Genomic DNA, 57,671 nt, shown 5'->3' on the forward strand with positions numbered 1-57,671 from the left:
CTCGTAACTATATCTACCAGTTGACATGAAATAACCCTTTCACTAACTGTCCAGAAAAAGGGGTACATATCATTAGGTCAAATTTGGTACAAAGTGCGGAAAATCGTCGATTCGCGTGTGCAGAAATAACAAAAGCCGCGCAAGCCAAGAAAACCTTGACTACGCGCGGCTTATAAATCTTAGAAAAGCTTAGAAAATCCTAGAAAATCTTAAGCAAAAATTCTAAGCAAAACCTTACTCGGCTGCAGGAGCTTCGGCAGCAGGAGCAGCAGCATCGGCAGCAGGAGCAGCAGCTGGCTCTTCTGGAGCAGCATCTTCTGGAACGGTAACGCTAACAACAGACTCTTCGCCATCCATGTCGAGCACAACGCCCTTAGGAAGCTTAACGTCTTTAGCAAATACCTTGGTGCCGTCGGTTAAGCCGTCAACGTTAACCACCAAGCGCTCTGGCAAGTTGGAAACGTCTGCGCGAACCTTAAGCTCCTGAACGTCTACGAATGCAACAGCAGCACCCTTTGGAGTGCCTTCAACAAACACTGGCACCTCAACGTCAATCTTTTCGCCAGCCTTAACTTCGTAGAAGTCAATGTGCTCAACAATGCGCTTAACAGGGTTGCGCTGAACATCCTTAACAACTGCGATTCGCGATTCCTTGCCAAACTTAATGGTGAACAAAGCGTTTGCGTGACGAAGCGAAAGAGTGGTCTCCCTCATTGGAAGAGTTACGTGTACAGGTTCAGCACCGCCAGCGTAAATGCTTGCTGGAATCAAATTTGCAACGCGCAAACGGCGAGCAACGCCCTTACCGAACTCATTACGCACATTGCCTTCAAGTGTAATCTTTGTAGCCATATCGGTCTCCTTATTATCTGGATAGATTGATTAATCCAGCTTCAGGCGCACCGACGCGCCGAAAACCATATTGGCATCAGCCCAGTCGATAACGGAACTTACACGGCAATCGCAGGTGCAATCGCAGTGTTATTCCCTCGCCAAAGCAACTTGTCTAGTCTACAAAAACACTTAGACATGCGCAAACTCAGCAAAAATACTAATGCTAATTCGCAAAATCCTAATTACAAACACAACACAAAAAGTGACTTGAGCTATACAAGCTATTATCATATATAAAAGAAGTAAGCGCGCATTGAATTGTGCGATTAAAAACAAGCTGATTTTGTGACTAAAGTTGTGACTAAAGTTGCAACACAAATTACATGTTGCAACACAAATTTATGACTCAAGATTAGCGCAATTAAGGAGCAGACGTGTCCGTGCTAAACACACTCCAGCAGCAGGCTTTCAACCTTGCTCGCAAGGCCTTGCAAATCGGCAGCAACTTTGCGCACCCAGTTAGCGACGATCGCTCGGGAAGCCAAGACTACTCGCAAGTCGAAGAAAAACAAGAAGCAGCAAACACGCTACTTGCGCAAAAATCGCGTCTGCCTCGCATAGAAGAGTGGGGCGCAGAAATGCCAACCACAACGTTCTTAGACCCACAAACTGGCTTGTTGACTACAAAAACCGAGGGAAGCGCTCCGCTAGACGAAGGCACAAGCATCTACGACTTGTATGCAGATAGGGCCGCTCGAATGGGAGACGATCCGCTTTACACGTACAAAGAAAACGATGAATGGGTTACAAAAACAGCAAATCAGTTCCTTAAAGAAGTGCGAGATGCCGCAAAAGGCTTAATGCACTACGGTTTGCGCAAGGGCGATGCTGTTGCGTTAATGTGCAAAACCTCGTACGAGTGGGATATTGCCGACGCTGCGGTTATGGCTTGCGGAGGCGTGCTTGCTACGATTTACGACACGGATTCTGCCGAGCAAATTCGCAACATTGTAAACAACTCCGACTCGCGCTTTTTGATTGTTGGAACAACAGATATGAAGGAAAAGGCGGACGGCGCAATCGAAGAATGCCCAAGCCTTGAGCGCATTATTTGCATAGAAACTGGCGGATTGGCGGAACTTCAGGCTTTTGGATACGCTGTTAGCGATGAAGAGCTAGACGAGCGCATTGACTCAGTTAAAAAAACCGACTTGTGCTCAATCGTGTACACTTCTGGCTCTACGGCTGCGCCAAAAGGCGTGGAAATGACGCATGAGCATTATTGCACAACGGCGTTAAACTTGCCGATTTATTTGCCAGACTTGCTTAGCGAGCCTGATGGATCTGTGCTTCTGTTCTTGCCTCAGGCTCATTCGTTTGCGCGCGCAATCAACTATATTGTTGTTGCCAGCACGCTTAGAATCTACATTGCGCAAGGCATTACAACGCTTATATCCGACCTTCAAGTTGCAAAACCAACCGTTATGATTGTTGTTCCGCGTGTGCTCGAAAAAGTGTATAACGCGGCTTCGCAAAAGGCAGGTCACGGCGCTAAGGGACTTGCTTTCCAGGGTGCTGTTGTTACGGCTCAGCAATATATGAAGGAAGTACAGGATTCTGGAGACGCTAAGGCGCTCACAAAGGCTCGCCGCGCTGCTTACGATCCGCTGGTTTACCGCCCGATTCGCCAAGCGCTTGGTGGGCGTGCGCGCTGGATTGTTGCTGGAGGTGCACCACTGGACCCAGAGCTGCTTTCGTTCTTCCGCGGCGCAGGCGTGCCAGTTTACGAGGGCTACGGTCTTACGGAAACCACTGCCCCATGCGCGTTTACGCCTATTGGCGTTCCATTCCGCGAAGGTTCTGTTGGCATTGCTTTCCCAGCTTTCACTTTGCGAATTGCTAAAGATGGCGAAGTGCAAATTAAGGGTACTTGCGTGTTTAAGAAGTATCACAAGAACGAAGAGGCCACCGAGACTTCGTTTACAGAAGACGGATGGTATGCTACTGGCGATTTGGGCAGAATTGACGACGATGGCATGATTTACATTACTGGTCGCAAGAAGGACTTAATCATTACTGCTGGCGGCAAGAATGTAGCTCCTGGCCCTATTGAAGAAGTGATTAAGCGTTGCGATCTTGTGTCTCAAGCGCTTGTTCTTGGAGATAAGAGGCCATTTATATCTGCTCTTGTTACTTTAGACGAGGAGATTTTGCGCAATTGGCTTAAATCCAAGGGCTTGGACGAGACTATGAGCATGGAAGATGCCGCAAATAACGCGGTTGTTCGTGCGGAAGTTCAAAAGTTTGTGGATCTTGCAAATGAGGGCGTATCGCGCGCGGAATCTGTGCGAAAGTTCATTATTTTGCCAGAAGAGTTTACTCAAGAAAATGGCTTGATGACGGCTTCTATGAAGATTATTCGCCCTCGCGTTATTAAGAAGTATTCTGCATTGCTCAACACGCAAATGTACACGATTCGCAAGAAGTAGCGTCGATTCTGCGCGCTACAAGATTACGTAGATTGCACCAAGCACTGTAGAGATTCGAGATTTTTCGCCGTGAACGAGGTGAGCCTCAGCGCCGAAGGTGGTGACTCGCCGAGAGAGCAAGAAAAATCGAGAATCTCGGTGATGAAAGATACGCAAAAGTTCTAGATATCCAGAAGGTTTGATGTATTTCTCTACGAGCAATAAAAGAGGAGCGTAGCGACGGGACTTGCGAGGAGAGAAATACTCAAACCTCGCGCAACAACAAATAGGAAATGTCGCGCCCGCGTTTGTTCCCTTTTACCCGCGTTTGTTCCCTTTTTGGTCAATTTTGGAAACAAAAGCAAGAAAAAGTAAACAAACACGGGGAAATTATGCAGCTCGAAATCGTCGATTCGCAGTTTAATCCATAGGTATTTGGTAAAATCACGTTGAAAACTATATACCCCCCCCCGGTAGAAAATATGTTTTCCAAAACAAGACGAACGGCAAGCAATTGCTAAAAAATCTTGTTCAAAAACACGAAAACTAACGATTTCCTATTATCAAATATGAGGAGAGGTTTTATGAATGCTAAAATCGCAGCCGCTATATCTTTAGGCGCAAGTTCACTGGCATTATTCGGTGTGGCAAATGTGGCCAACGCTGTTGAACAGAATCCAAACATAACTCAAGAAACTAACAATGTAGTTAACAGAGAAAATCCACAATCCGAACCACAATCCAATCCAAAAACCAGCGAAGAAGCAAACAAAGAAGCAAACAAGCTTGCAGACGAAGCCGAAAGACTAGAAAAAGAAGCCAATACAGAATTTACAAAAGCTCAAGACGAATACAATCAGGCTAATCAAGCTGCGACCGACGCCAACAATGTTGCTAGCACTGCACAATCTAAGTTAGAGGATGCTCAAAAAGAGAAAACTCTCGCAGAAGAAAATCAAACTAAAGCAAATAAAGAATTGCAAGAAAAGCAATTGCAGGCATCTAAAGCAAAAGACGAAGTAACAGCAAAAACTAAAATCTTAGAAGCAGAAAAAAATAATGAAAAAGCTGCTTTAGACGCAAGGCAAGAAGCTGCAAATGCACAAATAAAAGCCGAAGAACTTAATGCTTCTGCTCAAAGTGACGCTGCAAAGCATAAAGAGCTAGCAGATAAAGCAGATGAAGATTTAAAAGATAAGCAAAAAGCTCAAAAGAAAGAAAATGCAAATCTGCAACAAGCCAAGGATGCCCTAAGCAATGCAAAAAAGGAGCATCAGGAATTATTGCAAAAGGCCAATCAGGCAGATGTACTTAAACAAAATGCAGATAAGCTTGTTGAAGACAACAATAACAATCAAAAGAAAATTACAGCCCAGATAGAAGCGCTTACAAATCCAAAATCTGCTAGCGAAAATGAAAACGTTAAAAATCTAGAAAAAGCAGCTCAAGAAGCGCAAGAAAAAGCAGATTCAGCAAAGACTAATGCTGCTAAGAAGAATTCGGAAGTCAACTCTGCAAGCGACAATCTTACAAAAGCAGAAAATGAGCTTAAGTCAAAGAACAAAGACTTTTATGATTTAAAAAACGATGTAGAGGAAGCTAAACGCACAGCAAAACAAAAAAGTGACGAATACGATCTTACCGCAGATACAGAAGATTCAAACAAAAAAGTAGAAGAAAAGTCTGACTTCTACAAGTTCTTGCAATATGTGATTGACACTGAAAAAGCTAAGAAAAACGCAGGCAACGCCAAGCTTATTGCAGACGCTGAGCGCGCTCAAAAAGTTCTTAAGGGCGAATCTTATACGGTTCCAAAAGAGTTAGTTAAAACTATAACTACTCCTGAGGGAACTGTGAAGCAATATCGTTCTGAATACACAGTTTATGCTCCAACTTGGTACAACGACTTAGTAAAGCCTGGACTTGGCAGGGTTGGCAGCGCAGACTCGCTGCAAAATATGATTGAAGCATCAACATACTACGATGCTCTTAACAAGCTGCGCAAGGCAGATGATTCTTTGCCAGAAGTCGGCGTGCGCTTAACGCATATTGCAGAGAGCATTCTACACTCCTTCTACTCCGCCGCGCATATTGGTCATGCTGTATCTCATGAACCTGAGAATGTAGCAGAAGATTTAAAAACACATGCATATAATCGATCTGCGGAAAATGTTGCGTGGAGCAACAAGTTAGACGGGCACGATAGCACAAGAAATCCACAGAAGTTTGATGACTGCGAAGTAACAGACGAAGGTCATTTTTCTTGCAAAATCAACTCTGGTGACTCACACAACGCTCTAGACGGTTGGTACACAATAGAAAAAACCTTGTACGACAACACAATTAGCAGCGGCAAATGGGCGAATCATAAACTCGCAAAGGGTGCTAAAGAAATACTGCAACAACATAGACATGATCTTGCAGATTTTACTCGCAATAAAAAAACTATCTTATTTGAAAACGACGATGACGGATCGCTGACTGGTAAGTTTATAAGCGCAGTTGGCCATTACACAAACTTTGCCGATAAATCAAATACTGCTGCGGGCTTCGCCGAAGGCGACAACTCGTATGACAATAAAAACAAATACCAAGATATTGCCATGTGGCATGGTAGCAACGAATCGACGATTACGGTTGGCCAATATAAGGATTTGCTTAATGCTTATGTTAAAAAAGTTAATCCTAATAACAATAACTTGGAACCAGATAACGCAGAAAAGTTGAAGCAGCTTAACGCGGACGCAAACCTTACAAATATGGCTATTTTTAACGCCAGATATAAGGTTTTGCAGGCAAAGCACGCCATGAGCGAGCAGGATCGTGCCGCTATTAAAGGCCTCGAAGAAAAATTCGACGATGCTGTTAGCAAATTTGAGCAAGCTCAAGAAGAGTTTAAAGACGCAAATAAAAGCAAAATCCTTCTGGAAGAATCTGCTGAGGCTGCGAAAAAACTTTATGAAGAAGAAAAGCAGAAGGCAGATGCTAATGCTCAGCTTGACGAAAATGCTAGAGAGAACAAAAAGAAGCAACTTGAGCAAGAACTTAAAGAGTTGCAAGCAGCTGCGACTGATTTGAACAAAAATGCTGAGAATGCTAAGAAAAATGCAGAAGAAACTCATAGATTGGCAGATGCAAAGCAAGCTACGATTAAGGGCGATTTGACTGATGCTGTTAATGTTGCTCAAGGCAAGGTAACTGCTGCCAATCAGGCTGTTCAAGATGCAGAAGCCGACAAGAATAATGCTGAAGAAGCACTTAAGGCTGCTAACAAAAAGGCTGATGAGCTAGCTGATAAGATTACAGAATTAGAGAAAACAGTCGAAGCGGAAACTAAGAAGATTACAGAAGCAAATAATAGAGTTTCTGATGCGCAAAAGGCTGTTGAAAATGCTAAAGATCAGCAAGAACGAGTAAGCAACGAGCTTTCTGCCTTAAGTAAAAGAGCAGATGAGGCAAATAAAAAGGTTGTAGAAACTAATGCTGATGTAAAGGCAAAGATTGAGGCTGTTAAGGCAGCTAAAAAGACTGTTGCAGATGCTAAGGATAAGGTTGCCTCTGCTCAAGCCACTCTTGCAGCCGCACAAGCTAAGGTTACGGCAGCACAAGAGACTGTTAAGGCTGTTGAAACTAAGTTTAACGAGATAATCAAGAAGCTGCCTCAAGAGACTCAGAAAACATACAGTGCCAAGTTCCTTTCTGCAACTAAGCGATTCCAGACTATGCAAACGGATTTGATGAGCTACACCACGCAGCTTGAAACGTTGACAACTACGTTGAACGATAACGCCGACGCGCTTAATAAGAACATAAAAGACACAGTGGTTCCACCAACGCCAGAGCCAGCCCCATCTCCTGCTCCAAGCATCGAAGACATAACGCCTGGCTCTGGCTCTAATACTGGCTCTGCGTCTGTTGAAGAGCCTGGCGAAGCATCTGGCAGCGACTACGTTGGCAGCTCGGACTACAGCAGCAGCAACTGGTACAGCAAGTATCTTGCAGGATACGCTAAGAATCTGTTTGCAGGCGAGCAGCTTGGATTTAACGTTGCTGTTCCAGCCGCACAATCGCAGAGTGCAAACGGTGCTAACGGCGCAAACGATCAGAATGCTAATGGTGTTGCGGCGAATAATGTTGCAGGCGCAGCGCACGCTAACACTCTTAGCGCATCCAGCGCCAATCGCATCGCAGCCGCACTAGTGGCGGGAGCTAAGGCTGCAGCCAAGAACGCTGCCAAGGCAGACGAGGCTAAGAAGGATGACGCTAAGAGCGAGTCCTCTAATAATGCTGCTAAGGATTCCGAAAAGAGCAAGTCTAAGAGCGATTCCAAGAATGATTCCAAGAGCGAATCTAAGGATGAGTCTAAGAGCGCTCAAGCATCTAGCGGCGAGGAAAGCGCAGCGCAAAGCGCGTCCAACAGCACTACGCTTAAGGTTGTTGCGGCTCTAGCTGCTGTTGTTGCAGGAATCGCAGCAATCGGAGGCGGCACTTACTTTGCTCGCCATCGTCGTGCGTAATCAAAACTAAATAAAACAAAAACCGCGGTTGACTGGTCTTAACTGACTCGTCTGCCGCGGTTTTTTGTTGCAGATTTTCCCGAAAATGTTGTTAATTTTGCTGTGTCGCGCAACATTCTCGGTAAATTTTTCCCGAAAATGTTGTTAATTTTGCCGATTTGAGCTACAAACGCGGGAAATTCTTACCGATTTTGTAGCTAATTTTGCCATTTTAAGCAACATTCTCGGGAAAATCGCTCGCGCTACGCTCTAAGCTCGAAGGCAGGTCGTGTCGTTCGCGCGGTCTAGGCGCGACGAATTAGAAACCCAAGCGCTCAAGCTTCTTAGGGTCGCTCTGCCACCCCTTTGCAACCTTTACGTGCAAATCGAGCACAGCTTTAGCACCCGTAATGCGATTCACCGCAGTGCGCAAACGCTTCTTAACGCGCACAAGATGCTCCGCGCCGCGACCAATAATAATCGGCTTTTGCGAATCGCGCTCAACATACACCGACACAATCACATGCACTTTATTATCGCCATATTGCGCATCGACGCCATCGCCCTCGCCTGGTCGCTCAATGCTATCTACAACAACCGCCAGCGAATGCGGCAACTCGTCGTCAAGCTCCTCAAGAAAAGCCCCACGAATCAGCTCCGCAATCATGCTCGAAGGACTCTCCTCGCTAAGCTGATCGTCTGGATACATCTTCGGACCTTCTGGAAGATTGTCAATCAAAACCTTCTTAACTTCGTCAACATTGTCGCGTTCCAGCGCGCTAACTGGCACAATATCCGTAAAATCGGCAAACTGTTGAATCTCAATCAAATGAGACACCAACTCATCTCGGCTTAGCGTATCAATTTTAGTGACGATTCCAATAAGCGGAACCTTCCACACCCAGTTTTCAGCCGCATCTTTTTTGGCAAAGTCGGAGCGAAGTCGGCTTAGAATTCTGCGATCTCCAGGCCCAATCTCCTGATCTGCTGGAAGCAAGAAAGCAATCGCATCCACATCTGCAAGCGACTCGTCCACAATGTCATTCAAGCGCTGACCCAGCAGAGTGCGCGGCCTGTGAATTCCTGGCGTATCAACTAACACCATTTGCGCATTTGGAGTTGTTAAGATTCCGCGAATCGCCTTGCGCGTTGTTTCTGGGCGAGAAGACGCGATTGCGATTTGCGTTCCAATTAGCGCATTCATAAGCGTTGATTTTCCAACGTTTGGTCTGCCTACTACCGCAACAAATCCCGATTTATAGCCGTTAAAATCAGGCTCTTCTACGCTCGCTTTTAGGGAAGGATCCAAATTAGCAAACATTTCGTCGTCCATATCGTCCATATCGTCCATATCGTCCATATCGTCCATATCGTTATTGTCTTTCATATTATTAATATCTTCCATACTGTTCTGCGCAAATGCCACTAAGATAAAAACCGCGGAAGGCTATTTATCGCCGTTTGCTTGCGATGATTCACTGGCTACAGCTTTGTCTTTTCCGCTATTCTCGCCGTCACTCTTTGAGTCACTCTTGGCATCATTCTTTACGCCGTCACTCTTTGAGTCACCCTTGGAATCGCCCTTTACGCCGCTCTTCCCAACGCTATCTTCTTCTTTAAGACCCTGAATATCTCGCACAACTTGAATCGTGGAAACTTTCTTGCGCCGCCCAGCAGAATCAACCGCAGTCAGCTTAAGCCCGCGAGTCACCGCGCTAGACCCAACAATCGGCACACTTCCAAGCAACTTTGTAAGCAACCCAAACACAGTGTCCACATCATCTTCGTCTATATGAACTTCAAAAATATCTTCCAAATCGGCAATCGGCGTGCGCGCAGGCATTTGCCACACACCCTCACTCACCTCTTGCGGATCCGCGTGCTGAGTGCGGTCGTGCTCGTCTTCCAGCTCTCCAACAATTTGCTCAATCGCGTCTTCAATCGTCACAAGCCCTGCAATCCCGCCATATTCATCTACAACAACGGCAACGTGCTGGCGGATTCGCTGCATTTCGTGGAACAAATCATCCACTGGCTTGGACTCTGGAACAAGCATTGGGCTTCTGCTAATCGTAGAAACCGCGCGCGAAGATGCCGCTGGATTAAACACGGTTGCACGCACAGCATCCTTTAAATACGCGATTCCTTCCAAATCGTCAACCGACTCACCGATTATAGGCACGCGAGAAAATCCAGATCTCGAACATAATTTTAGGAAATTTTCCAGCGTTTCATCGTTTTTAACGCAAATCATATCGGTTCGCGGCACCATGATTTCTCGCGTCAAAGTGTCGGAAAGCGTAAGCACATTGCGCATCATCTCCGAAACTTCTGGGTCAAAATCATTTGCCTCCACCAGCCTATCAATACTCGCCTTAGCCTGGTCTAACTGAATATTTTCTAGCTCTTCGTCGTCGGAAAGAGCAGCATTTTTCTTATGATTTTGGCTTTGACTTTGCAAATCCCCCTGGCTTGTGATTTTTGCAAAAGGATTCATAAAAACAGCAATCGAAACTATTCTAGACAAGCGCATTAGCTTAAAAACTGGCTGAGCCGCGCCCACCGACCTTGGCCGCACAAGAATAGAAACAATTGCAACAATCATTGCCACTATTAGCCCGATTAATAGCGTTAGCCAAAGAGACGCCCCAAGAGCCGCAGCGATTGCCGCAAAAGCCACGCCGTCCAGCACGTTACACACAATTCGCACAAACGCGCACGCCCCACTCGTTGCGTACCTATCTGCTATAAGCCTCTTTGCTCTGCGAATTCTAGCAAGCTTCCTCAAGCGAACAACTTGACTTTCGCTATCGTTCGTTTGCTCTTCAATCATAAGGTTATTAAGACTAGACCTTGTGACTCTTGGCACCGCCCCTTCCGCAGCTGCCATAGCAAGCGAAAGCCACACAAGCAAAACTGCGACTATTGCAATCGCAGCCAAACAAGCCCACATATGCGCAGGCAAATCAGGAATCGGCGGAATTGTAATGTTATTTAGCATGATTTTTCTCGTATTCTTCCAGCTCATTTACAGCGCCCGCTGGCAAAGTGGCGTCGTAAAGCTCGCCAGATCTAGCCGCAAAGAACGTTAGCAAAAGCTGCCTTTGCAAGCCAAACATTTGCTTTTCTTCTTGAGGCGTAGTGTGATCGTAGCCAAGCAAATGCAACATTCCGTGAATCGTAAGCAATAGCATCTCTTCCATTGTGCTATGCCCCGCCGCAGCCGCCTGCTGAGCCGCCACCCACGGGCAAATCACAAGGTCTCCAAGCATTCCTTCGCTAACTTTGTCATCGCTTCCAGGCGTCAGCTCGTCCATTGGAAAACTCATAACGTCTGTAGGGCCTTCTAAGTTCATCCATTTTTCGTGAAGACTAGCGATTGGCTCTGGGTCCACAAAAGTAATCGACAAATCGGATTGAACGCTTACTCGCATTTGTTGCAAAACCCACATTCCAAGGTCGGAGAATATTTTTGGGTCGATTTGCCAAACGGTTTCGTTCATCACTTCAACACTCATGATTACTTGATATTCCTCTCAAGATTTTGCGATTCTGCGGTTGCTGGCGATTCTGCGGTTTCTTGCGATTCTGCGGTTGCTGGCGACTTTCCACGCGCACCGCTAGCCTCACGCCTTGCATCAGCCTTCTCGCGCCTAAAATCAGCCTCGCGCTTTTCCCACGCTTCGTACGCTTCTACGATTCTCCCAACAAGCTCGGCCCTAACAACGTCTTTAGCATTTAAGTGAACAAACGCAATACTCTTAACGTCTTTTAGCACGTTCTCAATCGAAGCTAAGCCAGACTTTGGAACCGCTAAATCAACTTGCGTTCTATCTCCCGTAATTACCATTGTGGTGTTAAAACCAAGACGCGTCAAAAACATCTTAAGCTGCTGAACAGTGGCATTTTGCGCTTCGTCTAAAATAACAAAAGCGTCATTAAGCGTGCGACCTCTCATGTAAGCAAGCGGAGCCACTTCCACAACGTTTTCGTCCATATACCTCTTAAGTTGCGGCGCGCCCAACATGTCGGAAAGCGCGTCGTAAAGCGGCCTTAAATATGGATCCACTTTGTCGTTTAGCGTTCCAGGCAAGAATCCAAGATTTTCCCCAGCTTCTACAGCAGGGCGCGTCAACACTATTCTTCGCACGCGACCATCTTTTAAAGCTCTAACCGCCTTAGCAACCGCCAAATACGTTTTTCCAGTACCAGCAGGCCCAATTCCAAACGTTATAGTATTTGATTCCATTGCTTGCACATAAGCCGTTTGACCCGCTGTTTTTGCGCGAACAGGTTTTCCGCCTGCAAACGTTATTACGCCTTTAGCCATTCGCGCTTTTCTGCTCATTGCGCGCCTTTTAGTATCTTCACTAGATGGCATTAAATCGGCAGAATCTCGCGCAAAATCACTTTCGATTGAACCAGAACCAAAGCCAGAACCAAAGCCAGAACCAAAGCCAGAACCAAAGCCAGAACCATCTCCAGCACCAGCATCAAAAGACTTTAATCCACTAAACACTCCGCCTAAAACTCCGCCATTGTGCCCAATCCTATCGATTCGCACATTATGCTCGTTACCTTTAAGCACATCTCTTTCTAACATGCGTCTTACAGCATAAGAATCAACAGGAGCTTCGTAAGCGCAATCAACTATTTTGCGCAACGCGTGTTCGGCTTTGCAGGCATCTTTCTCACTTCTTGCGCTTCTAGATACAATTTTCACACAATCTGCATGAACGGAAATATCTACGCTTGGAAAAGCCTTCTCCAACTCTATTAAGTTTGAATCTGCTGCTCCCAAAACAGCAACTGGGCTTAATTCGCTTGGAATTTGAACAATACGCGTTGTACTATTTGCCACGATTTATAAACTACCTTCTTCAAGTTTTTCGCCTGTTAAAACATGAGCGTGAACATGGAACACGGTTTGGCCAGCTCCCAAACCAGTGTTGAAAACAAGGCGATAATCGCCATTATAAAAGTCGTTTGCAATTTTTTGCGCAACGCATGCAATATGAGCCAAAACGGCAGAATCATTTTGAGCAAGATCTGCAACATTCTTGTAATGATTGCGCGGAACAATCAAAACATGCACCTTGGCTTGCGGATTAATGTCTTTAAAAGCCACTACCGAGTCATCTTCATACACTTTGCTGCTTGGGATTTGCCCATCAATTATCTTGCAAAAAATGCAATCGTCGTCAGTTTTGTATGTTTTGCATGCTTTATCCATTATTTTGCCCACTTTTCAATAATTCTTACTGCAATTCTTATTGCAATTCTTATTACCGAACACCATTTACTATTTTACACAAAACACGCACAAAGCTTGCAAAATTGCTTGCAAAATTGCTTGCAAAATTGCTTGCTACTCGTACCTGCCAAGCACTCTAGAAAGCAGCGATAAGCATACTGGCCCTGCTGTAGACGCGCGTAAAATATTGCTTCCTAAAACGCAACTTTTGGCGCCAGCGTCTATAAAACTTTGCACTTCTTCTTCGCTAATTCCGCCTTCTGGCCCCACAATTACGTAAACAGTGCGCGTTTTGCCATCTTTTAAGCATTTTTCCGTTAAGTCGTTTACGTAATTTTCGATTTGACTAAAAGAATCCGTTGCGTCTTGATGCAAAACAACTACAAGACTTCCATAAACACATGCACGCCTACAAATCGCTAGAATCTGCTTGCTTGTAACTGGCTCTAAAAGCTCTGGCATCCACGCTCTACGCGATTGCTCCGTAGCGGACTCAAGCACCTGATTCCATCGCTTATCTGTGCGCCCTGGCTTCCATTTTGCAATCGACCTATCTGCACACCAAGGAATTACTTCGTCTACTCCGATTTGCGTAGCCATGTCTATTGCTTGCTCATCGTGACCCGTTTTTGCCAGCGCCTGAATCAGCGCCAATCTGGTTGTTGGAGCAGGCTCTTTTATAAACGAATCTACTCTAACTAAGCCGTTTTCACTGTCTGTAATCGTTGCGTGAATTCGCACTCCTTTGCCGTCCGAAAGGTCTAGCGAATCGCCATCCGAAAGTCGCATTGCGCTTATTGCATGCCTTTTAACGTGTTGAGGCAAGCTAAGAGTCCACCCCTCTTCAATCCCATTTGCAAGAACGGGCGCATCGTCTTTATTTGTATCCAGCAAAAACAAAGCATCTGTCATAATTTAAGCCTAACGTTAGGCGCAGCCAACATTTTTGCTGCTTATGACTACTTATGTAATTGTGCAAGTAATTCTGTGCAAGTATTGTGGCAAACTAGAATGGTATGTATTGGAGGTATGCGCAAATGGTTGACGATTTTAACTGCAACTTTGCGCATTTTAATAATCAAGATTCCTCTACAAGCGATGAAGCTTTTGTGACTTTTCGCGTATCTCGTTTTACGCCAAATGACGATTCTTGCGATTCTTCGACAGCTCTCGACTCTTCGGTTGCTTGCGATTCAACCACTGGCCCAGCCACTGCTTCAGCCACCGATTCAACATCAAGCCCCTCCACCAACTCCCCTGGTTTAGTTAGAAGGCACAGGGAAAGCCCTTTTGCAAAAAAGCGCAAAAGCAGCCCATTCCAGGCGCAAGATTCTGGCGATTCACCAGCTAAAGCACTAAGCGGAAAACATTGGGTTCAGGATTATACAATTCGCGCGCGCAAAAACGACACGATTTTAGACTGCTTGCTTAAAATTAAGCGCACACTAGACCCCACTTTGGCATTTAGATACTCTTGCGGCCACGGCGTTTGCGGATCGGATGCTGCAAACGTAAACGGCATACCCACTTTGCTTTGCACAGCTACAATCGCCCAAAACGCTAGGCAAAATACGCAAAATCAAGGGGTTCGATCAAGCGGTTTTAGAAGAACTGGTAGCGTAAAATCGCAAGCTTCCGCAACATCAGCCGCAACCGCAGAAAATCACAATCTTCAGTCACAATCTAAAGAAATATCTTCACTAATCCAAAATGGAAGCTTTGGCATTATTGAGATTGCGCCACTTTCAGGCTTTGCTGTTCAAAGAGACCTTATTTGCGACCTTTCCCCAATGATTGCACAGCTTAAAAGACTTGAGCCATATTTGCAATCGCAAAATGTTCCAACAAGAAACAGCAGCGGAAAGCTTGCGATTATTGAGTTTTTGCAGCACCCAGAGCAGCTTGCAAAGTTTGAGCTTTTAAGCAATTGCATAATGTGCGGAGTGTGCGAAGGAATTTGCCCAGTTTATGCGGGCGGAGAAGCATTTATTGGGCCTGCAGCGCTTATAAACGCAGCGCGATTTATTAACGATTCCAGAGATAACGCCACTAATCGAAGATTAGACTTGGCGGATTCTAGCGACGGCATAAGCGCATGCCAATCCGTGCGCGCATGCTCCAGGCAGTGTCCGCGAGGAATCGACGTTGGAGAAGAGATTTGGCAGCTTACAACGCTTATAAATGAGCGAAAAATAAGCCAAAATAAGCAAGAATAAGCTAAGACTTAAGCTAAGACTTAAGATAAAACTTAAGATAAAACTTAAGCTAAGACTAATTAATAAACTTGTCTCCAGTTGCAATTCTCACAGCTTCTATAGGGTCGTCTGTAATCGCAAGCAAACTAGGATCAAAAGACGATATAAGTCCTCTTTCTTTAACCGTAGTTCCAATCCAATCAATAAGGCCTTTCCAATATTCGCTGCCAAAAAGCACAACAGGAATTTTAGAAACCTTATGAGTTTGAACAAGCGTAAGAGACTCAAAAAGCTCGTCCATTGTGCCAAATCCGCCTGGGCACACAATAATTCCCGAAGAATATTTTAAGAACATTGTTTTGCGAACAAAAAAGTAGCGGAATCGCATGCCAAGATTTACCCACTGATTTAGACCCTGCTCATGAGGCAATTCGATTCCTAGCCCCACGCTTGTTCCACCAGCTTCTGCCGCTCCGCGATTTGCCGCTTCCATAATTCCAGGCCCGCCGCCCGTTATCACTGCAAAACCGCGGTTTACAAGCTCTTTGCCCATTATGCGAGCGCTATTGTATTCTGGCTCATCGGGCTTTATGCGAGCAGAGCCAAACACACTAACAGCTAATCCAAGTTTTGCTAAAGCATCGAAGCCATCTATAAACTCGGCTTGTATTCTAAGAACTCGCCAAGGGTCAAGGCCTTGCCACGCGTAATTATTATGCGAATCACTATTAGGCAAATCGTGTTGCAACAGCGTTTCCGTTGTGCTTTCCTTAGGGATCATTGGCCCGCGCATCATTACGGCACCGCTGTAATAAGTGTCTTTCCAAGGTGAATTCTGTTCGGTGTTTTGCGAGCGCAAGTCGCAAGATTTATCAGATTTATCTAAATTATTTTTAGAAACCATAAGTCACCCTCTAAAACCTTCTAGAACTTTCTAGTCATCTTCTAATCGCAATTAAAAACAGACTTAATCACTCTATCACTCTTAATCACTCTTCAATATCGTCTAATTCTTCTTCCATATGATTCGATTGCTTTGCAAGCAAGAATCCCGAAACAGCAGCGGCCACAATAGACGCCACTAGCACGCCGAATCGTGCTTCTCCCGAAAGATCCGCGTCGCTGTAGGCAAGCGAAGCGATTAACAAAGACACAGTAAAGCCAATTCCACACGCACAAGCCGTAGGCAAAAGGTCGCGAACGCGCAAATCGTCTGGGACGCGCAAGCCAATAACTTTCTTAGCAAGCCAAGCTGTAATCATAATTCCAAGTGGCTTTCCAATAACTAGCGCAATCGTAATCGCAATCAGTATTGGAGACAAAAACAGTTCCCAAGTCAGCGTTTCAAAATGAACTCCAGTTGCAAAAAGCGCAAAAACTGGCAGAGCAAACAAAGAAGACAAAGGCTGAATTTTCTGGCGATACCTTTCGGCTCTAAGCGACTTTTCGCCGTGAACAAGATGTGCAGGAGTTAGCAAACCAACCATTACACCTGCAAGAGTTGGGTGAACGCCAGCTTGATACATCATAACCCACGCAAGCACGCCAACAAGCGCCACAATAGGCCAAGGAACGCGCTTTAATCGCACAAGCATAGTCCACACTAATCCGCATAAAACAACGCCCACAAACCAATACCATGCGTTAAGCGAAGAGAAGAATAGTGCAATTAACGCGATTCCAAGAAGGTCGTCGACTGTAGCCAGAGTCATTAAAAATGCGCGCAATGATTTAGGAAGCGTCTTAGCAAAAAGCGCAAGAACAGCCAGAGAGAATGCTATATCTGTTGCCGTAGGAATAGCCCAACCGTCGCGAACCATTTCTAAAGATGGAAGCGCTCCAGAAGTAAGTCGCATAATCTCTTGACCAGCGTGAAGCTCCGAGAATATTGTAACAGTTCCAACAAAAAGAATCGGCGGAACAATCATGCCACCAAGCGCGCAAATCATTGGCATTGCTGCAGCGCGCGGGTCTCTAAGGGATCCTGCAATAAGCTCGTGTTTTAAATCTAAACCAACTGTGAGGAAGAAAATAGTTAGCACGCCGTCTTGAACCCAGTGGCTAATCGACATGTGAATGTTGGTGTATGGAATTCCGATTTGCGTGTGAGAAACAGCTTCAAAAATAGGCGACGCAAATGGCAAATTTGCAAGCATTAATCCAGCTAAAGCAAATCCGAGCATAATTAAGCCAGACGTACGCTCATTATTGGCTATTTTGCATGCCACTTTCCACGCGCGCTTTACCATGCGGAATTATCTCCTCTAAGTTTTAAGTATAGTAAGTTTTAAGTCTAGAATGCTTGTGCAAAATACGTTATATGCACTAGGACTTACAAGTATATAAGATACGTATCGAAATATAACAAAAACGCCACTCCGATTAGAAGTGACGTTTTAAATTGTGGAGCTAGGGGGATTCGAACCCCCGACCCCCTCCATGCCATGGAGATGCGCTACCAGCTGCGCCATAGCCCCGTTTTAGTTGTACAGCTCAAACGAACCTTTGATAGAATACAACAGATTTTGCTGCCAACCAAACTCGGCGTGTCGTATACTATTCGCCGCTGCCAGATTGCTGCGAGCCAGATTCGCCCTGCTGCGCAGCCGATCCGCCACTCGCTCCGTTAGGCGAAGAAGACGAGGACTGCGAAGAATCGCCAGAAGACGAAGAATCGCCTTTAGCTCCGCGCAATCCAGAATCCGCACCAGAAGCTCCAGAATCTCCCGAGCCTTGATTTCCAGAATCTGCCCCAAGCCCATTTGCGTCTAAAGAAGAGGAAGATCCTTCTCGAGTCTTTTTATCTTGCTTTTCGCTAGAATTCTTGCTCGAAGAATCTTCGCCGTCTTTGCTGTCTTTGCCATCTTTACTATCTTTTTCATCATCCGCATCTTGCGAGTTTTTTTGCTCATCTTGCGAGTTTTTATCTTGATTTTGAACGCCATTATTCTGGCCATTTTGATGCGTATTATTGCCCGAATTCTGGCCATTATTCTGTTCGGTGTTTTGGCCAGAAGGCACTAAATTATCTGTGCCCCTTCCTTGAGTAAATAGCAGCACAATGCCAGAAGTAAGAAGAACGGCCGCAATCGCGCTCAAAATGGCAATAACAATCGTAAGTCTCTTATGCTTAGCTTCGCTATATGCATAATCACTGCCGCCGCCTAATGCACGTTTAGCATCGTTAAGAGTAAGAAGTGAGTCTGGGTTCCCTTCCGAAAGCGAATTATCTTCTTCCTTCAGTTTTCTTAAGGAAGACAATTCCATAACACTCGTGCTTTCGGCACTAAGCGCTTGCGACTCTACCGATTTTGCGTTTTGTGAGCTTGAAGAATCGCCAGCAACATTTGCATTAGAAGCCATTGCAACAACTCTTCTAGCTTGTTTTTCTTTGCTTGAATCGCCCATATTGTTGTAAACTTCGTATTCTTTAGGCATATCATCCTCTAATGCAATAAAACGCGCATTATTCACCACTTTAGTGTCATCTTCTTCATAGCGGCTTGAACTTGACTTTAGTGCAGAAGAAGACTGTATCTTTTTAGAAGATGCGTGAATAACATTTTGATAAAGCTGTGATGCTACAGCAGAGACAATCGAACCTATCGCAACACCAATAACAGACCCAGCAATACCAATTTTTGACGAAAGCAAAAACGCCGTCACAGCCGCAAGAGAGCCAGCTAACACTTGCGTAAATGATATTCCCTTAAAGAAGTTCTTCACAAGCACACCTTAAAAATTGTTATATACTACTATTCACCAAACAACATTCACTGATTAGTATTCAAATTGACTACTACTTAGATTGTAGTTGCTGGCGCAGATGCCACTTTTGCCTTAGATTTATAAGCGTCTTGCTTTTTCCTTGCTTTTATAAGCTCAATGTGCTCTGCCAAACTTGCAAGAAGAATCGCAGCAAAAATCAATGTAAATCCAACAAAAGCCATGCTTGTTACTTGCTCATTGTAAAGAATGCTAGAAAATAGCAATGTAAACAAGCATTCTGTGCACATAATCACAGAAGCGTTAGCTGTGGAAAGATAAATCAGCGTGTAGTTTTGAATAACCTGAGCAACAACAGTCACTATCACTATAAGATAGAACATGTTTATAAACGTAATCCAATTATCTTCTGCGCTAAAGTTAGGCAAAGGCTCACTTATTGCAGCTCCGCACAAAAATAGAACTCCAGAAACACAAAACTGGCCAAAAGTTAAAGCAACGGGATTGTACTGCCTAGAGTAATACGCCAAGTATGTTAAGTTAAACGCAAAAACAGCCGCGCAAATAAGAGTTAAAACATCTCCGTGAGAAAGCGTAAGAACGAGCAAGCCTGGCTTTAATGCAACAAATCCAACACCCACAACGCATGTTAGAGCCGCAATAATCCCTAAAAGTGTTGGCTTCTTTTTAATAATCATCCACGCGGAAAATGGTGCTATAACGCAGTAGGCAGCTGTAAGAAAAGCGCTTCTTCCTGGGTCTATCCACCTTAATCCTTCTGTTTGCGTAACTAAAGATGCGTAGTATGTAACGCCCGTTAAAAGCGAAGGAATTATTAGCTTTTTAGTAAAATTCTTGCGGATTGTTTTAAAGAAGACTACGCCCATTATTATGCACGCTCCAAGCATGCGAACTCCCATAAGCCACTGCGGCGAGAATACCTCTAGAGCGTATTTAGACGAAACGTAGCTTCCTCCCCAAATTGCGGCGCATAAGAGCAACATGATTCGCGCAATATTTACAGTAAATCGATTGTTCTGCCTTGGTTGAACAGCGTTATTTATTTCACTCATGTCACTCCCCCCATTCCTTCAAATCACGAGTCTATAACATTAAATTTTTCTTTAAGTTAGCTAAATTGCCTTATAATCTTTATAGAATAGACACAAATACAAGAAAAGTACAACCCATCGGCGTTCCTTCGTAAAATTTCCGACTTTATTACGAAATTAGCACTTGACAGTGCGCTATTGCCTTAAGATTTACGATTCATGATTTAAGCTCGAAGGCAGGTCGGAGCGCGCGCTTGTTTATTTTTGCCCGCGCTTGTTTACCAAAACACCAAACACGACAACAAACGCGGGCAAAAATAAACAAAAGCAGGAAAATCGTTCGCGCGTGGTTACGCCAAGTGAAGTAGAGATTCGAGATTTTTCGCAGCGGATGAAGCGAACCTCAGCGCCGAAGGTGGTGATTCGCTGAAGTAGCAAGAAAAATCGAGAATCTCGGCGATGAAAGCCACGCAAAAGTTCTAGATATCCAGAAGGTTTGATGTATTTCTCTACGAGCAATAAAAGAGGAGCGTAGCGACGGGACTTGCGAGGAGAGAAATACTCAAACCTCGCGCAACAACAAATAGGAGAATCGCGCTACAAGACTCCCAACTTTGTTCAATTGGTGATTTATGTCACAAGTTTACGCATTTTTGCAAAAACGCATCGATTTTTAACCCTTTATATGCATGATTGCGCGTAATCTTAAAAGTGATTGAATCATAATCGTATGATTGCTCGATTGCACAATAATCAGTTGAAGAAAGGACTCAACATGGCAACTCTTAGCGAAGATATGAAGACTTTTATTGAGAACAATTTGGCTTGGATTGCAACGATTAGCAAAGATGGCGAGCTTGATCTTGGCCCAAAGATGTCGATGTTTGTGCTTGACGATAATCACCTTGCTTACCACGAGCGCACTGCAGGTCAGCATTTTAAGAACTTGCAAGATGGCAGCCAGTTGGTTGTTGCTTTTGCAAATTTGGCAGAAAAGAAGGGCTATCGCTTCCGCGGAACTGTTACCCTTCACACAGATGACGCGATTTACAACGAGCAGGTTCGCGTTGCAGAAGAAAAGGGTACAAAAAAGCCAGCGGCCGTTCCTGTTATGGAGATTACTGAGATTCAGGATTTGACTTCTGGAGCTAACGCTGGAAAGACGATTGCTAAAGATTAATCAAAATACTAATTTTTTGCAAAAAACTAACAAAACGCCGAATGAATTATGACCATTCGGCTATACGTTTTAAAATAGCGAGTGGCGTTCGTCCTCAATGGCGAAGATGAACACCACTCAATTTTTTACTTTATAATTTTTACTTGCTTTCTTTACGCAATTCGCGCAACCTAGCGTTCATTTCTTCCGCTTTCTTCTTCTCGAAGTAATAAATTATTGCAGCAATAGCAATCGGGAAAATAACAGTGAACGCAATCCATCCGCAAATCACAGCTGGCTCATCTTTGAATGAAATCCACCCAACAATCACCGATACAATAAATTGAATAGCAATTGGCGGCACCAGCGCAAACACAAACTTTGCAAGGTTTGACATGCGATCATTCGACCAAAAAATAGCGAACACTCCATAGCTTATGCCTATAACAAACGCTGCTACAGCATAAGATGCAATTCTGTTTCCAACCGCGCTATGCGCTAACAGGCTAGATACAAAACTGATTACAGTAAAAATAGTGCACCCTATGCCAATGCCTTTAACAATGTTTTTTGCCATTGTTTTGCCTAAAGTTGTAACTTGCTTTTCCATAATAATCATTTCCTTTTTAAGTATTAAAAAATTAGTATTAAAAATTTAGTATTAAAAATTTAGTATTAAAAATACGCTTAAAATTACATTCCTAAGCGCTTTTTGAACCCAGCTAAGCATCTGCGACTAATCCACTCAACGCTTCCGTCGTCCATTTTTACGCTCATACTTCCGCCAAATCCTGGGTCGACTCGAACAATGCGATTCAAGTTCACGATTGCGGATTTAGATATGCGCACAAACGACGCAAATTGCGGATTGTCAAAATCCATCAGGCGCTTGTAAGAAACGCACTCGCCTTTATCGCTATGAATGATTACGCGCGAATTTTCTACGCAAATCATAATCACATCTGGCTCGTGCATAACAATAATCGAATCGTTAATATAACCATATATGAATGAATTATTGTTGCTATTTGCCGCATTTACAGCATTATTTACAGCATTTACAGTATTATTTTCGGCGCCGCTTGCTTTTGCATCTTTAGAATCAACGCTTTGCAAATTGGCTATAATGCGTTTAAGATTATCGTCAATATTGTGAACCGACAATTGAGCGTGCTGCTCTTCTTCTGGCGGCACAATAGCAATTGTTACTTTCATCAAGCCTCCCTTCCGTATACTACCGTTAGCGTTTGCTAGCTATTGCTAACTTTTCTTAGCGTTGCTAGCTTTTTGTTTTGTAATTTTGACTATACGGCACTGTAAATAGTCTGTCTTTACAAAATCGCTAAACGGTAGTTTTTGAAATATAAGCGGTAAAAAGGAGAGATTACGCAGCTTTTATGCGGCTCCCCAAATGCGAATAAGACGCTGGCTTGTAGGATCTGCCGCGGGACCTTGGTCGTAAGCATCCAAACGCCAATGAATTGAGCCATCCGCATTGAGACTTGGAATTAGGCGCGCCCAGCGACCATTCCCCATTCCGCCAATCTCCGTGTAAGAAGGGTCTACCTTGTCTAATCCAAGAAGCTTATGAACAGTTTGAGATAGGCAAGAGCCGTGCGAAAATACTAGTAGATCGCGGTCGGAGCCAGTTTTGCGCGCCCAATCTTCTACAGCTCTCGCCGCACGCTCGCCAACTTCTTGCTTTGTTTCTGCACCGTGATTAAGCTCTCCGCCTTTGCCGTCAACCCATGACTTAAAATCTTCAGGCCATTTTTCGCTAATTTGCTGGCGATTAAGGCCTTCCCACTCGCCAAAGAAGCGCTCGCGCACGCCATCTTCAACATGCACATTAAGACCAATCTTATCTGCAAAAGCGTGAGCCGTTTGCTGAGCTCGAATAAGCGGCGAAACAATCGCCACAAAACTCGCGTCCGCCTCTTCTGGCGTAATGCGCACATGCTCCTGGCTATTTGGATCCTTTGGATCTTCCAAATCAGAAGCTCCAAAAAGCACGCGCAAAGCCTTGCCAGATCGAGTCACCTGGTCTATTCCAGACTCATCTAAAGCAATATCAATCATTCCTTGAAGTCTAAATTGCGCATTATAAGGCGTCTGGCCATGGCGAACAAGCATTACAGAACGCGCAATGCCCTCGTGAGCGCTGTTTTTATTGGCATTATGTGCAATCTGCGTTGCGCTTTCAACAAAATCCACCATTATCTTGCGCTACCTTTCAATTTACTTTATTTTTCAGATGATTAAGCATGCCGCGGAAGTCGCAAATCTATACAAGGAAGACCATTCCATAAATTATCAAGACGATATACTGGAATAGCATCTTCACATACGACATAAACTACAAAATCACCATAATCAAGCGAAAACCATTGCGATAACTTAGAGGTTTCTTCAGGTATTGGCTTGCGCTTGTTCTCCTTAACATACAAGTATTTTTCAATTTCATCACTAACAGCCGATACTTGATCCTCGTTAGGTACGATAATAACAAGCATAATGTCTTTACGAAGCATATTGCTAACGTCAAAAGCTTGGATATTAGTGGCTTTTAACCTATAGGCTGCAGCCACAGCAATCCTAACCGAGTTAAAAGATTTTTCTGAAACTGCCATTGTTTCTCCTTAACTATCGAACTAACGAACTAACGAACTAGCGAACTATCGAACTAACGCTCCCAAGCTGGCTTCCAGCCCTCTACAACATGCTGCGTATTTTCCGAATACACCATGGAATCCGCTGGAACATCGTGGCGAACAACAGATCCTGCACCCGTTGTAACTCCATCTCCAACAGTAACGGGAGCTACAAACAGGTTTCCTGCGCCAACATGCGCGTTAGAGCCAATAGTCGTGTGATTCTTATGCACTCCGTCGTAGTTTGCTGTAATCGTGCCACCGCCAATATTCGTGTGCTCACCCAAATCAGCGTCGCCCATATAACTTAGATGCGGAACCTTAGTGCCGTTTCCAATATGCGCTTTCTTCATTTCCACAAACGCGCCCGCTTTGCTCTCCTCGCCAAGCACATTTCCTGGTCGCAAATACGTCCACGGACCAATGTTTGCAGCGCGGCAAATATGCGATTCTTGCACACGCGAGCGCTCCACAACCGCATCTTCATCTACTTGAGCATCAATAAGCGTAGTGTACGGCCCTACAACCGCACCGCTTTTAACAGTTGTGTGCCCTTGCAAGAAGCAGCCTGGAAGAACCGTAACATCTTCTTGTAAAACAACATCGTCTTCAATCCATGTAGTATCTGGATCTAAAATAGTCACGCCTTCAAGCATCCACTTTTCGCAAACGCGCTTGTTATATGCTTTTGCAAGCGCAGCTAATTGAACGCGAGTATTTACGCCTTCCACGCTCAGCGGGTCTGCGGCCGCCATTGCTCCAACACGCCCCATTGCGCGAGCGTGCTCTAGCGCATCTGTTAAGTAGAACTCGCCTTGAGCATTCTTGGAATCAAGGTTTTCTATAGCATCGCTAAGTACTTTTGCATCGAACACGTATACCGACGTATTTACTTCCTTAATCGCAAGCTCTTCTGCATTAGCGTCTTTGTGCTCAACAATTCGCAGAACATCGCCATTTTCTCCGCGCACAATTCGCCCATAGCCAGTTGCGTCGTCTAAAACAGCAGTTAAAACAGTTGCCGCGTTTCCCTGATTATTGTGAAACTCGATTAACGATTGCAATGTTTGCGTATCTAAAAGTGGCATATCGCTTGCAGCAATTACCACAGAACCTTTAAGCGCACTACCATATTGCTGCTTTGAAGCTTCGTTAAGATCTTGCATTGCGCACTGCACAGCCCTGCCAGTTCCAGGCTTATCGTCTTGATTTACAATCCGCACAGCGTTGTTGTAGCTTTGCGCTGCTTGCGACACCCGTTGCGCTTGAGCATGAACTACAACGGCAAGCTCCCCTGGATTTATGCCCGCCATTGCGTCCATTACGCGATTTAAGAACGTTTTTCCAGCAAACTTGTGCAATACTTTCGGCGTTGCTGAACGCATGCGCGTCCCATCACCTGCTGCCAGAATTATTGCTGCGGCTACATTATGATTTTCCACATGCGCTCCTTATTTTGCATAATACGTGCCGAAAGATTTTTCAACACAACACAAGAGCAAAGCAAAAGTGCCCCCGACGCGATTCGAACGCGCAACCAACGGATTAGAAGGCCGTTGCTCTATCCATTGAGCTACAGAGGCGCAAGTTGCAATTATACCAAAATTCTTACATCAACACACCCAGTCTTAAATAATTTGCAAATTAATATCGCGCAACACGCGGTATATTTGATTACTCTACAAAATGTGGTATAGTCGTCAAGTCGCGTTAAAACGCGGATAATTTAAGATGCCCCTGTATCCCAATTGGTAGAGGAAACAGCCTCAAAATCTGTGCAGTGTGAGTTCGAGTCTCACCGGGGGCACGTGCACAACGCCGCTTACATTCTAAGCGGCGTTTTTGTTATCTTCCATCTCGCGCACACGCGCAGCCCCCGATTTTGCAATTAAAACAAAAGCGCGCACCCAAAAAGGATGCGCGCTTAGAAAACTACGATTAGCTAACGATTAGCTAGCAATCAACTAGCGATTAGTCGCAAGCACCAACGGTGTGAACGTAAATAGAGTCGGTACGACCAGCCTGGCGCTCACCCTGAGCAGTGCTCAAAACAACAATCTTGTCGCCGTCAGAAACCTTACCAGCTTCACGAAGAACCTTGTCGGTGAAGATCATAAGATCATGACGGTTCATATCGTGGTAGTCCTCGCTAATCAAGAAGCCTTCAGTGCCCCAGCTCAAAGCCAACCAGTGATAAGTGTGCTCATTGTTGGTCAAGCCGTAGATTGGAGCAGCTGGACGCTCGCGAGAAATGCGATGAACGGTACGACCAGTTTGCGTGTAAGCAACAATCGCCTTAGCGTTAAGCTTGTCTGCCAAATCAACAGCTGCAGAAGAAACTGCACCCGTGCTAGACATGTCAAGCTCCACAGATGGAATGCGATCGTAGCCATTTTCAGTCGCGTATTGAGAAATACGAGACATGGTCTGAACGGTAACTGCTGGATACTTGCCGACTGCAGTCTCGTTAGAGGTCATAGTTGCATCGGCGCCGTCAAGAACAGCGTTAGCGCAATCAGAAGCCTCTGCACGAGTTGGAACTGGAGAGTTAACCATAGATCCAAGAACTTCGGTAGCAACGATTACTGGCTTTGCGTATTGGCGAGAAAGCTCAATGCAGCGCTTGGTAACGAGTGGAACCTGCTCAAGTGGCATCTCCACTGCCATATCGCCACGAGCAACCATAATGCCATCGAAGGTCTTAACAATCTCTTCCAAGTTTGCAACAGCCTGTGGCTTCTCAATCTTTGCAACGATTGGAATGCGGCGGCCTTCTTCGTCCATGATTTCGTGAGCGCGATCAATATCGGTAGCAAAACGCACGAACGACATTGCAATAATGTCTGCACCAGTGCGAATAGCCCAACGAAGATCAGACTCATCCTTTTCGGTCAATGCTGGAAGAGACACGGCAACACCTGGAAGGTTAATGCCCTTGTGGCTAGAAACTGGGCCAGCAACAACAACCTTAGTGTGTACGTCGTTGCCTTCTACCTTTGTAACCTCAAGACGAACCTTGCCGTCATCAATCAAAATTGGATCGCCTGCGTGGCAATCTCCTGGCAAACCCTTGAAGGTTGTGGAAGTGCGATGCTCATCACCCTCAATATCGTCTGTGGTGATAACGAACTCTTGGCCCTCTTCCAAATAAACCTTGTCTTCGCCGTCAGCGTTCTTCTTGAACCAACCGCAACGAATCTTTGGACCTTGCAAATCAACAAGAGCAGCAACATTACGACCAGTAGTCTTTGAAGCTTCGCGCAAATTGTTGTAAACGCGCAAATGATCTTCAGGAGTGCCATGCGAACGGTTTAAACGAGCAACATCCATTCCAGCTTCAACAAGCTTGGTAATGCCCTCTAACGATTCGGTAGCTGGTCCAATAGTATCAACAATTTTGGCTTTTCTCATAATGCCTGCCTGTTTCCTTTGTTTATTTTTAAATGGGAAAATACCCACTTTACGTGTAATAGTGTACCAGCAAATTGTGACCTATAGGCAAAACTCGCGCCTATTTTTTTACTACGATTAATCACGACTAGCTGCGCTCGCTTATTAATCACAATTACCTTGCGATTAACTGCGATTAGCCACAACTATCTTTCTAAATTATTTTCTTTCAACGCAAGTCCTATAAGCTTATCCGTGTAATCAGCCATAACCAATAGTCGTAACAAAAACTCGCCAATCGTCGGAATGAAAACTCGCCAATCGTCGGAATGAAAACTCGCCAATCACAAGAATAATACTCTAGTCAAGCCTTACAACACAATTGAGTCAATTCGCAGAGATTCCAACCATATAGCAACGACCGTCTGTTTATTTTGCTTGACAACGTATACCATTTGTATCATAATCGTTTTGAAAGGGGTTGATACTATGGCAACAAGTCCTACTCAAATTCGTATCGATAGTAATGTCAAAACAGAAGCAAACGAACTGTTTAAAGAACTCGGCATCGATATGTCAAGTGCCGTGAACGTCTTCTTACGCCAGTGTGTTTTGCACGGAGGTATTCCCTTTAAAATAGAAGTCCCAAAGTTTAATACCGAAACGTTAGCAGCAATGGAAGAAGGAAAAAGAATTTCCAGAGACCCTAACACACCATCGTATTCTTCTATGGAAGACCTTAAGAAAGCGCTTTTATCTGACTGATGTACAACGTTAAGTTTACAAACGCTTATAAGAAAAGCTACAAACGTATGGTTAAACGTGGAATCGACCTTTCTCTTTTAGATGAAGTAGTAGATAACCTAAGACAAGGTATTGCACTTAATCCTAAATACAAAGACCATATACTCAAAGGAAAATTCAACGGTTTTCACGAATGTCACATTAAACCAGACTGGCTACTTGTTTACCTAATAGAGGATGATATTCTTACCCTCACACTCATCGACACTGGCAGTCACTCAGACCTATTCAACCTGTAAGAGCAAGATGCTCTTTTACCCGACAAGTGACTTTTATTTTATACTCATCCATTAAAGACATTGTTCAGGCTCTTCAAAAATCACGCCAAGCCAGCTTACAGTCGCCATACACTAAATCTTTTATCAATAAAAAAGCTGTAGATTTAAAAATGTGTTATTTTATTTTTTAAACAGTCGCGTACTCTTTTGACTTTGATGCATAACTAAGGCGAGCACGTTGTGTTACAAGTGCCCGCCTTAATTTATGGGAGTTATGAGATGCGATTAGCTGCGATTAGCTGCGATTAGCGCAAATGCTTAGCGCGCTTGCAATTAGCCGCAGCTCCAGAAGCCGCAAACATGCCAAACACCATCGCACCGAAAAATGCAAACGTTATGCCAGAGGCGTTTGAACCCGTGTTTGGTAGCGCATCGGCAGAGCGTGCGTCTGTAGCTTGCAGCTTGGAAGAACCACTTCTGTTTGCACCACTGTTGGATGAGCCGTTTGCGTTAACAGACGCACCATTAGAGGTTACGTTAGCAGTGCCGTTATTGGCTCCGTTATTTGCGTTTCCTCCCACGCCGTTACCATTGCCGCTACCATTGGTGTTATTGTCGTTGCCGCCGTTATTGCCGTTGCCGCCGCCAATATTCAATTCAGGAATATCAGTAGAATCTGGCGCAACACTTTCGCTGCCATTGTTGTTGCCATTGCCTTTAGGATCTGGGCCTGGAGTTGGCGGAGTTGGCGGCTGCGTAGGCTTAGGAGCTGGTTTAGACTGCGGCTTAGGCTCTGGCTTAGGCGTAGACTGCGGCTGCGGCGCTGTAGGCGGTGTAGGCGTCTGCGGCTGCTTAGGATCTGGCGTCTTAGGACCTGGCGTAGGCGCTGGTGGCGTTACAGGATTCTTTGTATAAATCGCATACACAGTCAAATCATTATTTACAGGTGTTGTACCAGTAAACGCTGTACCTTGACCATCCTTTTGCGTATTCCATTCTTTAAATGTATGACCAGTCTTTGTAGGATTTTGTGGCATAGACTGGTCAGTCAACGTATCCGTATCAATAGCCTTACCGTTTTCTACCTTTACCGTTTGAGTCTTATCGCCGTCCTTGAAAGTAACTGTGAATGGGTCTTTTTTCCAGGTTGCTGTGTAGGTTGCATTTGCTGTTACTTTGTCTGCTACTTTTGGTGTCCAGCCGGAAAAGACATAACCCGCTCTTGATGGCGTTCCATTAAACTTTGGGGTTTCACTTCCAGAAAGAATATCGTTTGTCACCTGGTCTTTGAAAATTTCTTCGTTGTCAACACCATCGGTATAAGTAACTGTGTATGCTTTTGCAAAGCTTACTTCTATCTTGTGCGGCGATTTTACAGCCTTGAATTCATATGAACCCGAAGCTTTATGTTCGACTTTCTGGTCTACTCCGTCTACCTTCAGCGAATCTATTACGTATCCTTCGTTGGCTGTAAAATCGTATTTCTGATTTTCTCCGTATTGGACTTCTTTCGTTCCGTCAGGAGTTATCGATCCGCCTTCACCTGCAGATGCCTTTATAGTAGGATTAAGATTTGCATAGATATTATAAATTCGCTTATTGAGTACTGCTGTTTCTCCTATACCTCTCGTTCTGTTTACGGAAATCACTTCTCCCGATGTATATTCATTTCCCTTGTTGGCGGAACTTTCCGAGAATGAATAAAAAATGCCGTGGAGGTTTCCGTGGTCCATGCCATAAAGAAACTGCTTGTACTTCCAGCCCTTAAAAACCCAACCTGTGTTTGCAGTGGCCTTGTACTCACTTACGCCTGTAAGCTGAGGGAAAAATCTACCAGTATTTTTGTAAGTGTTAGTTATTACGGCTGCAGCCTTGCCGTTCTCGTCTTTTACAGAATAAACATCTATCTCTGCATCTTTCATATACGATTCCCTACTGATTACTTTCGTATATTCGTAGAGGCTTTGACTCTCTGAACTGTTTGTTGTTAATTGACTATCGCGTTGCTTAGCGTTTTTATCGTTTTTCTTTAATTCGCCTGGCTTAACTGTTGCCGCTCTGCCACCAGCAAACGCCTGCGTAGTTCCAGCCGTTACGCCAAATGCTACTAATGTAGCCAGCAATAGGCCCATTGTCTTTTTTACTAACGCTTTCACCTTATACATCGCCTCATCAATCTATTGATGTTCTTTTATTGTTTTGAAAAATTGCATAAAAATAGGCAGAAATATATACCTAATGAATAGGTATATATTTCTGCCTATTAAAAAATTCTACGGAAAAAGAGACAGAGTTATGCTGTCTGTCTGTCTGTCTGTCTGTCTGTCTGTCTGTCTGTCTGTCTGTCTGTCTGTCTGAGCATGCTCTATCTAAACCCTTTTGTCAAGTATTTTTCAAAAAAATAAAATAAATTTATTTTTCACATTAACAAAATTTAGAATAATACTCGGTTGATTATCTATCAACGCAAAGACATCGCGTGAATCATAGACAATTATTTATCATTAAGCTCACTTATTAGCCGCATCCATTTGACGCAACTCTTTTTTAAGATCGCGTATTTCGTCGCGCAATCGCGCAGCCAACTCAAACTGCAACTGTTCTGCCGCCGTATGCATTTGCTCGCTCAAATTTTTAATCAAAGACATAATATCGCTTTGCGGCAAGGCCGATATATTCGCCATACGCTTTTCTTTGCTTTGCTGCCCCAGATTCGGCTCTTTTGGCACGCCATAATGCGAATTCCCAGCCTTATTAGCATTCCTATAGCCGCCTGCTAGCAAAGTTTGAGTATCAACATCCTCTTTAGCAAGCATGTCGTTAACGTCACTAATCTTCTTTCGCAAAGGCTTAGGGTCAATTCCATGAGCCTTGTTATACGCGATTTGCTTTTCGCGACGCCTCTCCGTCTCGCTAATCGCCTTGCTCATAGCATCCGTAACAGCATCCGCATACATAAGCACAGTTCCCGAAACATTACGAGCAGCGCGGCCAATCGTTTGAATAAGCGAACGGTAAGACCTTAAGAAGCCTTCCTTATCTGCATCCAAAATCGCAACCAGCGAAACTTCTGGCAAATCCAAGCCCTCACGAAGCAAATTAATACCAACAATCACATCAATTTTTCCTTCGCGAAGCTCGCGCAAAAGCTCCACTCTGCGCAAAGTATCAACATCCGAATGCAAATACTCAACTTTAATTCCAAGCTCAAGGAAGTAATCAGTTAAGTCTTCCGCCATTTTCTTTGTAAGCGTAGTAACAAGCACGCGCTCATCTTTGGCAACACGCGCCTTAATTTCCGCCAGCAAATCGTCAACCTGCCCTTCTACAGGTCGAACCTCAATCTTAGGGTCTAGCAAACCAGTTGGGCGAATAATCTGCTCAACTACGCCATCCGAAAGCCCCAACTCGTAGTCGCCAGGCGTTGCCGAAAGATACACAGTTTGACCAACGTGCTCCAAAAATTCGTTCCACTTTAACGGGCGATTATCCATTGCAGATGGCAGCCTAAAGCCATGCTCAACAAGCGTTCTTTTGCGCGAAGCGTCTCCCTCGTACATGGCTCCGATTTGCGGCACGGTTACATGCGACTCGTCTAAAACTAGCAAAAAGTCGTCTGGGAAAAAGTCAAGAAGCGTATGCGGAGGCGTGCCAGCCGCGCGTCCGTCAAAATGCCTCGAATAATTCTCCACTCCAGGGCACACTCCAACTTGGCGAAGCATCTCCAAATCGTACGTAGTTCTCATTTCCAAACGCTGAGCTTCCAGCAATTTGTTCTGCTTTTTAAGCTGCGCAACTCTCTCATCACGCTCTTTCTCAATCGCCTCTAACGCGCGTTCCATGCGCTCAGGACCCGCAATATAGTGAGATGCTGGGAAAATATGCACGCTACTCTCCTGGCGAATCACTTCCCCAGTAAGCGGATGTAGCATTGTAATTCTGTCGATTTCGTCGCCAAAGAACTCAATTCGCACAGCTAATTCTTCGTACACAGGAATAATCTCAACCGTATCTCCGCGCACTCTAAAAGTTCCGCGCGTAAACGCAATGTCGTTGCGCTTGTATTGCATGCTCACAAACTGGCGTAATAAATCGTCTCGCTCAAGCTGCTGGCCAACGCTTAACATAAGCATTCGCTCGGCATACTCCTCTGGGGTGCCGAGTCCATAAATGCAAGAAACAGTAGCCACAACAACGCAATCACGTCTAGTAAGCAAATTCGCTGTAGCAGCGTGACGAAGACGCTCAACATCGTCGTTAATATTCGAGTCTTTTTCAATATACGTGTCTGTTTGCGGAATGTACGCTTCTGGCTGATAGTAGTCGTAGTAAGACACAAAATAGCTCACAGCATTATCTGGCATAAGCTCGCGAAACTCCGCGCAAAGCTGAGCCGCCAAGGTTTTATTTGGCTCAATAATAAGAGTCGGTCGTTGCAAACGCTCAATAAGCCAAGCGGTTGTAGCGGTTTTACCCGTGCCAGTAGCACCCATTAAAACAACGTCGTTTTCGCCGTTTTCAATGCGATTCGCCAGCTCGTCGATTGCTTGCGGCTGGTCGCCCGAAGGCTCGTACGGCGCTTTTACAACAAAAGGCTTGTTTGTGCGCTGAATTTTATTCGACATTATTTTTCTCCAAGAGCTTTAAGAGCATCAAGAGCATTTTATTTATTTTACTAAAACCAAACAATCGCGCGGTTGCTTGCGATTTTTCCTTTGGGTCTCTAATGCTCCTCACCCATCCACGTTTTAATTTTTGAATCAACGCTTTTAAGCATAACTTCCATAGGCTTTGTAGAATCAACCACAAAATCCGCGATTTTTTTGCGCTCAATCTCTTCAACTTGATTATTTATGCGCTGCTGCGCCTGATTCTGGCTCATTTTGCGCTCGCTTATCATTCGCGCAATGCGAACATCTTTAGGCGCTTCAACTGTAATAATATGGTCAAAACTAAATGGAATGCTGTCGATTACTTGCGCAAGCAGCGGAATATCGTGCACAATAACAGATCTTAAATATGCGCGTTCACAGCAATCTTCTTTAGAAATTTTCCTATCACACTCGTTTTTATATTCGCTTTTATATTCGTTTCTATATTCGCTTTCTAAAGTCTTTGCTAAATCATAAATAGCAGGATGAATAAGCGACTCAAGCTTCTTACGATTTTCACAACTCTCGTAGTAGTCTCCAAAAACACGCTTTGCAATAAACTCACGATTTAAAGAGCCATCATTCTTAACGGCATTTTCCCCAAAAATGCTTACGATTTGCCGCAAGACTACGCTTCCTGGCTCCACCACTTTACGCGCTAAAACGTCGTAATCTATAACAAACGCGCCAAGCGAACGCAAATGATTTACTACAGTAGATTTTCCAGCCGCAATTCCGCCCGTTACAGCAATCCGCATCATTGTCATATATAAATTATAAGTAATGCCCCAGTAACTAATTACCAGGGCATTGTTTATTATCACTAATAATAAAAGACTAGTCTTTTAACTCGGCACCATCAGCATCTTTGTGCCACTTACTTCCAGGCTTTGAGCAAAGAATCAAAATACCCTCAACCAATGCCCATATTCCCGTAATAATCAACAGGAAACCAAAGGAAAGAACAGAAATAAGCAGCTGTGCAATCGCCTTTCCTTTAAAACCAAGATAAAAATTGTGAATACCTAATGTGCCTAAGAAAATCGCTAGCAAACCTGCAACAATTTTATTGCGCGAGCTTACTAAAGTTGCTTTAGTGTTCTCCTCACTATTCCCATCATACGAAGGGAACTGAGCATTTTTCTGATTGTTGTCAAACGTGCTCATAATCTTCACCAATCCTTTTAATAATCATGATTAATGTTTAAAAGCATCATATAATCACGATTCTTAAAAGAAAATTCATTGTACCTATATTTAATTACAAAACTTGAGTCACAAAATACTCGTAAAACATACTCAAAATAGTAGTCAAACATAAACAAAATTGCCCCGATGATAACTCACCAGGGCAATTGTTAATAAGCGTCTAGTAGAAAGTAGAAACTACTTCTTTTCGCTCAAAAGCTGTTCGCGCAAAGCTGCGAGCTGATCGGAATCAGCTAAAGCACCTTCGTTAGCGGCCTCAGAAGAATAGTTGGAAGCAACTTCTTCCTTCTTTTCTTCCTTAGCTGGCTTCTTTTCTTCAGCTTCTTCACTCTGACCATCAGCGGCTGCGGATTCTGCTGCAGCTGCGAGTTCCTTAGCGGCGAACACCTTGTGCTGCTCCCACAATTCGTGAGCTGCTGCATACTGTGCTTCCCACTCTTCGCGCTGCTGCTCGTAACCAGCAATCCACTCGTTGGTGTTTGGATCGAAGCCTTCTGGGTACTTGTAGTTTCCTTCTTCGTCATACTCAGCTGGCATGCCGTAGAGAGCTGGATCGAAATCTTCAGAATTTGGATCAACAGCCTCGTTAGCCTGCTTCAAGGAGAGCGAGATCCTGCGACGATCGAGATCTACGTCAATAACCTTAACGAATACTTCTTCGCCACCCTTAACAACAGTTTCTGGGTTCTCTACATGACGGTTAGCAAGCTCGGAAATGTGAACCAAGCCTTCGATGCCGTCTTCAACGGAGATGAACACACCGAACTGAACAATCTTGGTGACCTTACCCTTAACAACCTGTCCAGGAACATGGGTGCGAGCGAAGCGCTGCCATGGATCTTCCTGAGTTGCCTTAAGGGAGAGGGAGATACGTTCGCGATCGAGATCAACGTCGAGAACCTCAACGGTAACCTTATCGCCAACCTTAACAACCTCGGATGGGTGATCGATATGCTTCCAAGAAAGCTCGGAAACGTGAATGAGGCCGTCAACACCCCCGAGGTCAACAAACGCGCCGAAGTTTACGATAGAAGACACAACGCCTTCGCGAATCTGGCCCTTCTTAAGCTGCGAGAGGAAGGTCTCGCGAACTTCGGACTGGGTTTCCTCGAGGAACTGACGACGAGAAAGCACAACGTTGTTGCGGTTCTTATCGAGCTCAAGAATCTTAGCCTTAATCTTCTGGCCAATGTATGGGGAAAGATCGCGAACGCGACGCATTTCAACGAGGGAAGCTGGCAAGAAGCCGCGCAAACCGATGTCTACAATCAAGCCGCCCTTAACAGCTTCAATAACGGTACCTTCAACAATGCCGTCTGCATCCTTGATCTTCTCAATGTCACCCCAAGCGCGCTCATACTGTGCACGCTTCTTGGAGAGAATAAGACGTCCTTCCTTGTCTTCCTTAGTTACAACAAGGGCTTCGATGGTGTCGCCAACTTCAACAACATCATCTGGATCAACGTCTTTCTTGATGGAAAGTTCACGGGAAGGGATTACACCTTCAGTTTTGTAGCCGATGTCCAACAATACTTCGTCGTGATCAATCTTTACGACTGTACCTTCAACTAAATCACCATCATCAAAATTCTTGATGGTTGAATCGACTGCCTTGATGAAGTCTTCTTCGGTGCCAATATCATTAATCGCAACCTTGGCGACTTCGTTATTATTCTCTGCCATTACTTATTAGTGGTTTCTTCTTGGGGTGGATATTACTCGATATTAAATTATGATTTGTGCACGCGCACTATGCACGCACTCTGTCAATGTTATATATAGGCATAGCCAAAATCGCCGTTTTACTTCGGGCGTGTCGCGCTACTTGATATTCGCTACTTGCCACTTGCCGCGCGCTCAGCCATATCAACAACATTGGCCAATAGCATTGCGCGAGTCATTGGTCCAACTCCACCAGGATTTGGCGAATACGCTCCCGCGACTTCTCTACAAGCAACATCAACATCGCCTTTTACGCGATACCTTCCCACTTCTTCATCAAAAACGCGCGAAACGCCAACATCAACCAGCACGGCTCCAGGCTTAACATCGCAAGGCTTTACAAATCCCGCGCTGCCCATTGCCGCAATAATAACGTCGGAGCGCAGCATAATATCGTGCAAATCGCGCGTGCGCGTGTGGCACAATGTTACAGTTGCGTCTACTCCCCTGCGCGTAAGAAGCAGTCCGATTGTTCGGCCAACCGTGATTCCTCGTCCAAGAACGCACACATTTTTGCCTTCAAGATTAATGTTATAAGCGTCTAAAAGCGCTAAAATCCCTCGCGGCGTGCATGGCAAAGGCGTAACAATATCTCCCGAAATATGCATAACCAGCTCGCCCAAATTGTACGGATGCATTCCATCGCAATCTTTTGCAGGATCTACCGCCTCAATAATCTTTTGGGAATCCACGCCTTTTGGCAAAGGCAATTGCACTATAAAACCCGTACAAGAAGGGTCATTATTAAGCTGATTTACGGCTTTAAGAATTTCGTCTTCGCTAGCGTCTTCTGGCAAATCGCAGCGGATTGAGCGAATCCCAACTTCTTCGCAATCCTTGTGTTTTCCAGCAACATATTTCAACGATCCAGGATCGCTTCCAACTAAAAGCGTTCCAAGCCCAGGAGTAATGCCACTTTCCTTAAGCTTTTCTACCCTGCTTTTTAAGTCGCTCTTAATACTTGCGGCTAGCGCTTTTCCGTCTAATACAACAACCATTATTCACATCCCAACTATCATTGATTTAAAGCATCAATTTTAACTTAAACAACAAATCACCTACATAATTCGTATGGATAGGCTATCGTGAGGCATCGAAGTGTGCGACACAACTGTTAATAACTGAATATTAATAATAGAATGGTATTTATACTATCCGCATAGCAAACGCCAATGCGAATAACAACTGACGGAAGGGGCGCAAAGATGTGCAGGAATACTTTTCATTTAAATAGCGCAAAGAAAATATGCAAAGCAATTTTGGCGTGCATTATTGTTCCATCGATTCTTGTTGGCATGACTGCATGCGGCCAAAAACAGCCAGTACAGCAAAAGCAAGCTTCTCCTAAAGAACAAGTCAAAAAAATCAAGGTTGTTTCCACTCTTGAATCTTGGGCAAGTCTGGCTAGAGAAATAGGTGGAAATAATGTTGAAGTGCAATCTATAATCAGCAATCCAGATACAGATGCATCAACATTTAAGCCATCAAGAAAAGATTTGCAAAAGCTTTATTCCGCACAAGTTGTTATTTCAAATGGCGCTGGCTACGATAGCTGGATTGCAAAACGCACCGCTAAAAACAGCGAAGTTGTAAACGCTGCTTCTACAGTTGGAGCGCTAAATGGAGATAATCCTTACTTGTGGTTCTCAAAAGACGCTAGAAACGAGATGGCTTCTAACATTTGCGAAGCTTTCTCTAAAGTTCTTCCGTCAAAGAAGAAGATTTTTGATAAAAGACTTAACGCCGTTAAAGCTCAAGAAAAAAAGCTTGAGGATTATCTTTCAAACTTCGCTAAAAGCCATAAGAAGCTTAAGTATGCTTCGGTGACTCCTATTCTCTTCTGGCTTATGTCCGACATGGGAATTAGTGATTCTGCACCTAAAGCCTACGCTCAGCAGGTAGCACAGGGAGACGATGTAGACAAGGCTAATGTGGATGCGTTCCAAAAGCTTATTGAAGAACGAAAATTCGACGTAATCATAAGCAATAGTCAAAGTAAAGGTGACGATATTAACATCTTGACTGGAACAGCTGGCAGAAGCTACACGTCTGTAATCTGGGTTAATGAACTTATGCCATCGTATGCAACCGATTTAAGAAAATGGGTTATGAAGATTTGCGAAGACATTAATAATGCTGGCAAAACTACGACTAATATGCGCAAAGATTTAGAAAAGCAGGAAGCTAATCAAAAGAAGCCTATTACCGAAAAGCCGACTGTTTCGCAGCCAGATCCAAACAGATCTAACGAGGGCCAGCAAGATCCAGGTAAGTAGGTACACGCTTGAGCGAGTATAGGCAATAAATACTTCATACTATTTATTAGCAATTACTTACGATTATTAGCAATTACTTACAAATTAACGATTTACTAATTAAATCTAAGTATCATAAACTAGCGTAGCCGTTGACACCACATGTAACACCACTTATAATTTTATAAACACCAAAAACACGCTATTAACTGGGGGTGAAATGTCACAATGGGACAAATTACTTAAGCGAATACTTAGCTTATCTAAAGATATGAGATTTGAGGAATTGAAAAAAGTTCTGGAAGCCTACGGATATGAAATGTCCAATCCAAGAAGCGGAAGCAGTCATTATACTTTTCGAAAAAATCACGCCAACCCAATTACAATTCCTAAGCATGAACCAATTAAAAAGATATACGTAGAAATGGTGAAATCTGTAGTAGAAGCAGAAGACGAAGAAATAAAAGAGGAAAATCAAATATGGTAAAAACACTTACAAATAAAACGCTCACCTACTACATGTCTTTGCCATACAAACTGGAAATTGTAAAAGATCCAGATGAAGGCGGATTTGTGTCCTACTACCCTGATTTACCAGGATGCATGAGTTCTGGAGAATCCGAACAAGAAGCAGCAGCAAATGCACAAGATGCTAAAAAGGCTTGGCTGGAGGCTGCACTTGAAAGCAAAGTGAACATAAAAGAGCCTTCTTACCATGAACTAAATGATTATTCTGGGCAATTCAAACTGCGTATTCCCAAGGAATTACATAGGCAGTTGGCTGAACAATCTCAATCTGAAGGCATAAGCATGAACCAGTATTGCGTTTATCTTCTTTCGCAAAATAACGCCATTGAGCGCACGCTTGAGCGAGTATAGACAATAAATACTTATACTATTTATTAGCAATTACTTACGATTATTAGCAATTACTTACGAATTAAAGATTTGCTGGCGATTTATCTGCAATCACTTGCAATCACCTGCAATCACTCGCAGTGCAACTTCAATGCCTCGAAGCATATCAGCTAAACTCATAGAACTCGTGCTCGGCTTATTGAGAACCTGCTCAGGCAAATACGGAACGTGAATGAAACCGCTCTCAATTGGCAATTTTTTAGTCTGGCAATAATTACAAACACTGTAAAGCACGTCATTGCATACGTACGCGCCCGCAGAAAAAGACACAGCCGCAGGCAATTTCGCTTTATTTAAAGCATCAACTATGTTCACAACTGGCAAAGTCGCTTTATAAGCCACATCACCATCCTGCACAACAGACTCATACCAAGGCTTATATCCACTATTATCTGGTATGCGCGCAGCTCTACAGTTAATGCCAACATACTCAACGTTAAAACAAGCAGAACCGCCAAATTGCCCTAGCGAAAGCACAGCATTAGGGCGAACTTCCTCTATTTTCTCAATAACTTTTTGCGCACCCTTGTTAAATTCCGTAGGAATCTGCAAACGAACAAGTTCCACACCCTCAGGCGCAGGCACTGATTGCGCAATCTCCCACGAAGGATTTATAGACTCATTATCAAACGGCGTAAAACCAGTAATCAAAATACGCATTAAAATACCCCCTCATACAATTCTCACTTATCAAACTTTATCAAACTTTATCAAAATACATTGCTAAAACTGTATATACACTAATGCACTTGTATAAAACATTAATGATTCTATTACTTACTTCATGTTCATAGCAAAGATTAAATGGTAATTACAACTTATACAATAATCGCAAAACAACACACCTAGACTCACGATTAGCCAGACTCGTCGTAGTGTAATATGATTGGCTAATAGCGCGTGCTTAACGAACAATGTTGTTAACAGCGCGCATAAAACTACAGAAAATACAGATAAATCAAAAATCAATGACGAAAAGAGATTACCGATGACCAAGATAATTCAGATTGGCGCAAATCATGCTGGCACTGCCTGCGCTAACACCATTTTGAGCTACCCAGGAAACGATCTTACAATCTACGATCAAAATAGCAACATTTCCTTCCTTGGCTGCGGTATGGCTTTGTGGATTGGCAAGCAGATTCAAAGCAGCGATGGCTTGTTCTACCAGAAGCCAGAAGATTTCGTTAAAAAAGGCGCAAAGGTAAATCTGGAAAGCAAAGTTCTAGACATTGATTACGCAAAGAAAGAAGTTACTGTAGAGCTTAAAGACGGCTCGGTTATTCACGATTCTTACGATAAACTCGTTCTAGCTACTGGCAGCCTTCCAAACAAGCCACGTATTAAGGGCATTGATTTGGAAAACGTGCAAATGGTAAAGCTTTTCCAAAACGCGCAGACTGTTATTGCTAAGCTTCAAGAGCGCGATTTCCATAATGTTGTGGTTCTTGGCGGCGGCTACATTGGCGTGGAACTTGCGGAATCTTTTAAGCGCTTGAACAAAAACGTGACTCTTATAGACATGGAAGACCATATTCTTAACGGCTACTTTGACCCAGAGTTTTCCGATAATTTGAAGAGAATTATGGAAGATAAGGGCATTAAGTTTGAGCTTGGTCAAACTGTTGAAGAGATTGTTGGAGATACTGAAGTCAAGGCTGTTAAGACCAGCAAGGGCACTTACGAAGCCGACATGGTGATTTGCGCTATTGGATTCCACCCAAATGTTGCTCTTGGAAAAGACCACTTAAAGCAATACGAAAATGGCGCTTTCCTAGTTGACAAGAAGCAGCAAACTTCCGACCCAGACGTGTACGCTATTGGCGATTGCGCTACAATCTACGACAACGCTCGAAGCCGCGTAAACTACATCGCTCTCGCTACTAATGCCGTTAGAAGCGGCTTGATTGCAGGTCACAACGTTTGCGGAACTCCTGTAGAAACCGAGGGCGTGCAAGGCTCTAGCGCAATGATGATCTACGATTACAAGCTCGTTTGCACTGGTTTAAGCTTGTCTGCCGCTCAAAAAGAGGGCATGGACGTTGACTACGTTGATTTTGAGGATACTCAAAAGCCTGCGTTTATGGAAGTTGAGAATCCAAAGGTTAAGATTCGCATTGTTTACAAGAAGGATTCTAAGGTAATTGTTGGCTGCCAACTGGCGTCTAACTACGATATGTCTGCCGCAATTCACCTGTTCTCTCTTGCTATTCAAAAGAAGGTTACGATTAAAGAGCTTGCTTTGTGCGATATCTTCTTTATGCCTCACTTCAATCAGCCATACAACTACATTACGATGGCAGCTTACACGGCTTTGTTGAAGGGCTGATTAGCCTCTACGATTGGCTTCTGCGATTAGCTTAAATCGCGTTTATTAAACCAAGCAATCTGTTCTATAATGGAGCAGTTGCTTGGTTTTTTTAATCATCCGCGCAAAAAGCGCGCACAAAAACGCGCATATTAGCGTAAGACATGCAGATTAAAACAAAGGAGTCTAGGATGAAGCAGCTCTCTATTAAGCCAACTATTCACAAGTTCGAGAACGCTCGTGATTTTTCGCAAGAATTTAAGCTTGGCAAGAACGATTTGGTTATTACAAACAAGTACATTTGGGAACCTTATTTTGGTGATTTAAACCTTGATTGCAATGTGATTTTCCAAGAAAACTACGGCAAGGGCGAGCCAAGTGACGAAATGGTTGACGCGATTGTTCGCGATATTCGCACTACCCCAAAGCGTGTGATTGGCATTTGCGGCGGCACCGTTTTGGATATTTCTAAAGTTTGCGCGTTAAAGCAAACAAGCCCACTCGAAGATTTGGTTGACGGCAAAATTCCTGCACAAAAAGGCGCAGATCTTATTCTTGTTCCAACTACTTGCGGCACTGGCTCCGAAGTTACAAACGTTGCCGTGTTCTCTCTTACAAAGCGCAACACTAAAAAGGGTTTGGCAAACGATGCTTGCTACGCTACAGACGCTGTTCTTATTCCAGAATTGTTAAAGAGCCTGCCTGATTACGTTTTTGCAACCAGCTCTATTGATGCTCTTACTCATTCGATTGAATCTGCGCTCTCCCCTATTGCAACAGAGCTTACAAAAATGTTTAGTTACAAGGCTTGCGGGCTTATTTTGCAAAGCTATATGCGAGTTGTTAAAGAAGGCAGCAATGCAAAAGCCCAAGTTGTTAGCGACTTGGTTTCGGCAAGCCTTTACGCTGGTATTGCCTTTGGCAACGCTGGCTGCGGTTGCGTTCACGCTATGGCTTATCCGCTTGGCGGCACTTTCCACGTAGCTCATGGCGAGACGAATGCCGCTCTTCTTACAAGCGTTTTGCGCTACTATGCTAAGCACGATGCGGAAAACAGCGATAGTGCAGAAAACACTGAACTTTCTAAGCTTTTTGACTTTATGGCAAATATTCTTGAATGCCAAAAAGCAGATGTATTAAATAAGCTTGACGAAGTTCTTAACACGATTCTCCCTAAGCATAAGCTTCACGAGTATGGCATGAGTGAAGACATGATTCAAAGCTGGGCTGCAAGCGTTGTTAAAGAGCAGCAGCGACTTTTAAAGAACTCGTACATGCATATGAGTGAAGATGCTATTGCCGAAGTCTACGCATCTACTTTCTAAAATCAGATTTCACTAAAGATTTCACTAAAAAATAATCCCCACAGCCAATAAGGTTGTGGGGATTTTATAATTATCGTGCCTACTTTAAAACTCACGGCTCAAGCGTTATTACAGGATGCAAATCAAACATAGTAACTGTGCGCTTTACACAATCAACAATGCTTGTTATTGCAATTGCAATCACGCCGAAAAGCACTAGCATTCCAATGCTGGAGGCTATTGCGCCGCTGTTTCTTCCAGCCATTGCTTGACGAAGCCCAATAATCGAGTACGTCATAGGCAAATATGGATGAACCGCTCTAAAGAACGATGGCGTCATTTGCACTGGGAAAGTTCCTGCAGAGCTAGTTATTTGCAGCATAAGCAGCACAATCGCAACAATTCTTCCTGGAATCTTAAACACTGCCATAATCATTTGCATTATAGCCATAAAGACTATTGATGCTATAATCCCCAGCGCGTAGAATGCAGCAACATTGTCGATTTGCAACTTCAACGCTCCGTGAACAACTCCCATAAGAATAATCGCTTGAACAACGCCCATAAGCACAAACGGCGTAAAACTAATAAGCGCACTTTTAAGCGGATTCATGCCATTAAGAATTGCTCGCCTATCCATAACCCTTAAAACAAAGGTTGCCATAAGCGCGCCAACCCAAAGGCCTATCGAAATAAAGTAAGGTGCAAAGCCAGTTCCGTAGTTTTCAACATGCGAATAATTATGCTCTTTAAGTGCAACTGGCGCACTCATCATCTTGCTTTTTTGCTTAATATTGTTGATTTTGCTAGAGCTTTGTGCGCTTTTAAGGCCTTCATGCAACTTTTTGGCTCCTTCAACAAGCTTTGGTGTGTTTTCAGAAAGCTTTTGAACTCCAGAATTCAATTGACTTGATCCATCAACTATTTTTGCAGACCCAAGTGCAGCAGAATTAATACCATTGTTAAGCTTTTCGCTGCCGTTGCTTACTGCGCTAAGACCTTCCGCCAGCTTATTTGCTCCAGCGGAAAGCTGCGACGAGCCATTGTGAACACTTGATATTCCTTTAGAAACCGCGTCAACTCCAGCTTTTATCTTTAAGCTTCCAGAAGAAAGCGCTCCCGCACCTTGGCTCAATGCCGAAAGATTGGTCTCTAAAAGCTTAGAATTTTCGCTTAATCCTCCCGCAAGTCCTTGCAGTTTTTCTAGCACAAGCTCTTTTGTCACAAGAGGATTTTGTGCTTCAACAAGCAGCTGAGTAAGCTGACTCTTTGTAGCATCATTTCCTGCTTTAACATGCTCTTCAAGCTGCGCGCTAGAATCCGAAAGCTTTTTAGCTCCCGCATACAACTCGTTTGTTGCATTCTGCAGCGTTTGTGCTCCACTATTTAGCTGATTTGCACCATTTGCCAAATCGTTAGTTTTTTGCGCTAAGAATTGCGCTCCCTCCTTGCTTTGCGCATTTGCATTGCTAAGCGTTTGCGCTCCTTTTTGAAGCTCGCCCAATCCGTTTTGTAATTTTTGCAAAGATTGAGTAAGCTTGATCGATCCGTCAGCAAGCTTATCTACTCCGCCATTAAGCGATTGCATTCCAGCGCTTAAATCGCCAGAACCACTCACTGCTGAATTAAGAGAATCAGAAGCAGAATTTACTTTTTTAAACATATGCTCCCAATACTCTTGTGCAATCGCCTCGCTAATTTCGCTACGCATAGTATGGAAAGCAGTTTTACCGATTTGTGAAGCCAGCATATTGCTTGCTTGATCGTATTTTACGTGAAGCTTTGCTTTAGTAGGAGTATCGTATTGCGCAGAAGCAATGCACTTACTAAAAGACGATGGAATGGTTGCTACCATAAAATAATCGCCATTTTTAAGGCCTTTATTTGCTTTAGCGCTATCTACAAAGTTCCACTGGAATCCTTCACTTCCATCTTTTTGACTCTTTAAACGATTCTTGATTTCGTGGCCAATATTACGTATTTTGCCGTTTATAATCGCACCGTTATCTTCCACAACAACTGCGACTGGAACCGTGTCTAGAGTTTTGTATGGATTAGTAAACGCCCATAAATACAGCGACCCATATAAAAGTGGGATTAAGGCTACTGTTCCAATAACAAGCTTTCGAGCTTTACCTTTTATAGCATTATTTAATTCACGAAACGCAAGAACAATAGTATTAACGCGCATTATTACCATCTCCATTTTCATTAAGATCATAATCTTCGCTATATTTTGCGCGATTTAGCCTTAAAACTTGATCTGCCTGCTTTTCTATCTCACTTTGCAAGACTCCCACACAGCACGAGCAGAAATGTTTGCTAACGTATGCGCGAATGTCTGCAAGCAAGAGTTCGCTTTGCTCGCTTGTAAGCTCCGTTTCTACTCCGTCTACAAAAAGAATCCACGGCTTTTTTAGCAATGCCAGCGCAATCCCTAATCTCATGCGTTCGCATGGAGTTAAATCACCAATGGCTGTTTCTCTAGGAGATAATACTTTCCAATATGCTAGAACGTTATAAGCGTATTGATGTAGTGCTTCGCGATTTTTAACATCATTTTTGTATTGTTCACGAAATAGAGGCGATGCACTCGCGAGTTTTAGCTCGCTCATAAGCACTTCTTCTATTGTTTGAGTGTTGTAGAATTCATTGATTCCATTGAACAATCCCAGTCCAACGTATTGACGCGATTCTCTTGTGTCTACTGGAAGGCTTAAATCTGCGATTTTTAACGTTCCATTCGTAAACTTCATATAACCCGACAATGCTAGTAATAAAGCAGATTTTCCAGATCCATGTTCGCCCGAGATTGCAACAATTTGATGCGGCTTAACTTTCAGTGAAACATTCCAGAATGGAGTTCTTGTAAATCTTTTTAATCCTAATTCTTTAGCTTCTATAAGCGTTTGTTCATCTTGCATAATTCGTTTGCGGCAAAATACCGATGTCATACATTTTTAAATGGTATACATTTTTAATGTTGCTATCGAAATTGCTATGCATTCCTCCTTTGTGTTTAACTTTTTCAATTTTCAATTTTTTTCAATTTTCAATTTTCAATTTTTGTTGATTTTGATTTTTGATTTTTGATTTTGTTGATTTTCGACTCAATCTTCACTTTGATGCTGCTCAAATTCGATTTTGGCAGCCAACTTATATTGCGTTATTGCAACAAAATTGTGTAAAACAAAGAATTAATTATTTTGTTAATTCTTTGCGAACACCTTCATGGTACTCTTCAAGGCGAACAAATACTAACTTATTTTTAAACATTTTGTTCATTTGTCTATATTTTAGTAATAAAAACACGCTATATATAACAAAATCTCACATTTTTGATTTAATCATGTGACTTCTAATATTATTTCTAGCAAGCATTACGTATAAGTGTGTTTAAGTATTTATATGTGTTGTCATGTGTTGTCAAGTAGATAATTGTGGCCAATCAGGGTAAGTATGATAATGTAGATTTCAACGTTTTGTAGCGAGCGAATCAGAAAAACAGAAGCGAAAATGCTAGCTACAAAAATGCTATTAGCGAAGAATAGCAAATAGATATAAAGGAAGTGAGAGGTAGCGAGAATGAGTAAAACTGACAACACGGCAAATCAGAATTCACGCGCAAATCAGCAATCATCCAAACTACATCCAGACGTAAAAAATTACGTAAAACTATTTTTCAAAGAAAACAAGCTTGTAGCTTTTCTTTCGATGATAGTTTTTATTGCCTTGTCTATGATTTTCACTGCTATTTCTTGGATTTTGCAAATTATTTTCGACTATATGGCAGGTAAAGGATCCTACTCTTTAACTACTATTTTGCTGCTTGTCGCTTCCTTTATGCTGGCAATCTCCCTGATTTTTGCGTTGAAGCGCAGTGCGTACCCTCGCTTTCTTGAAAAAGCAATGAATCAGTATAAAGAGTCTGTTATTAAGAAGCTTTTAAAGAAGAGTTATAGTGATTTTTCGCTTGCGAATTCTGGCACGTATCTTTCTGTACTTACTAATGATTGCGAGCGTATTCAAGAAAAGTATTTGAAGAAGATTTTTGACTTTGTTCAAGACGTTCTTATGCTTGTAAGCTCTCTGGCTCTTATGATTTACTACAGTCCGTTTCTCACTGTTATTGCTCTTGTTATTTCCGTGCTTCCAATGGCGTGCTCGATTCTTACAGCTAACGAAATCGCCACTCGAGAGGAGCAGGTTTCTAAGTCGAATGAGTCTTATACGGCACTGACGAAGGATGTTTTGAACGGAGTTTCTGTTATTAAGAGTTTTAAGGCGGAGCAGGAGGTTATTGATCGCTACAAGAATCAGTCGATGGAGCTTGAGCATACGAAGAATCTTCGCGAGAAAACAATGACTACTGTTTCTGCTCTTGGCACAATTTCCAGCCTTGGAACTCAGCTTGGAGTGATGCTTGTTGGCGCTTGGATGGTTAACGCTCACATTGGCGTTATTACTGCTGGAATGGTTTTAGCTTTCACTAATTTAATGAATGGCGTGCTTCAGCCTATTTCAAGTCTTCCGCAAATGCTTGGCGAGATGAAGGGCGCTAAGAAGCTTATTAGCAAGATGGCTGATTATATGAGTAACGCTAAGGAAGATTCTGGCGAGATTATTGACGATTCTATTAAAAGCATTGTTTTGCAAGATGTTTCGTATTCTTACGATGCGGATCATAAAGTCTTGAAAAACGTAAGTCTTAGTTTGCAATCTGGAAAATCTTATGCAATTGTTGGGCCTTCTGGTGCTGGTAAGAGTAGTTTGATTAATCTGCTTATGGGCTACTACAAGGATTATAAGGGTAGCGTGCAGCTGAATAATTACGAACTTAGCAATGTGAGCAAGAGTTCGCTTTATGATAAGACGACTCTTATGCAGCAGTCTGTGTTTATGTTTGATGCTTCGATTTTAGATAATATTACGCTGTTTAAGCCGTTCCCGAACGCAGAGGTAGATCGCGTGATTCACCTGGCTGGTTTGGATGATTTGATTGCTGCTAAAGGCAAGGATTATCAGTGCGGAGAGAATGGTAGTCATCTTTCTGGCGGCGAAAAACAGCGTATTGCTATTGCGCGAAGCTTGCTTAAAAAGTCCGAGATTCTGCTGGTTGATGAGGCAACGAGTGCGTTAGATAACGAGACGAGCGTTAACGTAACGCAATCTATTTTGGATTTGCAAGGAATTCTTCGACTTGTGGTGACTCACCGCTTGGATGCTAATTCACTTAAGCAATATGATGAGATTCTTGTTATGAAAAGCGGCGAGCTTATTGAGCGCGGAAGTTTTGAGGAGCTTATGAATCAGAAGGCTTACTTCTACTCGCTTTACACTGTGTCTATGTAATACTGTTGCGCTGGTTTGGATTGGCTTGGGCTGTGCAATTTAGCGCAATAAATTCTGAAGCAGTGTTAGTAGTCATTAGGTGCAATTTTGCAGCGATTGAGTACTAGAGATAACAACATGGCTGAGTTCACTCTTAAATGCTATTGTTAACAAACTATTGTTAACAAATCTGTATTAATGTATTAACGTATTTAACTTTTAAAGAGTAATTTATAAAAGAGTAATTTAAGTTTTACCTTGCAAATAAACTTTACGTAAGTCTTTATGATATTGTCTTTAATTATTAGAATTAAAAACTATCAAAATAAAAACATTTCTATAAACGCAAAGACAAGTACAAAGATAAAGTAACGGCAAATCTAAAAAGAGGTGAAGCATTATGCAAAGTTTGCAGATTCTACACATTCTGTTCAACCCAGTAATCGTGTCGGTTGTAGTTTTATGCGTGTTAAGTCTTGCAAAACTCAATGTTTTACTCGCAATGATTGTTGCATGCGTTGCAGGTGGAATAGCTGGTCAATTGCCTCTTTTTGGAGATAGCAACCACACTATTATGGCGCTGCTTTGCGATGGATTTTCCACAAACGCGCAAACTGCGCTCGCTTACATTCTTCTTGGTACTTTTGCGGAGGCAATTACAGCAACTGGCCTAGCTCAAATCATTTCTAAAAAAATCAGTAAACTTATTGGCGCAAACAAATTTATTCTTCTTGCAGTTCTAACGATTATTGCATGCATGTCTCAAAATATTGTGCCTGTTCATATTGCTTATATTCCTATTCTTATTCCGCCGATTCTTTCCATTATGAACAAGCTTAAGCTAGATCGCCGCGCTGCCGCTTGCTGTACTGCATTCGGACTAGAAGTGCCATACATTGCTATTCCATTTGGCTTTGGCTTAATTTTCCAAACAGTTATTGCAACTAATCTTTCTAAAAATGGTATGAAAGTTAGCGTTGCAGACGTTAGCGCAGTGAACTGGTATTTGGGTGCCGCAATGCTTGCAGCCTTACTTTTTGCAGTTTTTGTTCTATACAGAAAGCCTCGCGAATATAAAACAACCGAAGCAGATACTCGCGCCGCGGACGCTGTTGTTGGCCCGCTTACTAAAGCACACTATGTAACCATTCTTGCGATTGTTGTTGTTGTAGTAGTGCAAGTTATTAGTAAGGATCTTTCGCTTTCTTCTATTGCAGGTCTTGCAACCATGATTATTTTTGGTGCCGTTGCTTGGAAAGATATTGATAAGCAGCTTACTGGCGGCGTAAAGCTTATGGGTCTTATTGCATTTATTATGCTCATTGCTGGCGGCTACGCTAACGTGATTCAAGCTACAGGCGGAGTTAATGAGCTTGTACACCTTGGCGTTGCTTGTATGGGTCAAAACAAGCTAATCGCTGCATTCGTTATTACGATTATTGGCTTGCTTGTTACTATGGGCATTGGTACTTCGTTCGGCACAGTCCCGATTCTTGCAGTTTTGTTCGTTCCACTTTGCCAAAGCATTGGTTTTAGCACTCCTGCAACAATTCTTCTTATGTCTTGTGCAGCGGCTCTTGGAGACGCAGGTTCTCCTGCTTCCGATACAACGCTTGGCCCTACTTCTGGCCTAAATGCAGACGGTCAGCACAGCCACATTTGGGATACTTGCGTTCCAACATTCCTTATCTTCAACATTCCACTCATGGCTGCCGGCATTGTAATATCGCAGTTTATTTAGCAATAGGTCAACACTAAAATGCACAAAATTTGATGCTTTTAATGGTATTTATGCTTATACCCCCCCCCCGAGTAGTATCTTAGAGTCAAATATTTTGCCAGAGATTCTACATAGCGCGATTGAATATTATGCGCGACAGATAATATGTATCCTCAAAAGGGAGCAACCATGTTTTCAAGAGCACGAATATTATCGTACGCTTCAACGATTGCGCTACTACTGGGTGCCTGTATTGTAGTGCCTGCGCAAGCACAAAGTACTGCAATTACCAATGCTCAAACAAGCACAACAAACCAAAACATTAAGCAGAATTTTTGGATTAAAGACTTTAAACCTGTTTTAGACGTTGCAAAGTATGGGAAAACAGAAGTTGCAGCATACGATTCAAACAACCAAAAACTTGATGATATTAATAGCACAAATGCAGTGAGCTACCATGGAAAAGTTACAATTAATATTCCAGTTAGCAAAATGCTGGAAAAACTAAAGATAGATCAAGAATGGAATAACCATAAGCCATTCGAATCAATTAAAGAGAGAAGCAAAGGACCAATTTTTAATTATGTTCTTTCACTTCCAGATATAACAACTCCTGTATCAAGTTCAGATCCAAACACGCAAACTGCAAAACCTGATTCTCTTACTTGGGAAAACGCAACTGCTACGAGTACAACAAGCCTAATTGACTCAACTTCTATTTCAACCCATATAAACGGCAATAAAATCGCATTTTGCGCAAATATAAATAAAGATTTAACTTGGCAAAACATATTACAATCTACAACTTCGGGCAATCTAACTCTTACTGCTAACTACTCAATTACAAAAGAACAATACGATTATCTTAAAAAGAACAATAAAAGCACTCACATAATTGGCTCAGGCGAATTTAGCGGCGCATGGCTTGATGAAGATGAGAAAAACAAAAATCTTACTAATTCACACCTAAATCAGTATATTTTCTATTATTATACAGATCAAATGGCTCACTCTATTATTACAGGTTCTAAAGAAGCTATACAATACAATCAGCTCACAAAAAATCTCGACCTGCACACTGCTCGCAAGTTTAACGCAAGTGGAAAAGTTTCGCCTGTAAAATATTCAGATTATACAGATCCTGCTATAGATAAAGACGGTTATGAAATCCACACAATATTAGACAATAATTCGTTTAAGGAAGCACTTATTCCACTTGAACATTGGCTTAGTGTAGCTAAGAATAACGTTGACGGAATAAACATTAGTAACTTTAAAAGTTCTGCTCTGATTACATTTACTTTGCCAAATGCTTTAGAAATTTCACCTATTTTTAAGCAGGAAAACGGCAAGTATCCAAAAAAAGGCGACCCTACTAATCCGACCAAAATTGTTCAAAAAAATATAAATGCACTTCCTGAATTTTCTCTTGAGTACGTCAAGCAAGAAGGCAAAACGCTCCAAGTACGTGTTAATCTTCTAACACACCGCTGGCATAGATTTGGAGGAAACCAGCTGCTAAGTTCTCCTTACATAACCTATAAGCAGTTAAAGCAATATGTCCAAAACCTTTCAAAAGAATTAGAAATTCAGTTCGTTGCCTTAAAACTGGATAACAATTTTGGAAAACACGGAGAAAAATACAATATTAAAGGCAATATAGACGTAACAACCACTGGAAATGTAATTGATAATGGCAACCTCGTGCCATTTAAAATTACTTATGGAGTAAATAGTAATCCAACTGATTTATCTTTAGATGTTGAAATTCCTTACGATGTAACATTTAAGTTCAAAAGCGGAACACCTGGAAAGGAAATCCCAAAGTATATTAGCGATAAGTATCTTGTTCAAATGCATGGATACTTGTTGAATGTATGTCATGTTTATAAGGGCAAAACTTACACTCTAACTAGTGATCAGCTTAATTTTTCCCCAGACAAAGAGGACGATGCATTAGGAACTTGGACTTTCAATAAATCGCTTGGCTGGGAGTACAACGGCAAAACTAATACTCAGTCCATTGAAAACGTAAACAATGATATAGAGCTAGTAGGCACATGGAATTTTACACCATATAAAAGCAACAACAATGATAACAACAATGATAATACAGAAAACACACCTGATAATGGTGCTAATGATTCTGACAATAATGGCATTGGTGCTGCTGATGAAGCAAATAATCCTTACTATATAGGAAACCTTAACAGCATTATAAATACTCAGAAACTTTATAGTTATAAACTTACACCTTGGAATTACTTGAACATAAACAACTCAAACTCCAAAGATTCTGATTCTGAGCAAAATGATTCTTCAAAAAACAGCAATCGCAGAAGCAATACAGAACTTGCACAAACAGGCTCTGGAATTGTGTATGCCATAAGCGCATGCATCACATTTTTAACACTTGCGCTTGCAGCAAATGTTAAAAAACGTAGATTAAGAGCTAAGCATGTAAAGTAACCCAAAATACGCATCTAATAAACGCTGGTGAAGATTTTTGCCATTTACGGCAATTTTCTTCACCGCATTAAAGTAGCCAATCAATGCAAATTCGCGGGCGATTGGCTACTAGAATTAGTTAAGCTGTGAAAAATTATAAAATATTACATGTAAATAGTTTCAGGATTAAGAAGAAAATTCAGTAATCCCAATACAAGAACACCTTCCTCAGTGTGCCAAGGCTTTACGCTCCCGCCAACAAGAATAATCTTACGGAACGCATCACTAATATTCATCAAAGATTTTTCTTCTTGCAACGTCTTCTCTCTAGTAGGTAAAGCAAGTGCAGATTGAATATAAAATCTTTGATCTGCCTTATTTACAACAAAATCAACTTCTGTTTGTTTGCGAACTGATTTGCCATTTTTATCCACTTCACTAACCTGCACACTACCAACATCCACCTTGTAACCGAGACGTTTTAGCTCATTGTAAATAATATTTTCCATTATGTGAGTTTCTTCCATCTGCCTAAAACCAAGAAGCGCATTCCTTACGCCAAGATCCGTAAAATAATACTTCACAGGGCTACCTATATACTTCCTGCCTTTAATGTCATATCGAATAGCGCTATCTAAAAGGAACGAATCTTCTAAATAAGAAATATATCTTTCAACAGTCGTTCTTGTAGTTGAGACCTGTGAAACTGATTTAAACGTTTGCACAATTTTTCTAGTACTAGTTAAAGCACCAATAGAAGAAGCAACTACCCTAGTAACATCATCAAGTTCACTTCTTTTTCGTATTGCATGACGGTCAAGAATATCTCTTTTATACGTATTTTCAAAAACTGATTGAAGAAACTCACGTTTCTGCTCATCGTTTTCCATTAAAGCAACTTGAGGAAGGCCTCCAAATCTCCAATATCCCTCCCAAGCATCCCGCTCATCCTCTTCACGAACAGACATGAATTCAGAAAACGAAAGAGGGTAAATTCTAATCTGATCGCTTCTTCCTCTAAATTCTGTAACAATATCCGACGAAAGGAATTTAGAATTACTACCGCTAACGTAAACATCTAGATTACTAATATGCAGGAAACTATTAAGCACATCTACAAAATCGTCCATCATTTGAACTTCATCAATAAACAGATAGTATGTCTTATCGTCTTTCAGAAGCTCATCAACATGCGCAAGAATATTATCAGGATTACGCAAATCTTTATTTCTTCTATCGTCCAATGCTATGCGAATAATATGATCATCTTCTACGCCATCCGCAATCAAATGGTCATAAAACAGTTTCATTAAAATATACGTTTTACCGCATCTGCGCATGCCAGATATTACCTTGATAAGACCATTATTTTTCGCCGAATCAAGTTTTTGAATATAATAGTCTCTCTTTATTTCTTTAACAGACATATCTAGCATCCTTTCAATAAGTATTATGCAAACGCTCGGCGGCACTGCGATATTGATATGCAAATCTTTTTATTGCTACTATCGTTACACAAATCTTTCCGCAAGCACTGCAACAAGTAGCAATAACTAGTCAATCTCAAGTAGCCAATCGCTGCATTTTTGCACTTAATGGCTACTATTATAATCTGAATAATTTAAACTCTCAATATCACAAAGTAGCCAATCGCTGCAAAATTGCACCTAATGGTTACTAGCGCTGGTTCAGAATCTACTGCGCTAAATTGCACAGCGCGAGGCATAATCCACTACATTGCGCACAAAAATCAAATACGCAACGCTGCTTCAATACAAAGCTCAAGAGCATACGCTTTAGAATCCCCACCCCAATTGCGCTCATCATAATTTTCAACATCATGCAAAGTATCTGCAGTATAAAGAATCTCGCCCCAAACAATCCCACGCATTTGTGCACACGCCGCTAAAGCAGAACACTCCATCTCCACAACCGCGCATCCCTCTTGCATACGACTTGCAACTTTCGTCTTAGTTTCACGGAAAAACCCATCCGTAGTCCACGTCTTAACCTCACAATAAGGCAAATCATGCGCCTGCAAAGTTTGCAAAATAGCATGCCTCGAACGCTCTGAAACGTCAACATAACGACTTGGAGGCAAATAATGATAAGAAGTCCCCTCATCCCTTAAAGCTTTATACGGAACCAGAAAAACGTTTTCCGCATAATCAACTAGCGACCCGCAAGAACCAGCACTAATAACTTCGCTAACGCCGTAAGAAATCAACCAATCTAAAATCTGAACAGCGGCAGGAGCACCAACTGGAGCCTGCACTAAGCAGATTTTTTGCGTTTCTTCTTCTACTTCGCTGTCTGTATTTTCTCTTACTTTTTTCTCTACTTTCTCTTCCAAAACATATATTGGATATACTTTAGTTGCAGATTCAAAATTTGCTACAATCGTAGCTTTCCTGCTTAAAGCATACTGATCGATTTCATCGCCTAAGAAAGCAAAAACCGCTTTAGATGGAAGCTGAACAGAAATATTATCGTGATTTGGCATTAAAACTGCACTTTTATCGGAATCATACTCTAAAATCGGCAAATCATATTCTGCCATACAATCAGCTCCTTAATATAATCAGCTCCATCCTACAAGCAACTCAATCCTATACACAAATATAGTTCACTCTCTCAAAGCGAGTCTGATTTTAATAACAATCGCATATTATCTTTTGAAGAATCAATGCGAAACTTAAGAGAAGAACTCAACAATGGCACAAGGTAACCCAAAATACGCATCTAATAAACGCCAGTGAAGATTTTTGCCGTTTGCGGCAATTTTCTTCACTGGACGCATACGCCAAACCCTCAAACAAATTAATCTACATATTAAAGCTATTCACACCAGATTTTGCTTCAAACATTCTCCTCAATCGCACAACAACGAAACCAGCAATCGCAAGAGCTAAAGCAGAAATCAGCGCAGAGATTGAAGCTGACTGACCAGTCTTAGGCAAAGATGAAATCCGTTTTTCAATCTTCTGCTCAACAACAGGCGTCTTCTCGGATTCAGGCGCTAACTTTGGTTCAAGCCCAAACTCAGGGTCAAAAGGCGCCAGCGGAGCTGGCGTAGGTGTGGGTGTATTCGGAGTTGGAGTAGGAGTAGGAGTTGGAGTAGGTTCAGGATTCTTCGTAAAAATTGCATACACAGTCATATCACCCATAACTACGCTTGCTCCCGTAAACGTATCACCCTTACCGTCTTCCTTAGTATTCCACTCTTTGAAGGTATAACCTTCCTTCGTTGGATTAGCAGGCATAGATTGATCCGTCAACGCATCGGTATCAATAGCCTTGCCATTTTCTACCTTTACCGTTGCAACAGTGGAATCACCATTTTTAAACGTTACCGTATTATTATTAGTATTGTTATGGGGAGATTTTGCTCCTTTTAAATACCTAAAACCAGTATTAGAATAACTATTTACATCATTCTTAGTATCTTCGAACGAACTCATAGTATAAGGTTTATTCTCTCCAGATTTATTCTTGTACGTTGGATATGTAACAAGTGAATCATCATTAAAAATGGATTTAGCTTTTGGTGCATAGTATCTTCCTGCACCAAATTCTGGACTATTAGTTGCTAAATCAGGTTCAAGACTAAGATTCGATACTATTTTAATAGAATTGTCATTTTTAGCGTAAAACACGCCATTTTTAATTGTTGATAGCGTACCTTTTTTAGTTTTGTTAGAACAAAGAATAGCGTTATCTTCGCCTTCAAAAATACCGTTTGAAATAGTATCTACTACTCCAGCATTAGTAAGACCACGTTTCTTACCTTTGAATTTTCCACCAGCTATTTCTAATATATGGCCTTTAAAGTTTTTTGCCCAACTATAAGTAGTTTCAGACAAATCAACATTTTGCAATCCATCTACTTCTTGGCCAGTGAACGTTCCACCAGATATTTTTTTCAAAGTGCCAGCATTATATAATCCAACATTTTTGCCTGTTGCAGTAACGTTGCCAGAAATTTCATCTACTTCTGAATTTTGCGTAAAATAAAGACCTGTATTACCGTCTTTTCCATCAATAGATGAAAAAGTACCACCGGTAATCGCTTTAATTTGAATTTTCTGATTTGTATCATTTCCAACAGCCAAAACACCATTTACACCAGTGAATGTTCCGCCAGAAATTTTATCTACAGTTATAGGAGATGATCCTTCTCTACCGTAAAGAGTAAGACCAGCATAATATGGCTTTGCATTAGAACCATCAGACGGTTTTTTATTGGTATCGTAAAGATTTTGGAATGTTCCACCAGAAATTTCACCTATATGAGCAGCACTTTGTAGTTCCAACGCACCTCGCGAATAAGCTCTAAAATTACCACCTGTAATTTTCTCTATAGAAGCTTTTTTGTTAAGTAAAAAGCAAGGAACAGATAAGCCTGAATTTTTAGAATTAGAGAAGCTTCCACCGGAAATTTCCTGTATTTTTGTATTTTCTCCCGAAACAGCCCACGCAGAGCCCCAGCTCATGTAGCTTCCGCCAGAAATTTTATCAACCTGCGCGCCATCTGCCACAGATACAGCAACATTATTGCTATCTGTTCCATAATCTTTAACAGTATTTTCTATTTTTCCACCTTCAAAAGATGCGCTAGACTCATTTCCACTTATTTCTACAATGCTTGTTTTTCCAGTTGTTTTTGAACAAAGCGTAGAAGAAATTCTTACACCGTCTTTAAATATTAACTTTCCTTTAGTTACCCTAACATTTACTTCATCTAGCAGAAGTTCATTTGTACTTGTGCCATCACCCAACGTAAGTGTTTTACCTGTACTCACATTTAAATAAAAAGCAACTGGAGATTTAAATTGTGTGCCAGTTCTACCATCTTTACTCGTAGATATAGAGCCGCCACCACTCGCAGCTTTCAAAGTAACATTTTTGTCTATATTGACAATGTCATTAATTATTACGTTTCCCTTAATACTAAGAACCGAACCATCTTTAGCAGCATTCAAAGCATCTTCTAGTGAAGAATATTGTGTAGAAGATTCATCTACAAAAACAGTACCCCCCCCCCCGAGGAGTTGTATCTTCTTGCGAAACTGACCTTGTTTGCGAAACTGACCTTGTTTGCGAAACTGACATAAATTTCGATTTCAGATTTTCTTTTGAGGCTGATTTTGTTTTTACAACCTTGCTAGATATATTTTCTGCTGTATGATTTTTTACACTTAATAAATCTTTAGCTTGAGAAATTTGAGGAAGTAAAAACGGAACCACAATAAATGTAACAATAATGGCCTTATTTATATTCTTCATATCACTATCTCTTTCTGCGCAATAACTATTCAATTAATAAAGTAGAATCTCAAACCAAACCATCAACATACTGACTCTTCCATGCATCAAAATATGTTATAAGGGAAATTATATAGCACATCTTTATACTTTTCTATACATTATAGAAAAGTATAAAGATGAAATACATACACTCTAATCTTCACATTATGCAACTCAATCAAAGCGCAACAATAAATTTCTGGCAATCGCAAAACCAACAATCAAAGTCTTTTATTATCAACTATCCAAA

Annotated in this window: 46 protein-coding genes and 3 tRNA genes (1 of these 49 running past the window's edge); 15 read left to right on the forward strand and 34 right to left on the reverse strand. The window is 42.5% G+C overall.

Going from position 1 to position 57,671, the window contains the following annotated elements:
* Positions 1–234: 234 nt before the first annotated feature.
* The gene (locus QP420_RS04865) at positions 235–852 is read right to left on the reverse strand and encodes a 50S ribosomal protein L25/general stress protein Ctc (RefSeq protein WP_060787224.1); all 618 of its coding nucleotides are present in this window, start codon (positions 850–852) and stop codon (positions 235–237) included.
* 416 nt (positions 853–1,268) lie between these two features.
* Between QP420_RS04865 and QP420_RS04870 the strand changes: the two genes are divergently transcribed.
* The gene (locus QP420_RS04870; protein WP_481616715.1) at positions 1,269–3,323 is read left to right on the forward strand and encodes an AMP-dependent synthetase/ligase; all 2,055 of its coding nucleotides are present in this window, start codon (positions 1,269–1,271) and stop codon (positions 3,321–3,323) included.
* Between the two features lie 563 nt (positions 3,324–3,886).
* Positions 3,887–7,819, forward strand: coding sequence for a hypothetical protein (locus tag QP420_RS04875; RefSeq protein ID WP_481616716.1), 3,933 nt, complete (start codon positions 3,887–3,889; stop codon positions 7,817–7,819).
* Positions 7,820–8,117: 298 nt separating this feature from the next.
* On the opposite strand, the gene era is transcribed toward QP420_RS04875, so the two are convergent.
* The 6 genes from era to QP420_RS04905 all read right to left on the reverse strand — a co-directional run bounded on the left by era (position 8,118) and on the right by QP420_RS04905 (position 13,964).
* Positions 8,118–9,194, reverse strand: a complete 1,077-nt coding sequence (era, locus tag QP420_RS04880; protein ID WP_481616755.1) for a GTPase Era — start codon at positions 9,192–9,194, stop codon at positions 8,118–8,120.
* Between the two features lie 51 nt (positions 9,195–9,245).
* Positions 9,246–10,799 carry a hemolysin family protein gene (locus QP420_RS04885; protein WP_481616756.1) on the reverse strand — a complete coding sequence of 518 codons (1,554 nt, stop codon included), beginning with the start codon at positions 10,797–10,799 and terminating at the stop codon, positions 9,246–9,248.
* Positions 10,789–11,316, reverse strand: coding sequence for an rRNA maturation RNase YbeY (gene ybeY, locus QP420_RS04890; RefSeq protein ID WP_004130585.1), 528 nt, complete (start codon positions 11,314–11,316; stop codon positions 10,789–10,791). The genes QP420_RS04885 and ybeY overlap by 11 nt, the downstream gene beginning before the upstream one ends.
* A 2-nt stretch (positions 11,317–11,318) precedes the next feature.
* Positions 11,319–12,659 carry a PhoH family protein gene (locus QP420_RS04895; protein ID WP_481616717.1) on the reverse strand — a complete coding sequence of 447 codons (1,341 nt, stop codon included), beginning with the start codon at positions 12,657–12,659 and terminating at the stop codon, positions 11,319–11,321.
* Positions 12,660–12,662: 3 nt separating this feature from the next.
* Entirely contained in the window at positions 12,663–13,031 is a 369-nt protein-coding gene (locus QP420_RS04900; protein WP_004122874.1) for a histidine triad nucleotide-binding protein, read from the reverse strand.
* A 135-nt stretch (positions 13,032–13,166) separates the two neighbouring features.
* Complete coding sequence (locus QP420_RS04905) at positions 13,167–13,964, reverse strand: 16S rRNA (uracil(1498)-N(3))-methyltransferase (protein ID WP_415689591.1); 798 nt, start codon at positions 13,962–13,964, stop codon at positions 13,167–13,169.
* Positions 13,965–14,089: 125 nt separating this feature from the next.
* Between QP420_RS04905 and QP420_RS04910 the strand changes: the two genes are divergently transcribed.
* Entirely contained in the window at positions 14,090–15,268 is a 1,179-nt protein-coding gene (locus QP420_RS04910) for a succinate dehydrogenase/fumarate reductase iron-sulfur subunit (protein ID WP_481616757.1), read from the forward strand.
* A 55-nt stretch (positions 15,269–15,323) separates the two neighbouring features.
* Here QP420_RS04910 and QP420_RS04915 read toward each other — a convergent pair whose 3' ends face one another.
* The 5 genes from QP420_RS04915 to QP420_RS04935 all read right to left on the reverse strand — a co-directional run bounded on the left by QP420_RS04915 (position 15,324) and on the right by QP420_RS04935 (position 20,046).
* Positions 15,324–16,151 carry an LOG family protein gene (locus QP420_RS04915; protein WP_060787215.1) on the reverse strand — a complete coding sequence of 276 codons (828 nt, stop codon included), beginning with the start codon at positions 16,149–16,151 and terminating at the stop codon, positions 15,324–15,326.
* 85 nt (positions 16,152–16,236) lie between these two features.
* A complete protein-coding gene (locus tag QP420_RS04920) occupies positions 16,237–17,496 on the reverse strand; it encodes a Na+/H+ antiporter NhaA (protein WP_481616718.1) in 1,260 nt (419 codons plus the stop codon).
* Positions 17,497–17,651: 155 nt separating this feature from the next.
* A tRNA-Ala gene (locus QP420_RS04925) sits at positions 17,652–17,724 on the reverse strand.
* A gap of 79 nt (positions 17,725–17,803) precedes the next feature.
* Positions 17,804–18,973 (reverse strand): hypothetical protein, encoded by a 1,170-nt coding sequence (locus QP420_RS04930; protein ID WP_481616719.1) that lies wholly within the window; start codon positions 18,971–18,973, stop codon positions 17,804–17,806.
* Between the two features lie 77 nt (positions 18,974–19,050).
* Positions 19,051–20,046, reverse strand: a complete 996-nt coding sequence (locus tag QP420_RS04935) for a DMT family transporter (protein ID WP_060787212.1) — start codon at positions 20,044–20,046, stop codon at positions 19,051–19,053.
* Positions 20,047–20,800: 754 nt separating this feature from the next.
* On the opposite strand from QP420_RS04935, the gene QP420_RS04940 reads away from it, so the two are divergent.
* Positions 20,801–21,205 carry a pyridoxamine 5'-phosphate oxidase family protein gene (locus QP420_RS04940; RefSeq protein WP_481616720.1) on the forward strand — a complete coding sequence of 135 codons (405 nt, stop codon included), beginning with the start codon at positions 20,801–20,803 and terminating at the stop codon, positions 21,203–21,205.
* Positions 21,206–21,344: 139 nt separating this feature from the next.
* Here QP420_RS04940 and QP420_RS04945 read toward each other — a convergent pair whose 3' ends face one another.
* The 6 genes from QP420_RS04945 to QP420_RS04970 form a co-directional block, all read right to left on the reverse strand.
* The gene (locus QP420_RS04945) at positions 21,345–21,794 is read right to left on the reverse strand and encodes a DUF3021 family protein (RefSeq protein WP_481616721.1); all 450 of its coding nucleotides are present in this window, start codon (positions 21,792–21,794) and stop codon (positions 21,345–21,347) included.
* Between the two features lie 83 nt (positions 21,795–21,877).
* Positions 21,878–22,399, reverse strand: coding sequence for a LytTR family DNA-binding domain-containing protein (locus tag QP420_RS04950; protein ID WP_481616722.1), 522 nt, complete (start codon positions 22,397–22,399; stop codon positions 21,878–21,880).
* 180 nt (positions 22,400–22,579) lie between these two features.
* Positions 22,580–23,401, reverse strand: coding sequence for a histidine phosphatase family protein (locus QP420_RS04955; RefSeq protein ID WP_481616723.1), 822 nt, complete (start codon positions 23,399–23,401; stop codon positions 22,580–22,582).
* 41 nt (positions 23,402–23,442) lie between these two features.
* Positions 23,443–23,814 carry an RsfS/YbeB/iojap family protein gene (locus QP420_RS04960; protein WP_415695573.1) on the reverse strand — a complete coding sequence of 124 codons (372 nt, stop codon included), beginning with the start codon at positions 23,812–23,814 and terminating at the stop codon, positions 23,443–23,445.
* A gap of 53 nt (positions 23,815–23,867) precedes the next feature.
* Entirely contained in the window at positions 23,868–25,277 is a 1,410-nt protein-coding gene (gene glmU, locus QP420_RS04965) for a bifunctional UDP-N-acetylglucosamine diphosphorylase/glucosamine-1-phosphate N-acetyltransferase GlmU (protein ID WP_481616724.1), read from the reverse strand.
* A 68-nt stretch (positions 25,278–25,345) separates the two neighbouring features.
* Positions 25,346–25,418, reverse strand: a tRNA-Arg gene (locus QP420_RS04970).
* Between the two features lie 150 nt (positions 25,419–25,568).
* Here QP420_RS04970 and QP420_RS04975 point away from each other — a divergent pair.
* Positions 25,569–25,642, forward strand: a tRNA-Leu gene (locus tag QP420_RS04975).
* A 164-nt stretch (positions 25,643–25,806) separates the two neighbouring features.
* Here the strand turns inward: QP420_RS04975 and pyk are convergent.
* Together pyk and QP420_RS04985 are read right to left on the reverse strand one after the other, a co-directional pair.
* The gene (gene pyk, locus QP420_RS04980) at positions 25,807–27,246 is read right to left on the reverse strand and encodes a pyruvate kinase (protein WP_415689574.1); all 1,440 of its coding nucleotides are present in this window, start codon (positions 27,244–27,246) and stop codon (positions 25,807–25,809) included.
* 185 nt (positions 27,247–27,431) lie between these two features.
* A complete protein-coding gene (locus QP420_RS04985; RefSeq protein WP_481616725.1) occupies positions 27,432–27,569 on the reverse strand; it encodes a hypothetical protein in 138 nt (45 codons plus the stop codon).
* Positions 27,570–27,714: 145 nt separating this feature from the next.
* Here QP420_RS04985 and QP420_RS04990 point away from each other — a divergent pair, with 145 nt between their 5' ends.
* Both QP420_RS04990 and QP420_RS04995 read left to right on the forward strand, forming a co-directional pair.
* On the forward strand, positions 27,715–27,990 hold the full coding sequence (locus tag QP420_RS04990; protein WP_415695571.1) for a type II toxin-antitoxin system RelB/DinJ family antitoxin: 276 nt from the start codon (positions 27,715–27,717) through the stop codon (positions 27,988–27,990).
* Positions 27,990–28,268, forward strand: coding sequence for a type II toxin-antitoxin system YafQ family toxin (locus QP420_RS04995; protein WP_415695570.1), 279 nt, complete (start codon positions 27,990–27,992; stop codon positions 28,266–28,268). Before QP420_RS04990 ends, QP420_RS04995 begins: the two co-directional genes overlap by 1 nt.
* Before the next feature lie 284 nt (positions 28,269–28,552).
* On the opposite strand, the gene QP420_RS05000 is transcribed toward QP420_RS04995, so the two are convergent.
* From QP420_RS05000 to QP420_RS05025, 6 genes are all read right to left on the reverse strand, one after another.
* Complete coding sequence (locus tag QP420_RS05000; RefSeq protein ID WP_481616726.1) at positions 28,553–30,403, reverse strand: InlB B-repeat-containing protein; 1,851 nt, start codon at positions 30,401–30,403, stop codon at positions 28,553–28,555.
* A 354-nt stretch (positions 30,404–30,757) separates the two neighbouring features.
* Positions 30,758–32,872, reverse strand: coding sequence for an excinuclease ABC subunit UvrB (gene uvrB / locus QP420_RS05005; protein WP_481616727.1), 2,115 nt, complete (start codon positions 32,870–32,872; stop codon positions 30,758–30,760).
* Positions 32,873–32,970: 98 nt separating this feature from the next.
* The gene (gene coaE / locus QP420_RS05010; RefSeq protein ID WP_481616728.1) at positions 32,971–33,666 is read right to left on the reverse strand and encodes a dephospho-CoA kinase; all 696 of its coding nucleotides are present in this window, start codon (positions 33,664–33,666) and stop codon (positions 32,971–32,973) included.
* A gap of 70 nt (positions 33,667–33,736) precedes the next feature.
* Positions 33,737–34,066 (reverse strand): TM2 domain-containing protein, encoded by a 330-nt coding sequence (locus tag QP420_RS05015; RefSeq protein WP_415696051.1) that lies wholly within the window; start codon positions 34,064–34,066, stop codon positions 33,737–33,739.
* A gap of 219 nt (positions 34,067–34,285) precedes the next feature.
* On the reverse strand, positions 34,286–35,791 hold the full coding sequence (rpsA, locus tag QP420_RS05020) for a 30S ribosomal protein S1 (protein WP_004130522.1): 1,506 nt from the start codon (positions 35,789–35,791) through the stop codon (positions 34,286–34,288).
* A 152-nt stretch (positions 35,792–35,943) separates the two neighbouring features.
* Positions 35,944–36,828 carry a bifunctional methylenetetrahydrofolate dehydrogenase/methenyltetrahydrofolate cyclohydrolase gene (locus QP420_RS05025; RefSeq protein ID WP_481616729.1) on the reverse strand — a complete coding sequence of 295 codons (885 nt, stop codon included), beginning with the start codon at positions 36,826–36,828 and terminating at the stop codon, positions 35,944–35,946.
* A gap of 207 nt (positions 36,829–37,035) precedes the next feature.
* Between QP420_RS05025 and QP420_RS05030 the strand changes: the two genes are divergently transcribed.
* From QP420_RS05030 to QP420_RS05040, 3 genes are all read left to right on the forward strand, one after another.
* Entirely contained in the window at positions 37,036–38,106 is a 1,071-nt protein-coding gene (locus QP420_RS05030) for a metal ABC transporter solute-binding protein, Zn/Mn family (RefSeq protein ID WP_481616730.1), read from the forward strand.
* 199 nt (positions 38,107–38,305) lie between these two features.
* Positions 38,306–38,572 carry a type II toxin-antitoxin system HicA family toxin gene (locus tag QP420_RS05035; RefSeq protein WP_248899242.1) on the forward strand — a complete coding sequence of 89 codons (267 nt, stop codon included), beginning with the start codon at positions 38,306–38,308 and terminating at the stop codon, positions 38,570–38,572.
* Positions 38,566–38,964, forward strand: a complete 399-nt coding sequence (locus QP420_RS05040) for a toxin-antitoxin system HicB family antitoxin (RefSeq protein WP_464405525.1) — start codon at positions 38,566–38,568, stop codon at positions 38,962–38,964. The genes QP420_RS05035 and QP420_RS05040 overlap by 7 nt, the downstream gene beginning before the upstream one ends.
* Before the next feature lie 90 nt (positions 38,965–39,054).
* Here the strand turns inward: QP420_RS05040 and QP420_RS05045 are convergent, their stop codons facing one another.
* Complete coding sequence (locus tag QP420_RS05045) at positions 39,055–39,663, reverse strand: pyroglutamyl-peptidase I (protein ID WP_481616731.1); 609 nt, start codon at positions 39,661–39,663, stop codon at positions 39,055–39,057.
* Between the two features lie 328 nt (positions 39,664–39,991).
* On the opposite strand from QP420_RS05045, the gene nox reads away from it, so the two are divergent.
* Positions 39,992–41,332 (forward strand): H2O-forming NADH oxidase, encoded by a 1,341-nt coding sequence (nox, locus tag QP420_RS05050; protein WP_481616732.1) that lies wholly within the window; start codon positions 39,992–39,994, stop codon positions 41,330–41,332.
* A gap of 170 nt (positions 41,333–41,502) precedes the next feature.
* Positions 41,503–42,636, forward strand: coding sequence for a 4-hydroxybutyrate dehydrogenase (locus tag QP420_RS05055; protein ID WP_481616733.1), 1,134 nt, complete (start codon positions 41,503–41,505; stop codon positions 42,634–42,636).
* Between the two features lie 91 nt (positions 42,637–42,727).
* Here the strand turns inward: QP420_RS05055 and QP420_RS05060 are convergent, their stop codons facing one another.
* Both QP420_RS05060 and QP420_RS05065 read right to left on the reverse strand, forming a co-directional pair.
* Positions 42,728–44,806 carry a YhgE/Pip family protein gene (locus QP420_RS05060; protein ID WP_481616734.1) on the reverse strand — a complete coding sequence of 693 codons (2,079 nt, stop codon included), beginning with the start codon at positions 44,804–44,806 and terminating at the stop codon, positions 42,728–42,730.
* Positions 44,796–45,539, reverse strand: a complete 744-nt coding sequence (locus QP420_RS05065; protein ID WP_481616735.1) for an ATP-binding cassette domain-containing protein — start codon at positions 45,537–45,539, stop codon at positions 44,796–44,798. The genes QP420_RS05060 and QP420_RS05065 overlap by 11 nt, the downstream gene beginning before the upstream one ends.
* Positions 45,540–46,200: 661 nt before the next feature.
* On the opposite strand from QP420_RS05065, the gene QP420_RS05070 reads away from it, so the two are divergent.
* The 3 genes from QP420_RS05070 (at position 46,201) to QP420_RS05080 (ending at position 52,135) form a co-directional block, all read left to right on the forward strand.
* Positions 46,201–47,967 carry an ABC transporter ATP-binding protein gene (locus QP420_RS05070; protein WP_481616736.1) on the forward strand — a complete coding sequence of 589 codons (1,767 nt, stop codon included), beginning with the start codon at positions 46,201–46,203 and terminating at the stop codon, positions 47,965–47,967.
* Positions 47,968–48,346: 379 nt separating this feature from the next.
* Positions 48,347–49,687, forward strand: a complete 1,341-nt coding sequence (locus QP420_RS05075) for a Na+/H+ antiporter NhaC family protein (protein ID WP_481616737.1) — start codon at positions 48,347–48,349, stop codon at positions 49,685–49,687.
* Positions 49,688–49,855: 168 nt separating this feature from the next.
* On the forward strand, positions 49,856–52,135 hold the full coding sequence (locus tag QP420_RS05080) for an SHIRT domain-containing protein (RefSeq protein ID WP_481616738.1): 2,280 nt from the start codon (positions 49,856–49,858) through the stop codon (positions 52,133–52,135).
* Positions 52,136–52,278: 143 nt separating this feature from the next.
* Here QP420_RS05080 and QP420_RS05085 read toward each other — a convergent pair whose 3' ends face one another.
* The 5 genes from QP420_RS05085 to QP420_RS05105 all read right to left on the reverse strand — a co-directional run.
* Complete coding sequence (locus QP420_RS05085) at positions 52,279–53,541, reverse strand: ATP-binding protein (RefSeq protein ID WP_481616739.1); 1,263 nt, start codon at positions 53,539–53,541, stop codon at positions 52,279–52,281.
* Positions 53,542–53,864: 323 nt separating this feature from the next.
* Positions 53,865–54,674: a nucleoside phosphorylase gene (locus tag QP420_RS05090; protein WP_481616740.1), complete on the reverse strand. Its 810-nt coding sequence runs from the start codon at positions 54,672–54,674 to the stop codon at positions 53,865–53,867.
* A gap of 265 nt (positions 54,675–54,939) precedes the next feature.
* Positions 54,940–57,096: an InlB B-repeat-containing protein gene (locus tag QP420_RS05095; RefSeq protein ID WP_481616741.1), complete on the reverse strand. Its 2,157-nt coding sequence runs from the start codon at positions 57,094–57,096 to the stop codon at positions 54,940–54,942.
* 34 nt (positions 57,097–57,130) lie between these two features.
* Complete coding sequence (locus QP420_RS05100; protein WP_481616742.1) at positions 57,131–57,400, reverse strand: hypothetical protein; 270 nt, start codon at positions 57,398–57,400, stop codon at positions 57,131–57,133.
* A gap of 258 nt (positions 57,401–57,658) precedes the next feature.
* Positions 57,659–57,671 carry the end of an ATP-binding protein gene (locus QP420_RS05105; RefSeq protein ID WP_481616743.1) on the reverse strand. 1,229 nt of this gene lie beyond the right edge of the window, so 13 of the gene's 1,242 nt are visible here — the last part of the coding sequence; its start codon lies off the right edge, out of view; the stop codon is at positions 57,659–57,661.

Source organism: Bifidobacterium sp. UMB1197 (assembly GCF_030217745.1).
In the GTDB taxonomy this organism is placed as follows: domain Bacteria; phylum Actinomycetota; class Actinomycetes; order Actinomycetales; family Bifidobacteriaceae; genus Bifidobacterium; species Bifidobacterium vaginale_B.

Excerpts from the sequence above, each read along its gene's own strand:
- QP420_RS04865 (WP_060787224.1), bottom strand. The coding sequence starts at position 852 with ATGGCTACAAAGATTACACTTGAAGGCAATGTGCGTAATGAGTTCGGT.
- QP420_RS04875 (WP_481616716.1), top strand. The coding sequence starts at position 3,887 with ATGAATGCTAAAATCGCAGCCGCTATATCTTTAGGCGCAAGTTCACTG.
- QP420_RS04885 (WP_481616756.1), bottom strand. The coding sequence starts at position 10,799 with ATGCTAAATAACATTACAATTCCGCCGATTCCTGATTTGCCTGCGCAT.
- ybeY (WP_004130585.1), bottom strand. The coding sequence starts at position 11,316 with ATGAGTGTTGAAGTGATGAACGAAACCGTTTGGCAAATCGACCCAAAA.
- QP420_RS04900 (WP_004122874.1), bottom strand. The coding sequence starts at position 13,031 with ATGGATAAAGCATGCAAAACATACAAAACTGACGACGATTGCATTTTT.
- QP420_RS04905 (WP_415689591.1), bottom strand. The coding sequence starts at position 13,964 with ATGACAGATGCTTTGTTTTTGCTGGATACAAATAAAGACGATGCGCCC.
- QP420_RS04910 (WP_481616757.1), top strand. The coding sequence starts at position 14,090 with ATGGTTGACGATTTTAACTGCAACTTTGCGCATTTTAATAATCAAGAT.
- QP420_RS04915 (WP_060787215.1), bottom strand. The coding sequence starts at position 16,151 with ATGGTTTCTAAAAATAATTTAGATAAATCTGATAAATCTTGCGACTTG.
- QP420_RS04920 (WP_481616718.1), bottom strand. The coding sequence starts at position 17,496 with ATGGTAAAGCGCGCGTGGAAAGTGGCATGCAAAATAGCCAATAATGAG.
- QP420_RS04935 (WP_060787212.1), bottom strand. The coding sequence starts at position 20,046 with ATGAGTGAAATAAATAACGCTGTTCAACCAAGGCAGAACAATCGATTT.
- QP420_RS04940 (WP_481616720.1), top strand. The coding sequence starts at position 20,801 with ATGGCAACTCTTAGCGAAGATATGAAGACTTTTATTGAGAACAATTTG.
- QP420_RS04945 (WP_481616721.1), bottom strand. The coding sequence starts at position 21,794 with ATGGAAAAGCAAGTTACAACTTTAGGCAAAACAATGGCAAAAAACATT.
- QP420_RS04950 (WP_481616722.1), bottom strand. The coding sequence starts at position 22,399 with ATGAAAGTAACAATTGCTATTGTGCCGCCAGAAGAAGAGCAGCACGCT.
- QP420_RS04955 (WP_481616723.1), bottom strand. The coding sequence starts at position 23,401 with ATGGTGGATTTTGTTGAAAGCGCAACGCAGATTGCACATAATGCCAAT.
- QP420_RS04960 (WP_415695573.1), bottom strand. The coding sequence starts at position 23,814 with ATGGCAGTTTCAGAAAAATCTTTTAACTCGGTTAGGATTGCTGTGGCT.
- pyk (WP_415689574.1), bottom strand. The coding sequence starts at position 27,246 with ATGAGAAAAGCCAAAATTGTTGATACTATTGGACCAGCTACCGAATCG.
- QP420_RS04990 (WP_415695571.1), top strand. The coding sequence starts at position 27,715 with ATGGCAACAAGTCCTACTCAAATTCGTATCGATAGTAATGTCAAAACA.
- QP420_RS04995 (WP_415695570.1), top strand. The coding sequence starts at position 27,990 with ATGTACAACGTTAAGTTTACAAACGCTTATAAGAAAAGCTACAAACGT.
- uvrB (WP_481616727.1), bottom strand. The coding sequence starts at position 32,872 with ATGTCGAATAAAATTCAGCGCACAAACAAGCCTTTTGTTGTAAAAGCG.
- coaE (WP_481616728.1), bottom strand. The coding sequence starts at position 33,666 with ATGACAATGATGCGGATTGCTGTAACGGGCGGAATTGCGGCTGGAAAA.
- QP420_RS05015 (WP_415696051.1), bottom strand. The coding sequence starts at position 34,066 with ATGAGCACGTTTGACAACAATCAGAAAAATGCTCAGTTCCCTTCGTAT.
- rpsA (WP_004130522.1), bottom strand. The coding sequence starts at position 35,791 with ATGGCAGAGAATAATAACGAAGTCGCCAAGGTTGCGATTAATGATATT.
- QP420_RS05025 (WP_481616729.1), bottom strand. The coding sequence starts at position 36,828 with ATGGTTGTTGTATTAGACGGAAAAGCGCTAGCCGCAAGTATTAAGAGC.
- QP420_RS05030 (WP_481616730.1), top strand. The coding sequence starts at position 37,036 with ATGTGCAGGAATACTTTTCATTTAAATAGCGCAAAGAAAATATGCAAA.
- QP420_RS05035 (WP_248899242.1), top strand. The coding sequence starts at position 38,306 with ATGTCACAATGGGACAAATTACTTAAGCGAATACTTAGCTTATCTAAA.
- QP420_RS05040 (WP_464405525.1), top strand. The coding sequence starts at position 38,566 with ATGGTAAAAACACTTACAAATAAAACGCTCACCTACTACATGTCTTTG.
- QP420_RS05045 (WP_481616731.1), bottom strand. The coding sequence starts at position 39,663 with ATGCGTATTTTGATTACTGGTTTTACGCCGTTTGATAATGAGTCTATA.
- nox (WP_481616732.1), top strand. The coding sequence starts at position 39,992 with ATGACCAAGATAATTCAGATTGGCGCAAATCATGCTGGCACTGCCTGC.
- QP420_RS05055 (WP_481616733.1), top strand. The coding sequence starts at position 41,503 with ATGAAGCAGCTCTCTATTAAGCCAACTATTCACAAGTTCGAGAACGCT.
- QP420_RS05060 (WP_481616734.1), bottom strand. The coding sequence starts at position 44,806 with ATGCGCGTTAATACTATTGTTCTTGCGTTTCGTGAATTAAATAATGCT.
- QP420_RS05065 (WP_481616735.1), bottom strand. The coding sequence starts at position 45,539 with ATGCAAGATGAACAAACGCTTATAGAAGCTAAAGAATTAGGATTAAAA.
- QP420_RS05070 (WP_481616736.1), top strand. The coding sequence starts at position 46,201 with ATGAGTAAAACTGACAACACGGCAAATCAGAATTCACGCGCAAATCAG.
- QP420_RS05075 (WP_481616737.1), top strand. The coding sequence starts at position 48,347 with ATGCAAAGTTTGCAGATTCTACACATTCTGTTCAACCCAGTAATCGTG.
- QP420_RS05080 (WP_481616738.1), top strand. The coding sequence starts at position 49,856 with ATGTTTTCAAGAGCACGAATATTATCGTACGCTTCAACGATTGCGCTA.
- QP420_RS05085 (WP_481616739.1), bottom strand. The coding sequence starts at position 53,541 with ATGTCTGTTAAAGAAATAAAGAGAGACTATTATATTCAAAAACTTGAT.
- QP420_RS05090 (WP_481616740.1), bottom strand. The coding sequence starts at position 54,674 with ATGGCAGAATATGATTTGCCGATTTTAGAGTATGATTCCGATAAAAGT.
- QP420_RS05100 (WP_481616742.1), bottom strand. The coding sequence starts at position 57,400 with ATGAAGAATATAAATAAGGCCATTATTGTTACATTTATTGTGGTTCCG.